The sequence below is a fragment of the Ideonella paludis genome, from assembly GCF_018069865.1.
Taxonomy (GTDB): Bacteria; Pseudomonadota; Gammaproteobacteria; order Burkholderiales; family Burkholderiaceae_C; genus Ideonella; species Ideonella paludis.
On the sequence record NZ_JAGQDG010000011.1, the window covers coordinates 1 to 54,231 of the forward strand.

Below are 54,231 nucleotides of genomic sequence, written 5' to 3' on the forward strand. Positions count from 1 at the left end.
GTCGATCGAGAAAATGGGACATGTCAAACCTTTGAGGTCAGCAAGGCATGGGGGCGTTCTTGCGGCTGTAGCACCACCAGGTGATGGCCATGCAGCTGAGGTAGAACACGATGAAGGCATAGAGCGCCCCGTCGGGGCTGCCCGTTAGGGCGATGGAGGTGCCGTAGCTCTTGGGGATGAAAAAGCCACCATAGGCGCCGATGGCGGAGCTAAAGCCCAGCACCGCAGCCGCCTCTTTGTTGGCGTCCTTCACGGCTTGTTCGCGGGCGGCGGGGCTAGGCCCGGCGGCCCGCTGACGTTCGGTCAAGAAAATGACCGGGATCATGCGAAAGGTGCTGCCGTTGCCAATGCCGGCAAAGGCAAACAAGGCCATGAACGCCACCAAAAAGCCCATGAAGTCGCCACCCTGGCCGGCCTGTGGCAGGTAGTGCAGCACGGCCAGCACGCCCAGGGCCATGGCGACAAAGTTCCAGAAAGTGACGCGCGCACCGCCCAGCTTGTCGGAGAGCCAGCCACCCAGGGGCCGCGACAGCGCACCGACCAGCGGGCCCAGCCAGGCGTACTGCAGCGCATTGATGCCGGGGAACTGGCTTTTGATCAGCAGCGGGAACCCCGCCGAGTAACCAATGAAGCTGCCGAAGGTGCCCAGGTAGAGCCAGCACATCAGCCAGTTGTGCTTGCGCTTGAAGATTACCGCTTGATCAGCAAACGAGGCCTTGGCCTCGGCCAGGTCGTTCATGCCAAACCACGCTGCCAAAGCAGACAGCGCAATGAAAGGTACCCAGATGAAGCCTGCGTTTTGCAACCACAGCGGGCCTTTGGCGCTCTGCGCAGGCTCGCCGCCCAGCGCACCAAACACCCCGGCGGTGATGACCAGGGGCACCACGAATTGCACCAGCGATACGCCCAAGTTACCCAGGCCCGCGTTCATGCCCAAGGCATAGCCCTTTTGCGCCTTGGGGTAGAAGAAGCTGATGTTGGCCATGGAGCTGGCGAAGTTGCCGCCGCCCAGGCCACAAAGCAGGGCCAGTAGCACCATCACCTCATAAGGCGTATTGATATCCTGGACTGCAAATCCGATGCCCAAAGCAGGCAACAGAAGGCTGGCCGTAGACAACGCCGTCCAGCGTCTCCCACCGAAGATGGGCACGGCAAAGGAATAAAAGATGCGTAATGTGGCACCGCACAGCGCGGGCAAGGCCGCCAGCCAGAAGAGCTGGTTGGTGCTGTACTTGAAGCCCACATTGGGCAGGTTGACCACCACCACCGACCAAACCATCCAGACCGCGAAGGCCAGGGTCAAGGCCGGGATGGACAGCCAGAGGTTGCGGGTGGCCACGCTGTGGCCGCTGCGGTCCCAGAGGCTTTTGTCCTCCGGGTTCCAGTGAGCAATGACGGATGCCATGAGGGGCTCCTATGAAGAAAGAGAGAGGTGCGGTCGAACGCGCGAAGAGAAGAAGGAAAGAACAGCGCGTTAGCGCGCGAACGACCGCGAAAACGGGGCTTCCGGTGCAGCGGCGCCCATCACCTCGGTGCGGCGGACTTCCGTCCAATACATCCAGATGAGGGAGACCCAAACCACGCCATAGAGCAACATGAAGGCGCTGGAGCGGATGCCGGTGAGGTCCATCAGCACGCCGAACAAAATGGGCAGCACAAAGCCCCCCAGACCGCCGGCCAGACCAACGATGCCGCTGATGGCGCCGATGTTCTGCGGGTAGTCGTCGCTGATGTACTTGAAGACGCTGGCCTTGCCGAAGGCCCAGGCGATGCCCAAGATGAACATCAAGGCAGTGAAGGCATAAACATTCAGGCCGATGTGAAAGGTCTGCGGCCCGTTGACCGTGAGGATGGTGAAGTCGGTCTGCGGATAGCTCAGCAAGAACAGGCAGACCCAGCTCACCCACATCACCCACCAGGTCACGCTGTGCGCGCCAAACTTGTCAGACAGCACACCGCCAATGGCGCGCAGCACCCCACCGGGCAGCGAGAAGCAGGCCGCCAGCAAAGCGGCATAGCGGATGTCCAGGCCATACTCGCCCACGTAGTACTGCACCATCCACAGGGCCAGCGCCACATAGCCGCCAAACACAATGCTGTAGTACTGGCAGTACTTCAGCACCTTGGGGTCCTTCAGCGCCTTGAGCTGCTCACCAAAGCTGGCCTTAGAGGTAACCAAGTGCGATGGGTCACTGGCACTACCAAACCAAAAAATCAGCAACGTGCCCAGCATCACGGCCGCATAGACCTGCGGCACGGCCGTCCAGCCAAATGCCACCAGCAAGGCCGGGGCGACAAACTTGTTGACCGCCGAGCCCGAGTTGCCCGCGCCATAAACCCCCATGGCCATGCCCTGCCTGTTTTTAGGAAACCAGCGAGCCACATAAGGCGTGCCCACCGAGAAGCTTCCCCCGGCCAAGCCCACAAACAGGCCGATCACCAGGAACTGCCAATACTGGGTGGCGTAGCTCATCATCCAAATGGCGGGGATGGTGGCGGCCATCAGCACGGCCATCACGATGCGGCCGCCGTACTTGTCGGTCCAGATGCCCAAGGGCACGCGGATGAGCGAACCCGTCAACACCGGTGTGGCGGTGAGTAGGCCAAACTCGGTGGCGTTCAGGCCCAGCGTCTTCTTCAGCGGAATGCCGATGACGCCGAACATCATCCAGACCATGAAGCAGACGGTGAAGGCCAGGGTGCTGACGATCAGCACCGACCAGGCCTTGGGAGGAAGCGGAGTGGAAGTGGACATGGTGTGTCTCTTGAAGAACACCCCCACTGTCGCGAATCCACTGTCCGATCACCATACCGCTAAGCGTCAGGGTGGCTGATGCGTTAGAACGATGGTGTCTTGAGGGACATAGTTCTGAAGAACTACTCCGGGGTCTGCCGCCTCAAGCTGACGAAGGCTCAGCCGATCACACCGTTCTTCTTACTGAAAGGTGCCTCATGGACATCTCACGCTTCAAAGCCGATCACCAAGTGATTGCAAAAGGCATTGCTGACCTTCGTCTGCTGGTGCAGCAGGGCTTGGCCCAAAACGCTGACCGTATCGTGGAGCACCTGCATCAGCTCAGCGCCAAGATCAAGCTGCATCTCAACGCGGAAGACGCGGTGCTTTACCCCGCACTGATGCAACAGTCATCCTCGGCACCCGCAGAGACGGCCCGGAAATTTAAAGCGGAGATGGGCGACTTGGCCAAGGTCTATGGCGCCTTCACCCAGAAGTGGGCCTACGGCAAGTTGATTGCTGACAACCAAGAAGCCTTCAAGGCAGATGCCAACACCGTCTTTCAGGCTTTGCACGAAAGAGTTCGTCGCGAGAACCAGGAACTCTATCCCTTGGCGGAGCAGGTGTGATCGATCTGGCCACTGGCAGGCCCATTGCCCGAGGGAGCTAAGCCCCAACTGGCCCAGTCAGGGCCAAAGGATTCAATGGGGTGCTGAGTTCGCTCCGAGCCATTGCCGCACCTCAGCTGCCCCGCTGGGCAGTAGAGGTCGCAGCCCCAGCAGAGGCGCTCAGGATGTGGCGGGCAGAGGGGAAAGGGCTTGCGCCCAGACCCCATGAGGTTTGTCATGCTGCTTGGGCGTGCGCCGTGCAGGCGCAGGCACTGGCTGGTGCCTCGGCTGTCTGATTCAGCCCCTCGAACAAGACATTGTTTTCGAGGTGGATGTGCTGCATCAGGTCTTGTTTCAGGGTCACGAGGCCCGTCAGCAAGGCCCGCCAGGTGTTGCACGCGCCGCGTGGTTGCACCAAGCCATGGGCCAAAGCCACCATGCGGGCCAGAGCTTCGCCATGTTGATCATGCTCGAAGCGCATCATGGCCACAGGAGGCAGCCCCTGCGGCGGCACGCCCTTCTGCAAGAGTGGAAACAGAATCTGCTCTTCCTTTTGCATATGACTTTCCAACTCTTGGAGCATGGTCTCCAAGTGACTGGCCAAGCCATGGGGGCATTCGGGACGGTCACCATGGACGGTCTCTACCCTGCGAGAAAGGCGGATCAGTTCAGGCAGTTGCTGACGATGACGCGCGTGATAACGCTCCAGAAGGTGCGCAATCAATTCGGGCGCAGTGGCGTCGCGCCAGTCACGCTCCATCGCGCCGGGCTGGTCAAGTAATTGCGTGAGCGCCAAGGTCACGATTTGGGGATCCAGGGCTAGGGGAGCCAAAGCGTCGCGCAGCGTTTTCTTGCCACCGCAACAGAAATCAAGATCGTGTTGGTGAAACACGGCCGTGGCGCCAGGGATGCTGCGGGCCAGGTCGCCCAAGGAGCGGTCGAGGAACTGAGGGGTGGTCATGTGCAATCTCCAAAGTGGGAAAAGAGTGAACCTGCTTTACGCATGCACCGTGCCAGCCTGACCGGACAGGGTCTTCAAACACTTAGCGCTGATTTGGGTCAAAGTGACCCGAGTGATTGAGGTCAGAATGACCCTTATGGGTAAAAATGACCATGATTCAAACCAGCTTGTTGAATGACTTGGCGGTCGGCCTGCCTTCAGGTGTGCGCTTGCAGCGGATGGTGGCCAGCTTGCGTGCGGGCTTTGGCTGCGATGCTGTCGCCTTGTTGGCGCTGGAGCCCGGCGCCGTGGATTGCTTGCGGCCCTTGGCAGCTGTGGGCTTGACACGAGACGCCTTAGGGCGGCGTTTTCCGCTGGCAGAGCAGCCACGCTTGGCCGCATTGATGGCCAGCCGAGAGGTGGTGACCTTTGACGCTGACAGTCGGCTTCCAGACCCTTACGATGGCTTGATTGAAGGCCTCAAAGGGCAGGCTCTTGCAGTGCATGACTGCATGGGCATTCGCCTGCAGCAAGAAGGCCGCCCGTGGGGCGTGTTGACGCTTGACGGCCTGACCCGTGGCCGGCTAACCCGCCACGACCGCAGCCGGCTGGCTGAGCTGGTTCCCCTTTTAGAAGCTTCTATCCGCTTGACGCGTTTGGAGCGCGAAGTACAAGACCTGCGGCACAGCCACGCCCGAGTCATGCGCAGCAGAGAAGATCAAATCGTGTTGCCCGACCCCGGTCACGATGACATCGAGATCGTGGCTCATTCCGACGCCATGCGACGCCTTCTGGACGAAAGCAAGGTGGTGGCTCAGAGCGAGTTGACCGTACTGTTGCTGGGAGAAACGGGGGTGGGCAAGGAACTGCTGGCACGCCGTCTGCATCGGCTATCGCCGCGCCATGGTCAGCCTTTGGTCATGGTGAACTGCGCAGCGCTGCCCGAAAGCTTGGCGGAGAGTGAGCTTTTTGGTCATGCTAAAGGCGCATTCTCCGGTGCGACCACCGAGCGGACAGGTCGCATCGAAGCCGCGCAGGGGGGCACTTTGTTCTTGGATGAAGTGGGCGAGCTGCCCCTCAGTCTTCAAGCCAAGCTGCTGCGGACGCTACAAAACCGGGAGATTCAGCGCTTGGGTTCGGACAAGGTTCGCAAGGTGGATGTCCGGTTCGTGGCCGCAACCAACCGCAATTTGCAAGCAGCCGTCAAAGAAGGCTCCTTCCGGGCTGACCTGTATCACCGACTGACGGTCTATCCCTTGCTGATCCCGCCGCTCAGAAGCCGTCATGAAGACATCTTGCCGCTAGCGGGTCGCTTCTTGGAGGTCAATCGCCCGCGCTTAGGCCTTCGCGGCCTTAGGCTCAGCGATGAGGCTGAGTGCGCGCTGCTGGCCCATGATTGGCCGGGCAATGTGAGAGAGCTGGAGCATGTGCTGGGCCGCGCCGCCCTGCGCGCAGCCCAGGTGGCCCAGGATGGCCATGGCATCGCCGTCATTCATCCCGAGAGCCTTGGGCTTGCGCCCACCGACACGACCAGTCCTGGCATATCTCAGGTCACCGCATCGACACCTGGCGCTGGAATCCCGCGTTCTCCGAGACAAGCCAGCCGAGCAGCCCAGCGGCAGAGCATTGCGCTCGCCTTGAGCCAATCCGGCGGCAATTGGTCCCGGGCTGCCCGCTCCTTGCAGATGGATGCCAGCAATCTTCACAAGCTAGCGCGGCGCCTGGGAATGAAAGCCTGTGAGACACATGGCCAATAGTGAATTTTGGAGCGCGCTGGTGAGCGCCTATCCGGCCATCAAGACTTTGCACCTGTGGTGCGTATCACTCAGCATTGGCCTCTTCAGTGTGCGACTGATCGCCACCTGGACAGGAGCGACTTGGCCCATGCATCCGCGAATGCGTCACCTGAGTGTGGGCGTCGACGTGTTGTTGTTATGCGCAGGCGTGACCCTGTGGACTTTGCTGCAACTGAACCCTCTACGAGACACCTGGTTGGGTGTCAAACTGATGGTCCTGGTGGCTTATGTGGTGTTGGGATCATTGGCGCTCAAGCGCGCACCGACGCTGCGTGCCAAGATGGCGTGTGGCTTGGCCGCTTGGCTGTGCGTGGCGGCTATGGCGGCGGTGGCTCGCGCGCACAGCGCAAGCCTCTAACGCTAGATTGTCGAGGGAGCAGCCCGGGGACGGCAGGTCAACAAGTTACCGTGATTGACGGGAGGATGTTTGACAAGCTTTTCTGCATCGCTCACACATGCGCAAGATCGAGCAGGGCGAGCACATACCCACGTTGGCAATCACGTTCAAGATTGCCAGGGCCCTAGGAGTCAGTGCAGCGGAGTTGATGAAAAGAACCGCCGAAAGATTACCTGCTGAGTATTTGTCGGGCTCGGATTGATACCGGATGACGATCCAGTGGGCAATCGACAAGGTTTTAAATTTCCGCCAAGGATCGCCCAATCGACATGTGGCTCGTTGTGTCGAGCAGCACCGCTCGGTGGCAGCATGCCGCTGTCCAGAAGTTGCTGAGCCAGGTGGGATCGATGGGCGCAGATCAGCCGCCGCTCAACGGCCCAGTCAACATCCGCGATGACAAATCGCCGCACCTTCTCCATCACCACTCAAGCCGCTAGGTTTGCCTCGAGAACTGGCGGTGGCGAGAACGAGGGTGGATACCTCCCGATTATGAACCGACATCGAAAACTTTGAGGCGTTCGCAACCAACTTGACTCGGGCTGTGGCGGCGCTCTAGCCGCACTTATGAGCACATCACGGCGCGGGCTGGCTCACAGGCAAGTCGACCCATTGGATGGGTCCGCTTTTCAACAGTGGACTACTCCAGGCCGGCAGCATCCTTAGCATTGCGGGCCTCGGCATCAAGGCCCGTCGCGCAAGGAAATGCATTGGTCTGAACGTCCAGCCAAGGAGGGTTCTGGGCGTACATCTCGGCGATGAGTTGCTTGATGGCAGCGAGGTACCACGAGTCGTCGTTGAGCCGGTGGCTCAGGATGATGGGCGAGGTCACGTCCTCGTTGGCGATCAGCCGGTAAACGAGGTCTGCCCGCAGCCGCGCGGCAGCGGGCACGATGCAGACGCCCACCTCTGCGGCCACCAGGCCTAGGGCGGCATGCAGCTCGCTGACCTCGTGGACTTCCTCTGGGGTGATGCCTTTTTCGTGCAACACGCTGAGCACGTGGTCTGCGAAGCTGGGGCGCGGCTGCTTCGGAAACACGACCAGCTTGGGGGCCTTCAGGTCTTCCAGTCGCACTGTGCCTTGCTCTGCCGCAAGTGGCCAGTCGGGCGGGATCGCCAGCACCAACTTTTCCTCGCGCAGCACGGTGCGGGCCACGGAGTTGTCGTTCGTCCGAACACGACCAAACCCTAAGTCAATGCGACCGGACTTGAGTTCACTGATCTGCTGGATAGACCCCATGTCGACAAGGTGAACGTCGGTGTCGGGGTAGCGCTTGCGAAAGGTACGCACCAGCATAGGGAGCCCACCGTAGAGCGTTGAGGGCACATAGCCAATCGAGATGGATTGCCGATGGAAGCGCCCCGTCTGGCGGGCCGTGTTCTTCATCTGGTCCACGCGCTGAAGCACTTGCAGCGACTGCTCATAGAACACTCTACCGGCTTCTGTCAGGCGGATAGGCCGGCTGTTGCGCTGGATGAGCTGAACTTCCAGCTCTTCCTCTAGAAGCTGAATCTGGCGGCTCAAGGGCGGCTGGGCAATGTGCATCAACTCCGCCGCACGGGTGAAGTTTTTGGTTGTGGCGACCGCCACGAAATACCGCAGTTGGCGCAGATCCATTAGGGTAAACGATAGTTTTTGAGGTGAAAGCTGTCTAAGTCTTTGTATTGCAAAGAAAAACGAGCCCATGATACCCAATAGGTATCGAACCAGATGAATTTGGTGTTGGATTGCATACGGCAGCGGTCGTTCAATACAACACATGCAACATACTGCTTATCAACCACAGATCTCCTGCCCCGTGCGCATCGAGCGCGTTGAGACCATGCTGGTCGATCTGCCCACGATCCGCCCCCACAAACTGTCGATGGCGGTGATGAACGGCCAGACGCTGATGCTGGTTCGAATCAGGTGCTCGGACGGTACGGAAGGTATCGGTGAGGGCACAACCATCGGCGGGCTTGCCTACGGTGCCGAGTCCCCCGAAGGCATGAAACTGGCCATCGACACCTACTTTGCGCCCCAACTGGTGGGGGCCGATGCCAACCGTGTTCCGGCCTTGATGGACCGCCTGCACACTGCATTCCGGGACAACCGCTTTGCCAAGTGTGCCGTCGAGACGGCGCTGTACGACGCATTGGGCCACCGCACCGGCCTGCCCGTTTCCGAACTGCTGGGCGGCCGGCTGCGCGAGCGCCTTCCGGTGGCGTGGACCCTGGCCTCAGGCGACACCGGCAAAGACATCGAGGAAGCCCAGCGCATGCTGGCGCTTCGCCGCCACAACATCTTCAAGCTCAAGATCGGACGCCGCACGGTGCGCGAGGATGTGGCACATGTGGCCGCCATCAAAGCGGCGCTGGGCGACACCGCTTCGGTCCGTGTGGACGTGAACATGGCCTGGAGCGAGCTCGACGCCCACCACGGCTTGGCAGGCCTGGTTGATGCGGGCTGCGAACTGGTCGAGCAACCCGTGGCCAGTATCGATGCTCTGGCTCGCCTCACCGGCAAGTACCCCATCGCCGTGATGGCGGATGAATCTTTGGTCGGGCCCGAGAGCGCCTTCGCCATCGCCCGCGTGGCCGGCGCCAATGTCTTTGCCATCAAGACCGAACAGTCCGGCGGCCTCCAGGCAGCTCAGCATGTGGCCGCCATTGGCGATGCCGCTCGCATTGATCTCTACGGCGGCACCATGCTCGAAGGCGCGGTCGGCTCCATCGCCTCGGCTCACGTGTTTGCCACCTTCCGCGAGCTGCGCTGGGGCACCGAGCTGTTTGGCCCGCTGCTGCTGACCGAGGAGATCCTGACCCAGCCTCTGGACTACAGCGACTTTCAACTGACTGTGCCTGCCTCACCCGGTTTGGGCATTGCGCTGGATGAAGACCGCGTCCGCCATTTCCGACGCGACCGCCCGCGCACCAGCGTCGGCCCGGCTGCGCTCTCGCACGCCTGAACCGATCACCCCCTTTCACTACTGACTGACGAAACGGAGACTTCCCATGAGCGTTTACATTTCCCAAACCCCCGAAGTGCAAGACTTTCTGCGCCTAGCCAGCGGCCTGAACCAGCCCGGTGGCAACCCCCGCACCAAGCAGATCGTGCACCGCCTACTGTCCGACCTGTTCAAGGCCATTGACGACCTGGACATCACCTCGGACGAGTACTGGGCTGGCATTGCCTACCTGAATCAGCTGGGTGCGCGAAGCGAGGCCGGCCTGCTGTCGCCGGGCCTGGGCCTGGACCGCTACTTCGACATGCGCATGGACGCTGAAGACGCCGCACTGGGCGTGGAGATTGGCACGCCGCGCACCATCGAAGGCCCGCTGTACGTGGCCGGTGCTCCGGTGGCACAAGGCTTTGCGCGCCTGGATGACGGCAGCGACAAGGCAGGCCACACGCTGATCATGCATGGCACGGTCTACGCCGCCAACGGTAAGCCCTTGCCCAATGCAACCGTCGAGGTCTGGCATGCCAACACCAAGGGTTTTTATTCGCACTTCGACCCCACCGGCGAGCAACAGCCCTTCAACATGCGCCGCACCATCGTGACGGATGCCCAGGGCCGCTACAAGTTCCAAAGCATCGTCCCCAAGGGGTATGGCTGCCCACCTGATGGCCCCACGCAAGCCCTCTTGAATCAGTTGGGTCGCCACGGCAACCGCCCGGCACACATCCATTTCTTTGTGACCGCCGAAGGCCATCGCAAGCTGACCACGCAGATCAACATCGACGGCGACCCGCTGGTGTTTGATGACTTTGCCTACGCCACGCGTGAGGGCCTGGTGCCGACACTGGTGGAGCGCAGCGACGAAGCCAGCCTGCGCGCCCACGGCCAGAGCGCCCCCTTTGCCGAGATCGTGTTCGACATCACGCTCAGCAAGCTGGTCAATGGCGTGGACAACCAGATCGTAGATCGGCCCCGCCTGGCGGCCTGACCGCCCCCGCGTTGCGGCCTGGGCGGCCCTGCTTGGCCGCCCGCAGCGCCGCAACGGACGCTCGACCCCCGTCATCCCGCAGCTGCCTGACCGCGACCCTGGTCGTGGGGGATGACCTCACCCCAAAGAGACACACCATGACCCTGACCGCCACCCGCGACCGTCTCGGCGACGTTGAAAAGCTGCTGGACAGTGCGCTCCAAGACGACAAGGACGCCGGCATCTTCCGCTGCCGCCGAGACATCTTCACCGACCCTGATCTGTTTGAGCTGGAGATGAAGCACATCTTCGAAAGCAACTGGGTCTACCTAGCCCATGAAAGCCAGATTCCGGAGATCAACGACTACTTCACCACCACGATTGGTCGCCAGCCCATCGTCATCACGCGAGGCAAGGACGGCCAGCTTAATGCGGTGATCAATGCCTGTGCCCACCGTGGCGCCATGCTGTGCCGCAAGAAGCACGGCAACAAGGGCAGCTTCACCTGTCCCTTCCACGGCTGGACCTTCAACAACAGCGGCAAGCTGCTCAAGGTCAAGGACGAGAAGACCACCGAGTACCCCGTGCAGTTCAACAAGCAGGGCTCGCACGACCTGAAGAAGGTGGCGCGCTTCGAGAGCTACAAGGGCTTTTTGTTCGGCAGCCTGAATGCGGATGTGCCATCGCTGGACGAGTTCTTGGGCGAGACCAAGGTCATCATCGATCAGATCGTCGACCAGGCACCCGACGGCTTGGAAGTGCTGCGCGGCAACTCTTCCTACACGTATGACGGCAACTGGAAGCTGCAGATGGAGAACGGCAGCGACGGCTACCACGTCAGCTCGGTGCATTGGAACTACGCGGCCACCATGGGCCGACGCGCCGAGGGCGGCACCAAGGCTGTCGACGCCAACGGCTGGAGCAAGAGCGTCGGCGGGGTCTACGGCTTCGAGAACGGCCACATCCTGTTGTGGACCAAGACCATGAACCCGGAAGTGCGCCCGGTCTTCAACCGGCGCGACGAGCTCAAGGTGCGCCTTGGCGAGAGCAAAGCCGAGTTCATCGTCAGCCAGACGCGAAACCTGTGCCTCTATCCCAATGTCTACCTGATGGACCAGTTCTCTACGCAGATCCGCGTGACCCGCCCGATCAGCGTGGACAAGACCGAGATCACCATCTACTGCTTCGCGCCCAAGGGTGAGAGTGCAGAAGACCGTGCCGTGCGCATCCGCCAGTACGAAGACTTCTTCAACGTCTCCGGCATGGGCACCGCCGATGACCTGGAGGAGTTCCGTTCCTGCCAGACCGGCTACGCCGGCAAGGCGGCACCTTGGAATGACCTCAGCCGCGGTGCACCGCTGTGGGTGAACGGGCCTGATGAGAACGCCAACAAGATGGGCATGAAGCCCCTGATCAGTGGCGCCCGCAGCGAGGACGAAGGCTTGTTTGTCTGCCAGCACGACTACTGGGCTCACACCATGCGCAAGGCCCTTCAGCAAGAACGCGAAGGAGCGGCAGCATGAGCGAGACCCTTGCAACCATCAGTGCCTTTCTCTACCGCGAAGCGCGCCACCTGGACGACCGCGAGTTCGATGATTGGCTCGAACTCTATGCCCCGGATGTCGAGTACTGGATGCCAGCCTGGGACGACGATGACCAACTCACAGAAGACCCGCACAGCCAGATCTCATTGATCTACTACCCCAACCGCAATGGGCTGGAGGACCGCGTCTTTCGCATCAAGACCGAGCGCTCCAGCGCGTCCATGCCGGAGCCTCGCACCAGCCACATGCTGGCGAATGTAGAAGTGCTGGCCGAGCGGGGCGACGAGGTGGACGTCCGCTACAACTTCCACACCCTCAGCCATCGCTACAAAAAGACCGACCACTACTTCGGCACGGCTTTCGTCACCCTGCGCAAAGGCGGCGACGCAGGTTACAAGGTCGCCCGCAAAAAGATTGTCCTGAAGGACGACTACATCAACCAGGTGATTGACATCTACCACCTCTGAGGTGCGAGGAGACAAATCATGAGCCACTATCGCATCGCCTTGAACTTCGAGGATGGCGTCACCCGCTTTGTGCAGTGTGGGGCCAACGAGAAGGTGCTCGACGCCGCCTTCCGTCACCGAATCAACTTGCCCATGGATTGCTCCGACGGCGTCTGTGGCACCTGCAAGTGCCGCGCTGAAGCGGGCAGCTACGAGCTCGGCGACGACTACATCGACGACGCATTGACGGCCGATGAAGCTGCTGAGGGCCTGGTGCTGACCTGCCAGATGGTGCCGACCTCTGACTGCGTGATTGCCGTTCCCGTACCGTCCAGCGCCTGCAAGACCGGCACCACGCAGTTCGGTGCCACTGTCAGCGCGGTGACACCCTTTGGTGACGCGGCCTATGAACTGGTGCTGGACACCACCGTCGACGCACCGGTGTTCCTGCCGGGCCAGTACGTGAACATCGAGGTGCCGGGCAGGGGGCAACACCGCTCCTACTCGTTCAGCTCAGCGCCGGGCAGCCAGCGCCTCACCTTCATGATCAAGCAGGTGACGGGGGGGCTGATGAGCAGTTGGCTGACCGAGGCTCAAGTGGGGCAGGGGCTTCAAGTGACGGGCCCCTTGGGCAGCTTCTATCTGCGGGCAGTCACCCGGCCGCTGCTGTTCTTGGCCGGGGGCACCGGTTTGGCCCCGTTCTTGTCGATGCTGGAGGTGCTTGCGACCCATGGCGTTGAGCACCCCGTGCATTTGATCTACGGCGTCACGCGTGATCAGGACCTGGTGATGGTGGACCGCTTGGTCGACTTCGCGCGCCGCATTCCGGGCTTCACCTTCGCCACATGTGTGGCTGACCCAAACACGCAGCACCCTCAGCAGGGCTATGTGACCCAGCATATGCCCGCCGAGGCCCTGCACGACGGGAATGTCGACGTCTACCTGTGCGGGCCGCCGCCGATGGTGGAGGCCGTTCAAAAGCACTTCAAGTCGGCAGGCCTCGTGCCTGCGAGCTTTCATTACGAGAAATTCACCCCTAACGCCACGGTGAGCGCATGAACACATCTCAACGTTTTCAAGACAAGGTCGTGCTGGTCACTGGCGCAGCCCAGGGCATTGGCCGCGGAGTGGCGTTGCGCATCGCCGCCGAAGGCGGCCAGGTGCTGGCGGTGGACCGCTCCGACATCGTCACCGAGGTGGTGGCCGAGATTCGCGATGCTGGCGGCAAAGCCGTCGCCGCGCAGGCAGATCTTGAAACCTTTGCTGGCGCGCAGCATGCGGTGGCGCAGTGCATGGCCGCGTTTGGCCGTGTGGATGTGCTGATCAACAACGTGGGCGGCACCATCTGGGCCAAGCCCTACGAGCACTATGAGGAGCAGCAGATTGAGGCGGAGATTCGCCGCTCGCTCTTCCCAACGCTTTGGTGCTGCCGTGCGGTGCTGCCGCACATGGTCGAGCGCCAGCAAGGGGTCATCGTCAATGTGTCTTCAGTGGCGACGCGCGGCGTGCATCGCGTGCCGTACTCGGCGGCCAAAGGGGGCGTGAATGCTCTGACCGCCTCACTCGCGATGGAGCACACCCGCAATGGCATCCGCATCAACGCCACCGCGCCCGGTGGCACCGACGCACCGCCGCGCCGTGTGCCCCGCAACCAGGCCGCACCGGCCCAGCCCAGCGCCATCGAGACCGCTTGGTACCAAGGCGTGATTGATCAGACCAAGGACTCCAGCCTGATGCATCGCTATGGAACCATAGCCGAGCAGGTCGCGCCCATCCTATTCCTTGCCTCCGACGAGGCTTCCTACATCACGGGGTCAGTCCTGGCTGTCGCCGGTGGTGATCAGGGCTGAACAACCATAGAGCAAAGAGACAACGATGAGACACATTGACCTGCACAAAGTCGCCGATGAGGCGCGCTTCAATCGCTTCCACTGGAGCGTGCTGCTCTGGTGCTCGCTTATCATCATTTTCGATGGCTACGACCTGGCGGTCGCTGGCATCGCCCTGCCGTCCATCATGAAGGAAATGGGGGTCAGCCCCACCAATGCCGGCTTCATGGTCAGCTCGGCTCTGTTCGGCATGATGTTCGGCGCGATTTTTCTCGGCACCATTGCCGACAAAATCGGACGCCGCCGGGCCATCGCCATCTGCATAGTGCTGTTCAGCGTGTTCACCGCTGCAGCGGGCCTGACCAGCGACCCGGTGACCTTCAGCGTGATGCGATTTCTGGCGGGCCTGGGCATCGGAGGCGTCATGCCCAATGTGGTGGCGCAGATGACGGAGTACTCACCGCGCAAGATTCGCAGCACCATGGTCACGCTGATGTTCAGCGGCTATGCCGTGGGTGGCATGCTGGCCGCTGTGGTGGGTAAGGGTCTGATCGAGAGCCATGGCTGGCAGTCGGTGTTTCTGGCGGCGGCTTTGCCGGTCTTGCTGATCCCGGTGATTCTCAAGTCCATGCCGGAGTCCATGCCCTTCTTGATCAAGACGGGACAGACGGCTCGTCTGCAAGCCATCGCCGCCCAACTAGCCCCGAGCTTTCGCCCGCAGCCCGACGACTCGTTCGACCTGCCCCAGCAAGACCGAGACACCACGGCGCCCATTGGGAAATTGTTTCAAGAGGGCCGAGGCTTCAGCACCGTGATGTTCTGGGTCGCCTTTTTCATGTGCCTGTTCATGGTCTACGCGCTCAGCTCCTGGCTCGCCAAACTGATGGCCGGTGCCGGCTACACGCTGGGTTCCGCGCTGACCTTCGTGCTGGTACTGAACTTCGGCGGGATGGTCGGAGCCATCGGTGGGGGCTGGCTGGCCGACCGCTTTCACATCAAGTATGTGTTGGTGGGCATGTACTTGTTGGCAGCGCTATCCATCAGCCTGCTGGGCTTTCCGGTGCCTACAGCAGCGCTGTTTGTGCTGGTGGGTTTGGCGGGTGCCTCGACGATCGGCACCCAGATCGTGACCTACGCCTATGTGGGCCAGTACTACCCGATGGCGGTGCGCTCCACCGGCATTGGTTGGGCCTCTGGCGTCGGACGCAGCGGCGCCATTTTGGCGCCCATCGTGATCGGGGGGCTGGTGGCGATGGCGCTACCGCTGGAGCACAACTTCATGGCCATCGCCTTGCCTGCGCTGATTGCTGCCGTCGCTGTGTTCTGTGTACGCCATGGCCGTGCGGCGCCATCGCCCAGTGCTGTCGGTGCTCCAGACACCGTGGTGGCGGGCCTCCCAGCAGTCGCTTCTAAGTGACGCGGCCATGTCGACGTCACGACTTACTTATCCTTTTTGAGACGGCTACATGATCAACAAGATCGCTCCATCGGTCGAAGAGGCCCTGGCCGGCATTCAGGACGGTGCCACCGTTCTGATCGGCGGCTTCGGCACCGCCGGCATTCCCAATGAACTCATCGACGGCCTGATCGCCCAGGGCGCCAAAGACCTCACTGTGGTCAATAACAACGCGGGCAATGGTGAAGCCGGCCTCGCGGCGCTTCTGCGGGCGGGTCGCGTGCGCAAAATCATTTGCAGCTTTCCGCGCCAAGCAGACAGTCAGGTGTTCGATGGCCTGTACCGTGCAGGAAAGCTGGAGCTGGAGTTGGTGCCGCAGGGCAATCTGGCCGAGCGCATCCGCGCGGCGGGCGCCGGCATCGGTGCGTTCTTCTGCCCTACGGGCTATGGCACGCAGTTGGCGGGTGGCCGCGAGACGCGCGAGATCAATGGCAAGCACTATGTGCTGGAGTATCCGATCCATGGTGACGTGGCGCTCATCAAGGCCGAGGCGGGTGACCGCTGGGGCAATCTTGTTTACCGCAAGGCGGCGCGCAACTTTGGCCCCGTGATGGCCATGGCCGCGCAACGCACCATCGCCACGGTGCACGAGGTGGTGGAGCTGGGGGCTCTCAATCCCGAGCACATCGTGACGCCGGGCATCTTCGTCAACAAGATCGTTCAGATCGACCGCGTGGCCACCCAAGCGGGTGGCTTCAAGAAAGCCGCATGAACATGGACTACCCACGTCGCACCAAGGACCAGCTCGCCGCACGCGTCGCTCAAGACATCTTCGACGGCGCTGTCGTTAACCTGGGCATAGGCCAGCCCACGCTGGTGGCCAACCACCTGCCCGCAGGCATGGAGGTGGTGCTGCACAGCGAGAATGGCCTGTTGGGCATGGGGTCTGCCCCGGCCGAGGGGCAGGAGGACTACGACCTCATCAACGCGGGCAAACAACCCGTGACGCTGCGACCCGGCGGTGCCTTTTTCCACCATGCCGATAGCTTCGCCATGATGCGCGGTGGCCACCTGGACATCTGTGTGCTGGGCGCCTTTCAGGTGTCGGCCACGGGCGACCTCGCCAATTGGAGCACCGGTGCGCCGGATGCCATCCCGGCCGTTGGCGGTGCCATGGACCTGGCCATCGGCGCCAAGCAAACCTGGGTCATGATGGACCTGCTCACCAAACAGAACGAGAGCAAGCTGGTCGAGAAGTGCAGCTATCCCTTGACCGGCTTGGCCTGCGTGAAGCGCGTCTACACCGACCTGGCCACGTTTGCGTGTACCGAGCAGGGGCTGCAACTGATCGATGCCGTGGATGGCCTCAGCCGCGAAGCACTTGAGCGCATCGTGGGCTTACCCATCTCCCCCGCGCAATGAAACCCGACACCCTTCACCAAGAGATTGCCTGTGACTGAACCCGTATTTATTTGCGACGCCATTCGCACTCCCTTTGGCAAGTACGGCGGCGCGTTGTCGTCCGTGCGACCGGATGACCTGGGCGCCGTCGTGCTCAAGGCCTTGACCGAGCGCAATGTGGAGGTCGATTGGAGCGCGGTTGACGACGTGATCTTTGGCTGCGCCAACCAAGCGGGTGAGGACAACCGCAATGTGGCACGCATGTCCCTGCTGCTGGCCGGGCTGCCGCAACAGGTGCCTGGCAGCACGATCAACCGCCTATGCGGTTCTGGCCTCGACGCCATTGGCATCGCGGCACGGGCCATCAAGTCGGGCGAAGCGGGCCTGATGATCGCGGGCGGGGTCGAGAGCATGAGTCGCGCTCCCTTCGTGGTGCCCAAGGCAGACACCCCCTTTTCTCGGGGCAATTCCATTCAAGACACCACCATAGGCTGGCGTTTCATCAATCCCGCGATGAAAGCTCTGTACGGTGTCGACGCCATGCCCGAGACGGCCGAGAACGTGGCGGAGGATTTCAAGATTTCGCGCGAGGACCAAGACATGTTTGCGTGGCGCAGTCAGGCCAAGGCTGGTGCAGCCCAGAAGGCGGGCCTGTTCGCCGCAGAGATCATGCCGGTCGCCGTCCCTCAACGCAAAGGCGATCCACTCCTGGTCAGCGTGGACGAACATCCGCGGGAGACCAGCGTCGAGGCCTTGGCCAAGCTCAAGCCGGTGGTACGGCCAGGCGGCACCGTGACGGCGGGTAATGCCAGCGGCGTCAATGATGGCGCTTGCGCGGTGTTGCTGGCCAGCGAGGCGGCCGCCAAGCGGCACGGTCTTACCCCCAAGGCGCGTGTGGTCGGCATGGCCACTGCCGGTGTTGCGCCGCGCATCATGGGCATCGGCCCGGCGCCGGCCACCCAAAAGCTCTTGGCCCAGACTGGACTGAGTTTGGCGCAGATGGATGTGATCGAGCTCAATGAGGCCTTTGCCTCGCAAGGCCTGGCTGTGTTGCGCCAACTGGGCCTGACCGACGATGACGCCCGCGTGAACCCGTATGGCGGGGCCATCGCCTTGGGGCATCCTTTAGGGGCCAGCGGCGCACGGCTGGTGACCACGGCCGTTCAGCAGTTGCACCGCAGCGGTGGCCGCTTCGCGCTGTGTACCATGTGCATCGGCGTGGGGCAGGGCATTGCGCTCATCGTCGAGCGGGTGTGACACGGACCGATCCATCATGCCGCACATGAGTTTTTCACCCCCCGTCTCTCTGGAGACCGCGCGTGGCACCTTCCGCGTGACGGTGGACGGTGCGTCCGATGCACCCGCACTGATCCTTTCAAACTCCCTGGGCACCACGCTGGAGATGTGGGACCCACAGGTGGCCGCGTTCTCCGCGCACTACCGCGTAGTTCGCTACGATGCGCGCGGCCATGGTGGCAGCCCGGTCACGCCGGGCCCTTATACCGTCGCTGATCTCGGCCAAGACGTGCTGGCGGTGCTGGATGCCTTGGGCATCGCACGGGCTGCCTTCTGCGGCATCTCCCTGGGCGGCCACACCGGACTGTGGCTGGGCATTCATGCTGGCAGTCGGTTCAACGCCATCGCGGTTTGCAACAGCGCCGCCAAGATCGGGACCGCGCAAGCTTGGAGCGAGCGCGCGAGCATGGTGCGCGAAGGCGGCTTGTCCAGCATGCAGTCCCTGGCTGCATCGTCCCCAGGTCGATGGTTCAGCGTCGACTTCGTGCAGGCGCAGCCTGACCTTGTGCAGGAGGCGCAAGCGTGGATCGCCGGCATTGCGCCCCAGGGCTATGCCGCGTGCTGCGAGGCCCTGGCCAGCTCGGATCTGCGTGATCAGTTGGGCCGCATCGCCCTGCCGACGCTGCTGGTGGCTGGTCAACGGGACCCGGTGACGACCGTGGCCGATGCCCAAGAGATACAGGCCAGCATCCCGGGGGCGGCGCTGGCCATGGTGGCGGCGTCCCATCTGTCCAACTTGGAGGCGCCCGAGGCCTTCAACCAGGCCGTGCTGCGTTTTCTCTCAACCCTCAGGCACGTTGCCTGAACCCCAGGACATCCCATGCTCTATCTGGTTCACATGGTCGTCAACATCCCTGCCACGCTTGATCCGCAAGAGGCTGCACGCATCAAGGCAGAAGAGAAAGCCTACTCGCAGCAATTGCAAAGTGCTGGCAAGTGGCCTCATCTCTGGCGCGTGGTGGGTGAATACGCCAATTACAGCGTGTTCGACGTCGAGAGCAACGACGAATTGCACGACACCTTGAGCAAGCTGCCCCTGTTCCCGTTCATGAAGATCGCGGTCACGCCGCTGGCCAAGCATCCGTCATCGATCGTCTAAGCTGGATTAGCGGGTACTGAAAGCAGGTCGCTAGGCGACCAGGCTGAGCTTGTTACGATCCGGGCCTCACAGTTTCAGGTCAGCTCATCATGGCAAGCGGCGCACCTTGGGTATTGAGTCAGGTTCAAGTGGTCGCCGAAGCCGTGGCTACCGTGGCTTTTGCGCTGTCGGGTGTCATCGAGGCCGCCCGAAAGCGGCTGGATGCTGTGGGCATCTGCGTGGTGGGCGGATTGGCCGCGTTTGGTGGCGGCACCGTGCGCGATGTGGTGCTAGACCGGCGTCCTTTGTTCTGGGTTCAGCATGCAGGCTGGTTGTGGGCGCTGTTGGCCCTGTGCATCGCTGCCATGGCTTTCATGCGCGCCAGGCATCTAGAACCCACGGAGCGTGCGATGCAGTGGCCTGATGCGATTGGGCTGGGCCTGTTCACCGCCAGCGGCACGCAGATTGCGCTGGACAGCGGAATGCCCGCCATCGTGGCGGTACTTTTGGGCATGGTGACCGCAGTATTTGGAGGCGTGCTGCGGGACGTGGTTTGCAATGAGATACCGCGCGCATTTCATGACCATCGCCCGTATGCGATTTGCGCTTTTGCGGGAGGATGGGTATTGGTCGCAACCCAGGTCCTCTCCCTGCCGGGCTGGGTCTCATTGACCGCAGCCGCACTGGTCACAACGAGCTTGAGGGCCGCCGCCATCGTCTGCGATTGGCGTTTGCCAGAGTGGCAGGCATCACGACGGCTTTGAATGCTGGTGCGGACCAACTACTAAACGCTGCGTCAAAACCTCACTGAGTTCGGACAAGCAGCCCCATTGACCCTTCGAAGCGCTCCCTTCATCACTGAAACGAGGGACCACACCAAGGGACTCGAGCGTTCCTTCAAAAGGCTGGCGACAAGCTGTCTGGTCAATGGCTCGAGCGCGCAGCGCGCGACAAAAGCGATCGTTTGCAGAGTGCACTGCCTGAAGACTGTAGTTGCCAACGCTGACTACCTTGCCACACCCTTGAAGCGTCGCTGCGGCCGAATTTGCACGAATCTTACCGACGGCTCATGCAGGCTTGCCAGCCTGACTTGGCGCTCCAGACATGCTGAACTCCCAGTCTTTGGGTCAGTCCCAAAGCAGCCATGGCCGACACACCAAGGTGGACCATTCCGGGTGCTGCGGGTTGTGATGAACCTTGAAGACCTCGACCCCGGTTTCGGCAATACCGCTCGGGTAGATTTGCCCATCGCGGGGCGGCAGTTCCATGTTGCCCGAGGAGCAGTGAATGACCTGACTGGCGGGGCCCTCGGCAGTGCCGCCTTGAACTTCGGTGATCAGGCCAACATGGCCATATGAAGTCTTGCCATGGTGGGCGTACACCAGCAAGTCACCCGGTCTGCCCGGGAAGTCGGGGCTGGTGGAAACAACCCGAAAGCGTATGTCAGCATTGCGGGCGTCCTGGTGGATCCAGTCTGTATTGCGTTCGTTTCTTGCTTCGCCCAAGACCCACCAGATGAAGCCACTGCAATCACACACCGGCAGTGGGCCGAGCTTGTCGGGGTTGTAGCCGCGGGCTTGCGCCTTCTCACGGTACACCTTGATCGTGGGATCTGATGTGTTCTCAGCCAGGTCCACATAGTCCTTGCCGTGTGGATAAGGGCGCTCCGGCCGCTTCCCTCCCTTGCCGAGCATGTACAGCGTCGGCAAATCTAGGGCTGAGCGGGCGCGAAGGATCAGTGATTCTGCAGAAGACATTGGGAGAGCCTCGGGCGAGTGATCGTGATCAGATGCTCTCGCCGAGATTCGGCTATGTCTTCATCAGAATTGAGGGGGCGAAGTGCCGCCATCAACGTTGCCTTCATTCAAGCCGCTCACCCCCGCTTCCGCAACCACTGCCGGCACGTGCCCAGCCGCCAAGCCGATTTGCTTCCAAAGCCATTGAGCCGGGGGGGGCAGCCGATCCGGAGCGCTGGAGTTGACTTTGTAGATGTAGGCCGTGGTGGTGTTGAGCATGGCCGCGAGTTCTTTGGGGCCGATGACTTGATCGTCCGGGAGTTGAGCAAGACTGGCTCGGATGTCCATGTGCGTTCCGTTCTCTTGTTGAGGAAAGCAGAGGACGCCAGTATCTGGCTGAATGAGGCCTGGGACTGAGTCGTATTTTTTGGCGCGCCGCGCACTCACCGCGTTTGGGAACGATGATGTGGTCGACTCTGCTACCGCTCCCGATAGGGCCTTTGGGCAGCGCTTAGGCGGGCTTCAAAGTCTTGCAGGAAGGCCGGCAGGGACATGCCCAGGGTGGTGACCCACTGCCGCAGTTCGATCACACCCAAGCGCCTAGAGCTCTGAATCGCTCCGAGAATCGGGGAAGCCATTCGGTTTGAGTCAAGCTGCCATCATGGTGGCTTGACTAGCGAGTTACCGGTTGTAGTACGCCTCAGCTGTCAAGCGACATCGAGAGCTTCAACGGCAGGTTTCGCGAAGAGTGCCTCAATGAGCATTGGTACCAGAGCCTGAGCTAGGCCTCGCATCGATGCAGCTGATTGGCGCAGCGACTACAACGAGGTGCTGCCTCACAGCAATATTGATCCGATTCCACCATCTGAGTGTGCAGATCAGTTACGTAGACAGGCAGGCGACGCAGCTCGTCATGAACCGATGCCCGAATCCATTAACCTTCAACCTTAGGATCTCTGTCAAATCTCTGGTAGACCTAAAGTGGCCATGTCACTTGGGACCCGAAGGAGATCTAGGTGGCCCCATGGGCGACGTTTTCGGCGATAACTCGCATCTTGTATCCCCGGCGGACGCGACGCAGATTTTCTTGGGCTATCAACCTTTGGGCTTGTTGGGCATTGAGCACGGGCATGACCATTGAGTTTCCTCTCCGACTGAAGCGGCCTCCCCACTCCTTATGCAGCTCCAGCTCTCCCCACAAATTCGGGCTGATGCGAATGCCGTAATGGCGGGTCTCAGATTCCCAGGTCACATGGGTGATTTCCGGAGTCAACCAGGGCGGCAGATCATTGGCTTTCATGCGTCTAGACCATACACGATTGCTGGCTCACTGGGTGAGCCAGTGATATGACATACAAGACAATCTGCGAGTGGGAAAAGGTGATTGCGGATTGCGGCAGTACCAGAAAGCGCAAATCTGCATACCGCATCGGCGCCACGATGCGCGGCACGGTGCGCAGGTACTTCCGTATCGAGTTGCGGCAGCAGCCTAGTTCCTTGCTGATGCGCATTGTTCCCCATCCTGGCGCCTTTAGCGCCACCATCCTCTGCACCTCCTGTGGCGCCAACATCTCCTGTCTTCCTCCAACGGCTATGACGCCGGAAGGATCGGTCGCAACGGCCGTCATGCGGACCTCCTTCTAGTGAATGGGGGCTGATCTGGATGTCGCCTGACAGCTGGCGAGTGACGCAACGTTAGCGGTTCGTATGTGAGCGCGTCGCAGGTACTTGCACGCTCAGTTGACGCCCGAGATGTGCGAGAAGCAGCGACTTCATCCGCTCGCTGATTGCGGCTTTTTCGATCATCGCCGGCCAGAGAGCCCGAGCCTTATCGGTACACCGCTTGAGGCTTGACCAGGCGGGCTTCTCTGGAATGCCAAGCCGAGTGCAAAACTCGCGCACGATGGCTAGATCCAACCGCCCTTGATCCGTTGTTTGCTCCGGGAACAACCGGAGCGCCCGAGCGTAAGGTTGAACCCCGTAGGCGCTGTAAGCCACGATGTCGTAGGCCGGCGGCAGATCGGGCTCTGTCGGATGGGTGTATCGGACACCGATGTTCTTCAGGTGCATGTCCGGATTGCCGAGCAGGTCATTGACCAAGATCCGGCGAAGCAGCTCATGCACAGCGGCCTCTCCCAGGGAGGGAACGCGCATCATCACGGCGGCGACCGTCAGATAGTCTGAGGTGTACTTGTCTTCCGGCTGCACCCCGAGGATCTGGGCGAAGTCCTCGCAGTGGACGCGACCTGTCGGCGTCTGCGCGTCTCGGTCATAGCGGTACACCGCAAGAAAAGGTGTTTGCTCTCCAACCTCGCCGAGGTCGTATCCATGCTCGACGGCCAAGTTTCCCAGCGGCATGAGCTCTGCTTCGACTGTGCTGACGCCAGCCGCCTGTGCCATTCGCAGTGATAGCTCCTCGAGCTCTGGAAGGTGCGCTCGCTCACCGACAGGAAGCTTGGCAATCACATGCCTAACGGCGATGCGGTCGTCATCTTCGCTAAGCTTCGCCCGTGCGACAAACCGGTCGCCTGCACGCAGCACTGCCAGCTTGGCTTGCATGCCGGGCACGGAGGCAGCCTCCTCCAGCGGCTGTGCGACGACAGACATCTCGAGGGCATCCTTGCCCTGTGTCATCAATCGCGATAGGCGTCCTTTCTCAAGGTCGTTTGGATTGATGGGTATCGCATGAAGACCGCCAGGCAGATCTTTGCCGGTGGCCGCGAGAATTTCGAAATAGTCCTCACTGTCGCACTGCCTCCTCTGCGCGATGCGCTCGCGAAGTGGGCCTTCAGGCAGTAGGTTCTGGAAAAACGCTGGCAGCAACCAGGCACGCATGTTCTTGCGAGAGTAGGCGCCATTGAAGCTAGGTGCGCTTACGTCCTTCCACAGTGCCGCCTGTTGCTCAGGCTGCCCTGCACGCATCGAGAGGGAGACATACGGCTGCTGGGGGTCCGAGCCGAATTCGTCGTCCGCGACAAAGCGGTTGATGACCTGGTCATGCGAAAGCGGGTACTGGAACAGAACACCAACGCGACGCTGGTCAAGCAAGATCGCGAGAGCCTTGACTCTCAATGGCGTTCTCCGCCTTCTCGGGCGCCGGTGCGCTTGAGCATCTGGCGCGCGAGATCAACTACAGACTCGACCGCTGGGGCTTGCGAAGACGCCTGGAGGCCAGCGGCGCTGGACTTGGGAACGAGAACCAAGGCCAAACCAAGTCGGTCCGCGACCGCCAAAAGGGTGCTGAGACGATAGTCTTCGCTGCCGCGCATGACGTTGACCATCGTCTGGCGAGAAAGACCAGCGGACTCCCTCAGCGCCTGTTGGGTCTTGCCGCTCTCTTGAAGCGCCTTGCGCAGGGCTGCAGAGACGTCTTGGATGGTATTCATGTCTATTAAAATAGAACCTCTGTTGAAAATTCTATTTTGGCGTACATTGAAACACAAGCTAGGCGACATCCAATACGGCTCCCTGACGACGTCCTGAACTGACTCCTTTACGAGAAGGAGGTCCGCCTGACGGACGTCGTGGCCGATCCTTCCGCCGTCATGGACGTTAGAGGAAGACAGGCCATGGTGGCGCCACGGGGAACCATCGCTTGTGCCGCAGCAAGGCTGCTTGGCCATTTTGTTGGCCACTGCTTTGAGACCGGTACTGACACTGCGGTGTGCCTCCAGCTCCAGCCAGAACTCGCGCGCTGGTCTTGCTGCTGAGCTCGATGCAGTTGCTTGGTCAAGATCAAACGGAGCGTAGTCCGGAGCGTCGCCCATGGCGGCGTTGGGCCGCCAGTGCATTGGCAGCCTGTCGTACACCGGTGCGAGCGTGAACCGCCCCCTGCGAATGCCCTCAAGGTCAACCATGAGTCCAAGATTGCCGCAGTGCATGGCCGTGTTGCCGATGAACTGACCGAAGGCCATCAGCGCGGCCGCGCGATCGACCTCGAGTGTGCTCAGCCGGCGTTGGCGTGCCAAGGCGCTGGCCGGGACAAAGTCCAACTCGACGTGAACGAGCTCGCCCGCCAAAAAGGTCAAGAGACCGAACGCCCGGACGCTAACGCCCTCACCCGTCCGCTACAGCCGCTGCGGGGCCGGATTGCCGCGAATCAGTTGGGGAAGTCCGTATCGCGTGGCTCTTGCCTGTAGCTGCCTGAAGCTCTTGAGATGAGGCGATTCCTCTGTGTGCGAGTACGCCCAGAATCACCTCGTGATTACGGTCTAAGTGATACATGATCTATGCATAGATTCTGCATAGATAGCAAGCCGCAACGAACACATCTCCACAAAGATGCCGGTGTGCAGAAGACCTTCGATGGCAGTAGGCTGATCCCGTCAGGGTGACCTGCTCTGCCCTTCAGAATGGGGAGGATGTCAAAAGAAAGTGCCTCGGCATACAGTTGTCTAGCGGAGTCCCATGGGCCATCTCTGGCCCCGCTTTATCTCAGCCCCATGCGTTGCGATGCGGTTTTGGCCTTGAAGGCTAAAACTTGTCAAACATCGCGCTAGGTGATATTCCTCGCGCTGTGATCCATGGCCTCAGCCAACTTGCCCGCATACCTCCATGCTGCGTGAACTGCTCCAGCTCACAGGCCAAGATACGCTCGTGAATCAGAATCAGAACATCCTGGCTTCAGTCTCTCAGAGGGACCGACGCGTCATAGCGATTCGGTTTCTGCGAGGCAACGAGTCTATGGGATCCCTGCTCAAGCGCTGCGCCGGCACTTCGCCTGAATCCCATGAAGCCAAGGTCGAGTTGGCATGCGTGCTGTTGATGGCCAAGAAGGACGCGCCAGAGGACTTGTGTCTGGGCGACCCTCCGCTTTACGCACGCCTGCGCGAGCGCATCACCGCCATCCGCATGGGCGGCTGGCTTCGACACGCGTAGCCCCAGAAGCAACCCCGCACACGTTCCACCCCGAAGGCCGTTGGGCAAGCTGGCAGCACTCGCGCAGGGGCCGAGTGATGGCCAAGTGGATGGCTGAATCGTAGGTCATGCCTTTTTCCAAGACCGCACGGGCAAGATTCACAGATTTGGCGGCGCAACCTCGACAGTACTCAGCACGCCGCCTTCATTGAGCAGCGACAGCAAATCGTTGTGCCGCGGCGCCGAGCGCATATAGGTGTCGTGAAAGACCTTCGCGAGGAATTCGGGCCGGCCACGCTCATAGAAGGCCAGGAGGGCGAATGTGTATTCGCGCCGATTCACGCAAGTGAAGGTGAATGGCGCCAAGGAGTGCTTCAGCAGCGGGATGTTCATGCACAGGCGCGACGTGCGCTTGTTGCCATCCATGAATGGCTGCAGGTAGGAGATCATCGCCATCGTGAAGAGCGACTGCTCAAACGGGTCTTCGATGCGCGCCGCCTTTTCGCAAAACGCTGTCGTCTCCTCGTCCAGTTGCTGGGGAACACTGATGGGCCGATATGTGCTCTCAATGACGTGGACAGGAGCGAGCCGCAGGCGGCGCTCGTCTGCGGGGTTACCCAGTAGGCTACGGCTCAACCTTTGATGAACCTCGAGCAGCGTGGGTCGCGAGAGGTCGAGATCGGCTCGGTGATCGCAGATGTACTGGATAGCCGTCTTGTGGTTGGAAACGATGAGGAACTCCTGCTCCGACATCCCTTCCGGGCGTTCTCCGAGTTCGACAAGACGCTTGGTGTCGAGCCAGGTGATGCGCACGTCCTCGAGCCGACTCGACGCATACGACAGGTCAATGACGAGACTGTTCATGACGCAGCGGTAGGACGTGTCGTTCGTTGTTGCGTCAGCGCGGGCAATGCTCAAAAGAGCCTTTGCTTGCTCCGGACTCAGCCAGCGGGTCACATTCGGCTCGTAGGCCTGCAGAACGGCGGGGTTGTACGGAGAAAGCGCGCGCGTGGCTGGAGGCTGGCTAAGCTCCCAGCGGATGAACGGCTCCGAGTTGCAATCGAGACGATATCGACGATTGCGCGTGTTGCCCCGGGCCTCAACGAGCCCATCGCCCGTCATGTCATGAAGGGCTCGGAATGCCGTCGTGCGGTCGACCTGAAGCACCTCCGCGACGTCGGTCGCGGAGACCCACTCGGACTCGGTCTGTCGGGACAGCTCGTGGTATTGGTCGAGCAGGACTCTGACGATATCGTCCTGGCGCGAAGAGGTGGTCATTGCTATATGTTGCAGTCAATGTTGCGAGTGTGCATCATGCGGTGCAACTAACAATGCTGAACCGCTGCATGGCTCCGCTCAGGAGAGCCCTTTTCGCGAGCCTGATGTGGCCAGGGGATGCGCTGCCGAGGGATGGCACTTGTAGGTGACTTTGCGACGATGCATTCTTTTAGGCACTATCGCGAGTGCATCAAGATGACAACAATTAGTTAACAAGTTTGTTATCCAGCCATGAGATATTCGCGAAAGCCAATCGCCTCCGACCAGGTCCGGACTTGGGCGGCCACGACAAAATGGAGAGACCTCGACGACCTGTGGTGGCTGGGCACACAGGTGCGAGCGGTGCCGGACTCGGCCAGTGACGCGACCATCAATCAGTTCCTGCACCACCTCAGCGGCTACAAGACTCCGGATGGAATGAGCCCACGCCAGGCGCTGATTCGATTCCACGCTCACAACGTCGACGACTTGGTCAAACAGGGGGACTCAGAACTCAGGCGCTGGCTGCCTCCGCATCACTGAAATATTCTGTCGACCATGGACGGCATTCGCGGCTTCGCGCGGTACGTCGACGAGGCATTTCGGAAGGTGGAAGTTGCGCTGCAGGGGAGCGAGAGCGGGCCGGCCGCTCCGCAGGTGCCAGCAGCCAGAGCGCGGCGGCCAAAGCCATGAGCACTCGGGTGTCCGTCATTCAGCGGCTCTTGAGTTTGCCGGATGCGTTTTCGCTGAACCTTTGCGCCTCGTTGCTCGGCATCGAGAAGGGCGTCGCCAAGGTCTACCTGTCTCGGTGGGCCGCGGCCGGCTACGTCAAGTCGTCTGGCCCCAGGACCGGGTTTTACTTCAACGTGCTCAAGAACAGGAACTCGACGTCGGAGTTTCTGCCTCAGGCCGTCCTTCACGTGCACCCAACCGCCTTGGTCCGCGGCGCAACTGTGATTCACGCCTCAGGGTTGACGACCCAGGTCGCGCACCAAATTGACGTTGCCGTGCTGGCGCCGGCAAACCGGGCCCACACGGATGGCTTTGTGGCGTGGCCGAAGTCGAAACGCTGGTATGTCGCGATGAGGGACATGAAGCTCAAGGATGGGCTATTCGGCCTACCTGCGCTTCAACCTGAGGCTGCGCTCGCGGACATGTTCGCCACTTCCAACGATTGGCATCCAGACATTGACGACCTCGAGGTCGATGAGTTGGACTGGGCGAAGTTCAAGGTCGTCTGTGACCGCCTGGGCATCGAAGTCCCCGAGCAACTGAAAAGTCTCGTGGAGTGAGCGGTGAGGAGGCCAGCGGCAAGGCTTACCAGTCGACGTCAACAGTCCTACAGACCAGATTTGTGGGCCAACTGACAAGGCATGGACTTAACGAGCCGTTTCAGGGGCCCAGAGCTAGATGCCGCTTGAAAGCCATTGACCACATTCCGTCCAATTTGGCAAATTCGCTGGAATGTGGTCAATGAGAATTGGACCAATCGCTAATTTTTACGACGAGTGCCCGGTCACTCGTCGACTTTTTTAGTGTTTGGACGCTCGGAGGCCGCGTCATTGACCACATTCCGAACAAAACGACAAGTTGGGAAGGTCGCCTCTGGCGCCTCGAGCCCAGGTGGTGGCGCCATTGACCACATTCCGTCCAATTTGGCAAATTCGCTGGAATGTGGTCAATGTGACCACATTCCGAACAAAACGACAAGTTGGGAAGGTCGCCTCTGGCGCCTCGAGCCCAGGTGGTGGCGCCATTGACCACATTCCGTCCAATTTGGCAAATTCGCTGGAATGTGGTCAATGAGAATTAGCCCAATCGCTAATTTTTACGACGAGTGCCCGGTCACTCGTCGACTTTTTTAGTGTTTGGACGCCCAGAGGTCGCGTCATTGACCACATTCCGAACAAATTGACAAGTCGGGAGGGGCGCTTTTGGCGCCCCGAGCCAAGGAGATGGCGCCATTGACCACATTCCGCGCGAAATGACAAGTGCGAGCGAGTTGATGCACAGGTGGACATCAAGCGAATATCAAGCGGTGCGCAATTGAGCATCAAAACAGAGCCGGGCTTCCATTCGACGGAGGCTGGCGCTCAGCGGATTGGCCTCGGGGCTGGCTTTGGAGGCCTTCAAGTCGCGCCAAAGGGGCTTCGGGTCAGGTTTTCGGAGGGGGAAAACGGTGCCCTGATGGCCATCAGGTAACGCTTGGACTTGTCAAAGAATTGTCCTAGTAACGTGCACAATGATCAGAATTGAGAAGCCGGGAATGTCCTTGATCCGCACTGCAACCGACAACTTCATTACCCCAGTGATGATGATCAACCAATCGGTCAGACTAGTCAGGGAGAGCAATCGATGAATCTGCTGCAGAAACGAAAGGCCACGATCTGTCTAGCAATTCATGAGCGCATCCTGCATCGCAGGCTTGAAGATCTCGCCCAGCTTAAGCTGCCCCACCAAGCTCATCCGGCTGGCCTTGCGCAACACCAAGTCTGAGCGCGGTACCAGCCCAGGGAGTGGACAAGCGCCCTCATGCCAATTCGGGCGTCAGCTGGAACATCGCGATGCGGCCGGGCAAGCGATGGGTGCTAGATAAGAGCCAGGAAGTGAATCACTTGATCGACGAGCTGGAGAAGCTTAATGCCAGCATGCGGGCAAAGGTGGAGCACCCGTTCCGGGTGATCAGGCGCCAGTCCGGGCATGTGTTGGTGCGCTATCGTGGGCTGGCGACAAACACTGCGCAGCTGCACACACTATTCGCGCTTTCGAACCTTTGGAGGGCGCGCCCCCAACTTGGTGGAGTGCAGGCATGAGTGCGCCTGCTTTGCGCGAAATTAGCCGGATCGGCGGCCTGCAGACACCGAAACTCTCGGCGGCAAGGCCTGCAATGGCTCAAATGGCCTCAGCCGCCGCGCCAAACTGCTTCGCGCACAGCTGACTGTGCTTCGACAGATCGTTCATAAGAGTCTGAAATAAAGCTATCTTTGGCCGAAAGCCACGGTAAGAGGTAGGATTCCACCCCATGAAAGGTTCGGAATTTAACCTTGCGACGCCCCAGGAGATCGCCCGAGAGATCGGGGCTCGGTTGCGTGTTCAGCGCCTGCAGCAGTCATTGACGCAGGATGAACTGGCGGCGCGCGCAGCCGTGTCCGCGAGCGCACTAAAGACACTGGAGGCCACGGGCAAGAGCACCATCGAGACGCTCGTGCGCGTGGCTGGCGCCTTGGGCCTGCAGGCAGACTTTGCTCAACTGTTCTCACCGAAGGTTGTATCCAGCATCGCGGACCTTGAACGCCTTGAACGCGCGCAACAACGTCTGCGTGCGCCGCGCGGGAAGTCCCCGTGAAGAAGTTGGACGTCATCTTTCGCGGTTGGGGGCAAAACCACGTCCTTGGGGTTCTGGCCGACGTCGACGGCCAGGTTCACTTTGCCTACTCGTCCGGTGCGATCGAGCGAGGCATCGAGCACTCTCCGCACCAGCTCAAGCTTGCGCCTGGCACGCAAACGGGCTTCCCGCGACACCTCCACGGTCTGCCGGGTTTCATCAGCGACGCCTTGCCCGATGGCTGGGGCATCTTGCTGATGGACCGCATGTTCAAGCAGGCAGGCCGGGATGCGGCCACCTTGTCGCCGCTTGATCGCCTGAGCTTTATCGGCGAACGCGCGATGGGCGCGCTCGCTTTCAGGCCGAGCGTTGACTTCAAGCAGACACACCAAGACCTCACACTGCTAGAGCTCGCTCAAGCCTCTCGGGAGTTCATGGAGGACCAAGACACGCCGGCACTCAAGATCCTCGCGATGGTAGGCGGCGCTCCTCACGGAACAAGCCCCAAGGCGCTCGTGCAGTACGACGCATTGTCAGGGCGCATCAGTTCGCGCGACGATGCGCCGGGTGAGCCGTGGCTTGTGAAATTCAATGCAGCCAACGAACACAAGGAGGTGTGCGCCATCGAGCAGGTGTACGCCGACATGGCGCGTGCCAGTGGCATCGACATGCCCGAGTCGCGGCAGTTTGACCTCAGCAAGAACCTGGCCGCCTTTGGCGTGAAGCGTTTTGACCGTGAGCGTGGACTGCGCGTGCCGGTCCAGTCCTTCGCAGGAGCCTGGCACGCGAACTTTCGTGAACCGAGCGTCGACTACGTCACCGTGCTGCGGCTGACACGGCTGTTTACGCGCGACGAGCGTGAGGTGCTGAAGGCGTATCAGCAGGCGGTCTTCAACGTCGTGTTCAACAACCAGGACGATCACGCCAAGAACATCGCTTTCCGGATGGACGAGCAGATGCGTTGGCGCTTGTCGCCCGCCTACGATCTAACGTTTGCGCGGGGCCCTCGCGGACAGCATCAGACTTCGGTTGCTGGAGCGGGTGTGCCAACGCGCGCTGACTTGCTGCGCCTAGCAGGCGACGGTGGTGTGAATCGAAAGGCGGCCGAAGCGATCATTGATCGCATCTGCGCGCAGGCTTCCACACTGACTCAAGCGCTCAAAGATGCAACTATCCGCGCAGCGACGGTGCAAGACATTGCGAGGACGGTCAACCTGAATGTCAAGCGATGCGCCGTACCGCCGGCAGCTCCAGATCCGTCAGCGATCATTCACTGAGCGCTGGTCAGCGCAGATCCGGTGACTGCGAAGCGCCAAACACCACGCATTGATGCTCCAACTGTCACTGGCTGAAGCAGCTGCATAGCAGCCCCCTCACGCGGACCCGCCGGTCGCGGGGCGACTGCTTCGCTCCACACTGGAGCCTGGCAGGCGACTGAACTTCGTTTGCCCAGGAGGCCTGACTAAAGCCACATGGCCTCCACGAATCCCGGTGCTATTCAAAGGTGAGCACCTCGTGCAACAGTTCTCGCAGCCGAGCTTCAGGAATTAATGAATAGCTTTTTGTATCGCTCTGCCAGAGCGAATTGCGCAGCTTGCCACGACAAGCCACTTTGCTCGGTACTGGAACGAAGAAAGTCTGCAAGGAAGGTGAGCCCCCTCGCGAGTAGGAAGCGCGATTGCAAGTAGGCGCGTTTTGACGCGTCAGGAACGGCAGCGACTACGGCCTCCATCGCAGCATAGGGCATGACGCTCTTCGGCTGAACGCTTGCCCAAGCTTTCAACCGATCATGGGATATCGTCTTACCTGGAATGACGGCAGTGCGCGAAAGATACTTCTCCAGTGCTAGGTTGTCGCGACACTTGACTGCTCGCCGCAGTTCATCAAACCAATGACCAAGAGGCTTTCTGCTGGAATCGAGCAATGCCAAGACCGCGGTGGCACTCGGTCCTTGGGTGTTTTTGGAGCCCTTAAAGGCGCGCTCCAGCGTGCCAAGGGTTCGCAGCGTTGAGTCCAACAGCAAGCATGTGCGCCGAGGAATTCCGGGAACAAGGACTTCCCATGCACCGATAACACCCTTGAGCAGGTGGCTCACCTTACCCTCTGCTTCGACCGCCCTCCCCTGCTGAGAAAGTGCCGTGACCTCGGCGATCAGCGCATCTACCTTGGCCATTTCGCGTACAAAAACGTGAATTGGATTGTCCTCTGAGAGCGGACCCAGGCCAGCTTCCAGCAGTTCCCACTCCCCAGCGTCGGCAGCAGGACGACCTGCGACTTCATCCAAAGCCTTGCCAATTTGCGCGACGAAGGCCATCGACTCCTTTCGCCGGATCTCCTTCGAGAGGTCATCCGTGAAGATGCATCCAATGCGATCAGGGTGCAAACCCAATCTGCCAGCGATTACGCGCTTGGAAGTGCTCGACAGTGAGTGCTTCCCTGTTGCTCCGTATTGAAGTTGCTTGATGAGTGCATCCCATCCGTGTCGCCTCATCAGCGTTCGAAGAGAGTGCCCAGTCGTCGCTCTGAGGACGGTATCTGGAGCAAACGCCAAACTGCTAGACAGCTCAACTGAGAAGCTGGCGCCAAAGGACTCCAATGGCCGAGCAAGCTGCAGAGGTGGAAAGCGACTGGTGAGAAACGTCATCGTCAAGTTCGCGGATACAGAGGATTTTCAGAGGACGGCAAGGTCGACTGGCTGACCGCCCCTGCTTAGACTGCCTTAGATTCCAGTTTGACTGGTCGATCAGTTTTCCAGAAAAGCGCACTCGCCAGCATGTAGGACACCAGATACTTTCTTGGCGTTTGACGGAAGTCCTCCGCCTAACCAGGAAGAGCGCCGTTGCCAACCCTTCCTGAAACCATTGATGGCAACATATTCAAGGAGCTAGATGTGTCCCGTACGCCCAACGATGACCGAAGCGATAGCATGAATCCCAATAACGATGCATATTGGGATAGCTTGGACAATCATTCGAATCAACTTAACCCAGAGCACGACGCCTACCACAGCTCTAGGGGCAACACTGGCGATGATGAAGAGGAAGACTGATGCCTCTAGTCTGCACACTTGTGACGATATGAATCGCTCAGATTTAGTCGCATTCGGGAGTCTCGATGACGACCAATTGGACAGTATGCAAGGATGGTGAAAAGGTGTTGAAGGGGGCAGGTCAACGCGATCAACTAATCGGTCAGGCGCATCACGGAGAGGAATAGATGAATCTGCTGCAGAAACGAAAGGCCGCAATCTGTCGAGCGATACTTGAGCGCAACCTGCATCGCAGGCTTGAAGATCTCGCCTGGGACCAGATGCCTCCTGTTGGCCGCGAATTCGGTAGCCCTGACTTTGACCGTCTCATGGATGAGGACTTCCGCAACCAGGCCGGGGTTTTCGATCCGGCGCTGAAGGGGCATCTTGCTGAAATCGACGTGATCTAGCGGTTGCCGGTACAACACCGCATTGCCGGGGCTGGCTCGATGTCGACGGACTTTCCACTGCGCTGGTCACCGGATGGAATCAAGCACTAAGGTGCAGAGCGCTCGACGGACTTTGCTTGTTGGCGTCATTGCTGTTCTAACCAAAGCAGGGGCCAAAGCAGGCACGTCGAATCTAAGGCTCGCAGTGCGGTGCGCAGAAGGATGGCTATGGTTGACCGCAATTGATTTGGTTGCCGACCGACTTGAGAGTGCTCGATTCTGGCCGTAGTGAATCGCAGCAACCGACACCTAGCAGCCAACCGTTACCCCTAGTCGGCTTTAGGCTGGTTACGGCCACTCAGGCTCGGCGGTCGAGCCTGCGACTCTTGCCTAATGCAGGCATATATGGGTTGGCAATACAGACGACTGGTGCATGCTCGTCATCAGTCACCCAGGACTACTACCCTTTTGGGAGCCTCCGGCTACCACCTCACCGAGACCCAATTCACTCTGCTATCGACACCAAATCAGTTTTACATCCAAATCGAGTCTCTCTGCATGCGACCTTCCGGCCACTCATCTTGAACGGTTGGAATCAACGAACGTGATGGCTGCGCGTCCCACTCGGAAGAACTCTTGCACATCTGCCCGAGCCAGTCTGCCCGACTCACCCATTTGGGGGGCTTGTCACTGACACACAGCGCCCGAAGATAAGCGCTGTTCCGACCCGAACAGGAGCGAGCCCACCATGCAACAGGTCAAGCAATACGTCGGTGACTGCATCATCTGTGCAGCAGCCCTGGAAGCGCCATCCGGCGAAGGGTTTGTGGCCGCTGCACTGGTGGTGGCGCAAGATCAGCCGTCAGTGGTTGAGATCTTCAGGGATGACAGGCTTGAGGACGGCCAAGTTTGGGGCGACCCTATTGAGGCTGTTCGGTTTGCTACCCGCGTGGGTACGGCGGCTGCCAGCCTCTATGCGGCGCGCGTCATTGAGCCGGTGCGGAACCGGTGGGTTCATCGGGTGTCTTGAAGCACGTGCGCTGAACTGCACCTTCGGCTTCTGAAAGCGATCTACTGGTCGCGAAGGGGCTTTGCTGCTCGTCCGGCCCTTGGTTCAGCGTGCAGAATTCAGGGACAGCTACCGACCCCAAAGGATCATCGGAGAATCATCCAGCGGTCGCTTGGCCATCTTCCGGATCGATGCGGTAGCACAAGTCCACTGAATCAGTGAGTTCGGAGGTTGTACCACCCAGGCGGCAGACATCCAGTTTCAGCGCTTCAGCGGACTAGTCCCTCTTGGGTTGCGCGCATGAGCTATGTCTGCTTTTTGTTCAATCCCGAGGCGAAAAATCTGGCGCATTTTCGTTGACGATACGCGCGAGCGCTGAAATCTCTGGGTCGTCACCATGGCTCGACGGCGGGATAACGACGCCGTGCAACTGCGCCCGCAAGTCGTCCCATCGGCGGCGCAGCACCGCCCAGTTGTGCTCGTCGTAGGTGCCCTTAAAGATCACTGGCAGGATTTCGATGCGCGGCACCTCGCCACGGCTTTCCGCCGCCTGGCGCTCCGCGTCGATCAGCAACCGTTCCCAGTGACTGTCCAGTCGATCCACGCGGCCAATTTGCTGCTCCACCACGCCAGGGTTCCATTCGGGGTGCAGCAGAACGACAGTCCTGCAAGCCCGGTGCAGGTTCAGTCCCTCGCGGCCGACGACCGATTGCGCGACCAGCACGCGCGGAAAGCTGTTGTTGCGGTTGAAACCCAACTGCAGCAACCGCCGCGTCGAGGGCGGCGTCTTGCCGTACATGAGGCGTGCGAAGCCGCCTTCACGCCGGCCGTACTCCTCGTTCAGCCGCTCGGCGACCCGATTCCATAGTCGCTCAGCCTCGCCGTCATCGAGCGCGCCGTCGCCGTTCTCGTCGCCCTCGCTGCGCTCGAGCGTAGCTTCGACGATGCGCCGGAACTCCGCCGCCCAGACTTCCGGCGATTCCTCCTTGGGATCGAGCATCTCAGCTAGTGCACGCGCTACGACCGGAACGTCGCCGGGGCACTGCCGAAATGCCTCGAATAGCCGCGACAGCGGCCCTTCCCACGGCTCGGACGCGAGCCCCCGCTCCAGCAGGCCGACGAGGCCCTCGCGCAGCTTGCGTCGCTGATCTTCCACTGCCTCGTACTGGACGGCCAGCCGTTGGCCAATACCATTCAGGCCGTCGTCTCTGAACAGCCCCAATTGCCGGCTGGCGGCCAACACAGCAGGTTCATCCTCTGCCGGAATCACCGCCTGCGCCCAGGGCCTCTCTTCCTTCAGCGCCAGCAGCATCTGCCGGGCGTTCAGCAGAGAGACCAGCGCGCGCATGGGCCGTGTGTAGCGGCCGAACACCAGCACCTTCTCGCCTGCGCAATGGACGGCCTCGATGGCACGCACGGCAGCCTGCAGTCCGGGATGCTCCATTAGCGCGTCCTGGCCATCACCGCCTGTGACGCTGTCGCGCATCACCCCCAACCACCAGTCCACACGTTGTGCACGCTTTTCGTCCGCGGCAGCAGGTGCCACACCTTCGGCGTTGCCGGCCACGTCGCGCTGCGTCGCGTCTATGGCCCCGTCCAGTTCGAGTTGCAGCTTGTCCTCCTCAGCGTCCAAGTGGCAGCGATCCAGCAGTTCATTGACGCCGTGGCCGCTGCCCAGCGTCAGGCGCAGCCGCTGCGCGCGCGGGTCAAGCCCGCCGGCCGCGGTAAGGGACAAGGCCTCGGCTGCGCAGACTGCGCGCCGCCACCGCAAGTTCAAGTCGTCGGGCCGGACCTCGATGGCCGACTCCCTCCGGTAAGCGTGCAGCGGCTCCCCGGTCAGCGCGTGGAAGCGTCGTACCTGCTCGCTCTCGCGCTTGTCACGCCGCAGCAGGTAAGGATCCAAAGAAGCCTTGAATCCGGCGGCGGCCTGCGCGAACGTCAGGCGACGTTCCTCACTCACGGGCAGTTCCTGCACGTTACGGCATGCGTCGACGTATTGGTCGATTGCCCGAGCAGTCTCTTGCGTCTCGGCACCAATACGCCTCAGGACATCTACCCACTGGCGGGCATCCAGTTCGACCGGGGTAGCTGTCAGAGCGAGGCGGCGCGCGTCGGGCGAGGCCACCGCGACCTTCTCGAGCAGCCGGGCCAGTCCGGACGCGTCGCCGCGGCTCTTGTGCGCCTCGTCGACCACGATCAGGTCGAACAGCCCGAGTCCGAGCCCGACCGCGCCCTCAAGGGCGTGGCGGAATTTGCCCTGCCGGCCATATTGCTTGGCCTCCAACACACCGGGCCAGAGCGTTTCTTCCAGGAGGCCGTCCAGGAACTCGGCGAGGTAGCCGCCCGTCTCGGCCGCGCGCAGAGCGATGTGCTCGGCCGCCGCACGGATAAGGGGGTCCTGCAGCAAAGGGTTGTCCAAGGAATTGGGCGGCAAGCGGTTGCGACGCACTTTGCGCCATCGCGCAAACAGTGCCGGCAACAGCGACCAGCGCCAGGGCTCCGCCTGGGCCCCGAGGCGCCAGTTGGTGAAGGCGTGGGAGAGCAGGACAACCGACTCGCACTCCCATGGTCGCGTCCGAGTGGCGGCCCATGCGTCCAAGTATTGCTGCAGGCTTCGCAGCAACGGGCTGCACCGCACGCCTCCGGCCGCGAGTTCGTCTCGCCACTGGAAACCGAGGCCAGGCGGTACCAGAACGACGGCACGGCCACCGGCCTGAACGACTGTACGAACCGTGGCTACAGCAATCCGTGTCTTGCCCATGCCGACCTCATCCGCGACGATCACGCCGTTGGATGGAAGCCGGCTCGCGACGGCCCGCAGGCTACGGCGCTGACCGCCATCGAGCTTCCAAGCAGAGCCCGCCACGTCGGGGGCGTGCGAGAGCTGGCGAAGCCCGTTGGCGACAGTCGGCCAGCCTCTGAACGTCATGACATCCCCCGAAACGATTCGAGCCCACCAAGCCCCCAGGCGGCGGCCACACGCGCGAGTGCGGCTTCGTAAAGCTCGGCAGATTCGAGGCCTCCTTGTCCGCACGCATAATCAGGGCGCGACGCATCGATCCGCAGCACTTCAAGCGGGTCCAGCCCTAAGCGTAGGAACTCCGTCAGCCCCTTGCTGCCCGCTGCCCGGAACAGAACTTCCTCGAGACGCACACACCAGAACGGCCAGTCCGACTCGCTCACCATGGTCTGCCGCTGCGCAATCTCCTCAAGCTGCCGCATCATGGTCCGAACCGGCGACGAGGCAGCTTGGCGCTGGGCATCGGGCTGCCGTGGCGGGGGCGCTCCCGTATCTGCGGCGCCTTGGAACGGTTCGCCCTCGTCGCCGTCGCCTTCATCGTCCACGCGTGCGGGGAAAGCCATCAAGTGGGCGGCCATGTCCGCGAGGTCGAGGGGAGGCGCTTCGCCCGCGGCCACCCGCCCGAGTTCATCGACCACAGGCACTGACGCTCGCCTATGCCCACCGTCCCAGCGCAGCGCGGCCTGCCGCGGCATAGTCCCGCGCCAGAGCCATCCCTCGCCCTCGCGAACGCAGGGCTCGCCGCCGGCATCGAGCACAATGGTGTCCGTAGGCGTCGGGGCGCTTCCGTTTGGAGGCACGAGCATGCCGGTGCCATCGGCGCATGGACACCATTGCAGGAAGGCCAAGGGACCGGCGACGAAGGCAGGTGGCCTCGGCGGCATCGGCTCTCCAGTGGCAGGTGGCGCCTCGCTATAAAGCTGGCCCTCACCATTGCGCTGCAAAGGAACCAGCGATTCGACGGCCAGCATGCCTGGCAACGCGGACCAGGGCAGACGCGGAAACTCGAGGAACACCCCCACTTCGAAGTTGCCGTTACGTCCTGCGGAGTTCAGGAAGCCCGCCTCTGTGAGGTTGCCCGAACCGAGGTACAGCCAGGCGCTGGTGCAGGCCTCGGTCCGGCTGTTCGCGCTGAAGATGAACTTGGCGTGCAAGCTGCGCGGCGATCCGGCCCCGAACATCTGGTGCCGTGCCGGCGTTCGCACGCACCAGCCGGCCTCCTCGATGGCGACCATCGACGTCGCGACCGACTGGCAGGCCTGTTCGTTGACGTAGATGTCAACGCTAGCCGACCGCGTCAGCAGACCAAGATCGGTGACCTTCCTTACGATCCCCTGCAGCACCGGGGGCACGCCGCCACCGGCGCCGCCCTCAAAGAAGCCCGATCCGAGCGCGAGAAGGTTGCGCCGCGTGGAGCCTGCGTGCTTGCGCAAGTAACCGACCAGGCCCTTCAGCAGGGACTGATGGCGATTATCGAAGATGCGCGGCTTCGCGGTCCCGGCCTGCCTGGCGCATAGCACAGCCCACGCCGCAAGCTGGCGCACGGCCAGTGAGGTATCGCTATTGCGGCCTGCTAGTTCGACGAGCGACCGGTCGTAGTGCTCGCCCAACCAAGCGAGTATGTCGCTCACCTTGGCTACGTCGGCGCAGCGCAGGGCCAGAGTCTCCTCGCCCAGCCCGAGTTCAGACTCATCGACGTCGAAGCACCAAGCGAGGTCCAAGCTGTCCTCCAGTGTCTGCTTCGTCCAATTACCTGTAGAGACGATGACCCGTAGACGCCAGCCTGTCGACTGACCCCGGAAGCCCAGAAGTGCTACCTTGGCGTGCATAAGCCGGAACGCTTTGTCCAGCGGCGTGCGCAGCGGCAGGTCTGCAACGCCCGGCACATCGAGCACAGAGATATGCTCGTGGAACGGATCGAGCATCAACCCAAGTACCAGTTGCCCTTGGCGAGCCCGCACACTTGCCGGCTTGCGCGTGAAGCGCTCGGCCGCCGCGTCGAGGAACCCCGCGTCTGCAGAGAAGCCGCAGGCCCAACCGAACAGGCCTTCGTAATCTTCGGGCGGCTCAAATAGGCGTAGCAGCGAAGGCGTACTCATGTCGAGCCGTCCTGTGCAGCAAAACGCATGTGCAGTTCGCCGAGCAATTCCAACTTCAGCAGGTAGAGGTTCTGTACCCTGAACGACATGCCTTCAGGCCAGCCGATCTCGCGGGCCACTTGCGCGCCGACTTCCTCCATCGCCTCGCCAGCCGTATCCTCGGAATCCAATTCGCCCGCAGCGGCGGGCGCTGTGCCTCTGCGGAAGGCGGCTCCTGGCCGTAGGACGTTGCCAAACAACGCCACGACGCGGCCATCGCGCTGCACGAGGCTTCGTAGGACGGCCACTGGCTCCGCAGCGGCACAGGCTCTGCAGAAGTCGTTGGCATCCACGTCCTCGTGGGCCATACGCAGGAAAGCATCGGCAGCGATGCGCAAGGCCTCAACCTGTTCGCCGACCACCGCCACTGCATCGGCGAGGGTCAAGCGCTCGGCCGACGCATGGGCAATCCGTGATTCGACGGTGTCGAGCAGTTTCAGTGCCGCATCGCGAGCAAGCCACAGGCGCGCGCCCGCTTCGAGGTCCTTCCAATGTCGGTCGTCCTGTATTTCTGGCGGACGATCCAGCCAGGTCAGCGGCACGACTGGTGGGACACGCCGCAATCGATCGACCCACGCTAGTGCGGCGCGCCGCCGCGACTTCGCTTCCAACGTCTCATTCGCTCCACCGGCGCGGAGGCGCCCTTCAAGGTGCCCGAGTGCATCGCCGGGCAATGCTAGGCAGGGCGAAAGCCCGCGAACAACAGTGCCCGTCGTCACATTGACAGGCGAGCCTTGTACCCATTGCGACAAGTGCTCGGCCATCGAACGGTTCGAGGGCCGGCATTCACCTAAGGCCGCGTCGAGGAAAGCGCGGCCTTCTGCGGTCGACTGCAGCGTGTTGAAGCGGCGGTTTGACGAAGTCGCAAACCCGAGAGGTACCAGCGCACTGCCGGCTGCCATGCGCATCGGCTGGGTCACATAGAAGCCGCGAGAGCGGAACCGTGAGTACAGAGGGCCTTGTTTCAGGTCGTGCTCACGGGGGAACTTGTTCCGCCCGCGTAGACGGGGATCCGACGCCCATCCTGTGTCGCGATACGCGAGCCAGCAGGCCAGGGCCTCTATGGCGTTGGCGCATTCCATCTTCGCGACGGCATGTCCCTCCACAGCTTGGAGCTCAGAAACCCGCACGCCTAACAGGGCCAGCATCAACTGCTTGCCGAACCAGACGCCACCCAGGCCAGGCACTGATAGCTCGTTGAACCGACGGACGGCGCCCGCAATGCCAAGCGACCGCAGCCGCCGAGACGAACCCACCGTGTCCGGACCCAAAATCCCGCAAAACAACTGCATTTCCCTCCCAATTCGCATCCGCCTGTCAGTGTGCGGAGCCGTCCTCCGGGCTTCGTTTCTGCCGTAATGAATTTCCGCCTGAGCTGACCTGCCCCCTTCAGACTGGTATCGCCTCCTCGGCCCTGCCTTTCCGTACGTTAGTATCGCTGGCGAGATTTATCGATCAATTTTTCGCGGGTAGCAAGCGCTCGACGAAGAGCGCTTTACCGACCCGAGTGTCGGCAAAATGGTAGCGACACGAGCTTCGGCTTCTGGCCGATACTGGACGTTCCAAACCAGCTTCTCGAATGTCGCCACCCGCTGCTTGGGGGTCAACAGCAGCCCACAGTCGGCTTTAAGCGAAATGCTGCGCCGTCCATTGGCGGCGGTAGCCTGTACCGGAATTGGTCGATGCGCAACGCAGCGTTACGACAAAAGAGACGACCGCCCCCTAGGAGTGAAGCCGCTTCAGTGGAAAAGTGTCGACTTTGCTGCTGCAGTCACCCTGATCGTCTGGGTCCTGCTGCCCGAAACAACTGACGCAATCAGCATCTGCATCGAACGATTTAGGTGCGTCTTCGGGGCAGTGGTGAACGAACTTGCCCAGAACCTCCATGCAAAAGGCTTGATATTCGCGAGTAAACATCAGGAATTCGTGCCAGCCGGCATCTACCCGCCTGGACGGCCGCAGAGGGAGCTTGGAAGTCGAGCTGCGCAGCAGGAATATCTTCACTTCCGCAAATAGCTGATCTGCGTCATCCGCAGAGAGGTCGCACTTTCTGGCAATCCGAGCAACAACGCCTGAGCTCTGCCAAGCCGTAACTCTCGCAACTTGATTGGCTGCCTGAGTAGTGGATTCATTCTGAGTATTCATCTTTATCCCTAGGGTAGTTTGTTCGTGATGCACAGAGCAGTGTATCGAATGCAAAGGAAGCCTCGTGTCTCTAGGTTGGGGGGCAGAGCACATGGACAGGCTAGCTAGCTGCAGGAGTTGGAGCACAACAAACCTCCCAACGGTAACGGCCCTACCCAAAGGGCCTCCGCCCCTGCGCTCTAGATCGCTTGGGGCGTCGAGAGGGCCAATGGGGAATGGCAAGAGCCTAACGGTAAGGGGCTGATTAAGGGCAAGCAGGCAGGTGCACCGCTAGTGCGCGGTGCACCTGTCGTAGGGCAGAAGGGCTTGAGGGCCCAGTGCGTCCTGCCCCGCTTCGCAAAACCTACCCCTCCATCAACCCCTGGTTTTGGCTGGAAGGGCCAGAGGGCTTTGCGTAGCCTTGTGCAGGTTCGGGTCTGGCCTGTGGGGCAGGCCTTGTTGCAACAAGCCGCCCTCCTCCGTGGCGGCCCCTGCCCTGGCCTTCCATGTGCTGTGCTTGCCTCAAACCGCCGGATGAGCTGCCGGACCTGCAGCAGTTGCTCGATTCGCTGAGCTTGGGCCACTGGCACAGCGTGGTGCTGGACTTGTGCTGCCGCTTTGAAGGCTGGTGGGCCAGCTATATGGCCGACCCGACTTTGACGCCAGACTACCGGCCGCTGTTCGAGGCCATGGACTTGATCCGCCGCTTCCCCACCCGCTGGGCGGGCGATGACAACGCCTTTGCCTTGGCTCTGTCGGGCTGCGAGTTCTTGACGCGCGGTGCTCGGCATTGCTTTGAGGGGAAAGTGGCCTGGGACTGCACCAGCGAGCCCTTTGTGGCCTTTGCCAAGCGTCACCCTCACTGCTACACCGGCTGGGACACACACCCAGCCTGCGGGCAGACCGCGCTAATTGGCTGGATGCTGCACAAGGTGCGGGCCAACACGGCCCCCTGACCGCGTATGGATGTCTGGGACGGCTTGCTGGTGGTCTCTGCCTTCATGGCGGGTGTGACGGTGGTGCGTGGCCTGCAACAGAAGCGCCAAGGCACGGTGGCCTTGCTGCCTGCCACCCCCATGGAGCAGGTGGCCAGACCCGCCAACCAGATTGCGGTGATGAGCATGGCCGAGCTGGTGGACACAACCCGAACCGAGCGCCTGCTGCGTAGCTTGGAGCAGCGCACACGGTTCTCAAGGGCGATGTTCAATCGAGATTGCGGTTGCGTGCTGGAGGCATTGGCGGACTATGTGCAGATGCTGCCCGCCTCAGAGTGCCATCACCATGCCCAGCCGGGCGGACTGTGGACGCACTTGCTGGAAGTCGCCGATGCGGCCTTGACCTTTCGGGGTGGGATTGAGATGCCCCAAGGTGCCACCACCGAAGAGAGAAAACGCTTAGAGCACCGCTGGACTTACGCAGTGTTCTGCGCCGCGCTCTTGCATGACATTGGCAAGCCCGTCACCGACTTGCGCGTCACCCTCTATGCGCATGACCCCCGCGCCGGGCGGCGCTGGGCGCCCCTGGCCGGGCCTATGCGCACCCACGGTGCCAGCCACTACAGCGTGGAGTTTGTGGAAGCGGCTGAGCGGGACTACCAAGCCCACCAGAAGCTGGCCGCCATGCTGCTGCACCAGTTTGTGCCGGCGCGTCTGGTGCGCTGGCTCAGTGAAGAAGGCGATGTGCTGAACCAGCTCTTGACCTACCTGAGTGCGGAGGCGGCCGACGGGCCACTGAGCGAGATCATCAAGCAGGCAGACAGCGATTCGGTGAGCCGCAACCTCATGCACGGCCCCCGCACCCGCTTTGCCAGTGCGCGCACCACCCCGCTGATCGAGCGGCTGATGCAGGCCTTGCGGCGCATGCTGCAAGACGGTGGCGTGTTGCCCCTGAACCGGCCCGGTGCGGCAGGCTGGGTGTTTGACGGCAGCGTGTGGTTTGTGTGTGCGCGCCTGGCCGACGAAGTGCGGGCCTATCTGCAACAGCATGAGAGCGGCCAAGGCCTGCCGGGCAAAGACAAGAACGACCGGCTGTTTGACACCTGGCAAGAGAGCGGCGCCTGCCTGCCCGCGCCCGATGGCGGCGCGGTGTGGCGCGTGTGGGTGCAGTGCGAATCCTGGCGCTCACCCGATGCTTTGACGGTGCTGCGCTTTCCGCTAGAGAAGCTCTACCCGAGCCCTGCGGATTACCCCGCGCCGCTGCGCGGCCGCATCAGCACAGAGCCGCTGGGCGAAGACGCCGTCAGCCCACCTGCAGAGCCCAAGGCCCCAGTGGCACCACCCTCCCCCTTGCCGCCCTGGCAAGAGACAGAGGACAGCCCTGCCCTGCCGCCCGCAGCCGAGCCCGCCCCTACACCCGAGGAGGAACCCATGCCCCAGATTGACCATGCCCTGCAGACCGCATCAGCCCAAGATGCCGATGACGGCCTGCTGCGCCCCCACGAGGCCGCATGCCTGGACCCTGACCCCCAACCCAGCACCCATAAGCCCGCCATGGCCACCACGCTGGGCAGCCCGCTGCGCCCGCACCAGCCCAGTGGCCCCAAGCCGGCCAAGGCGCCCACAGCGGCCGCAGAGGCCTTCATGGCCTGGGTGGCCGACGCAGTGGGCTCTGGCGCGCTGAAGTACAACGAGGACGGGGCATTGGTTCACTTTGCGGCCGAGGGCTGCTTGCTGTTGTCGCCCGAGATCTTCAAGCGCTTCATCGACGCCCGCCGCGATGATGAAAGCGGCCCCGTCCACTCCCTGCGGCAAAGCCATGGGGACAAGGCCTATGCCCGGCTGCAAAACGAGTTGGCCAAGTCGGGCTGGACTCGGCGCAATGGCGACGAGAACCTGCACTACTACGCCTTCACCAAGACGGATGGCTCGCTGTCTCGGGTGGTGAGCTGCTACCTGCTGCCTCAGCCTCAACTCTTCTGGAACCCCGTGCCCAGGGTGAATGAGCGCATCCGGGCGGTGACACGTGCCAAGAAGGCTAAGCCTGCACCGGCAGCGTGAGTGAGCCATGGCCGACAGCCTGAACAACGTCTATCGCTGGCCGCATGAGTTGGCCTCGGTGCTGGCCTGCGGCGTGGGGGCTGGCCTGCTGCTGATCCAAGCACCCATGTTCTTGCTGAGTCCCGCTCAGGGCCAAGTGGCGGCCTTGGCCCTGTGTGGCCTGGCCGCGCGGCGTTGGCACCAGGCGCAGCGCATCCTGCGCTATCGCCGGGCTGTGCGGCGCAGCAAGCCCTATGCACTGCTGCCGCACGAACTGCCCAGCTCGCCCCAAGCCGTGTTCTTGGGCAAGGGCTTTGAGTGGACAGCCGAACACACCCAACGCATGGTCTTGCTGGCCCAGCCGGAGAACGACCACCTGCGCCGCCCTTCGGCCCTGTACCAATGGGCTCGCAGACGCGAGCGCGAGGCCAACTGCCCCGCCTGGCTGCAGCGGTTGATTGGCTGGCCCCACTCCTTGAACCCGCTGCTGGCCATGCCCCCAGTGGGTGGCATGCCCGCCCTGCACGGCATGTCGATTGACGAGCAAGACGTGTGGACGCCCCTGGCCGAGCTGAACAACCACATGATGGTCTATGGCACCACCCGCGTGGGCAAGACGCGGCTAGCTCAAATCTTGATCGAGCAAGACATTCAACGCGGAGATGTGGTGATCGTCTTCGACCCCAAGGGCGATGTCGAGCTGCTGCTGGGCATGTACTCGGCAGCGCTGCGGGCTGGGCGGGAGGATGACTTCATGCTGTTCCACCTGGGCTTCCCCGAGGTCTCGGCCCGCTACAACCCGATTGGCAACTTTGAGCAAATCACCGAGGTGGCCACACGGGCCACAGGCCCCCTGCCCGACCAGGGTCAGTCTGCCGCCTTCAAGGCCTTTGCCTGGCGCTATGTGAACGTGATCGCCCGCGCCATGAGCGCGGTGGGCGAGCGGCCGGACTTCAGAAAAGTCTATGAGTACGGCGTGTCGGTGGACAAGCTGGGGGGCAAGTACCTGACCCAGTGGCTAGAGCGCCATGCGCCCGACTGGCACAGCCAGTTTGACCCCACTCCCACCAGAGAGCACAAGGAGCTGATCACCCGGGCCGAGAAAAACGGACGCGACATTGAGGTGCTGATGATGATGGCCTTCTTCAAGCAGCAGGCCTACCAAGACCCGATTGCCGACGCCCTGGCCTCCATCTTGGCCAACGACCGCACCTACTTTGAGAAGCTGGTCAACTCGCTCTACCCCTTGCTGGAAAAGCTCACCAGCGGAGGCCTGGCGGACCTGATCTCCCCGCAGTACGACAGCACCACCGACCCCCGCCCTATCCTGGACTGGCTCTCGGTCATCAACCGGGGTGGCATCGTCTACTGCGGCTTTGACGCCCTGACCATCCGCGACGCGGCCGAGGCCGTCAGCGCCTCCATGCTGGCCGACCTGACCAGCACGTTTGGGCGCATCTACAAACATGGCTCAGGCTACGGCATGCCCAACCCAGAGCCCTTGCGGCGCGTGCGCCTGCATGCGGACGAGCTGAACGAGTTGATTGGCCCGGAGTTTGTGCAGGCCGCCAACAAGGGCGGCGGTGCAGGTTTGTTCATCACCGGCTACAGCCAGACGGCGCAAGACATTGAGGTCAAGGTGGGCACGCCGGCGGCGGCAGAGCAGTTGGGCGGCAACCTCAACTCGCTCATCATGCTGCGGGTGGTGAATGCCGACACCGCCGCCAAGCTGACCGACCGGCTGGAAGAAGTGCGCGTGGCCACGCGCCTAGTGGCCAGCGGCGTGGCCGACACCAATGACCCGGACCGGGTGGAAGACTTCTCTTCACGCAATGAAGACCGGATCAGCATGGAGAAAGTGCCCATGCTGGACCCGGCCTGGCTGATGAAGCTGCCCAAAGGCCAAGCCTTTGCGCTGCTGGAGGGTGGGCGCTTGATGAAGATCCGAATCCCCCTGCCCTTGCCGCATGTGGACGCCCGCACCCCTGCCAATTGGCAAGCCATGCTGGAACACATGCGCATCCAACATGCCCAGCACACAGACCGCAACCCCGAGCAAGGCCTGACAGTGGAAGGCGCTGGCAGTGGCTACTGACCAAAGCAGCATCGGCCGCAGCGTCTTGCTGCGCCAGTTCCTCTGGCCTTTCATCACCGGCTTCTGGGTGGTCTTTGTAGGGGTGTGCATCTGGGGCGGTGGTGCCCTGGCCCAACTGGCCTGGGCCGAGCAGCGCGCACCTGACGACCCCTTGGCCTACCAAATCCAACAACTGCAACTTGAGCTGGATGCCCTGGCCACCCTTACCCCCGTCATCCTGCAGCCCAGCGAGTTGGCTCAGGCCATCGGCGACGCCGTCTACAACACCGCCGTCTGGGCCGCCACCGGCACCTTGCGCACGCTGATGAACATCCCCGGCCTGTGGCGCGAGAACGCGGCTAACGACTTCATCCGCCACCACCCAGACCCTGGGGGCACCTATGCGCAAAAGATGTTCCAAGACACTGGCCACTCATGGCAGCGCCTGGTGGTGGCCAACTACACCCTGGCCACACGCACTGCCATGTTCCTGGCCATGCTGCCCCTGCTGGCCCTCACAACAGCCATCGGCCTGACCGATGGCCTCATGGCCCGCGCCCGCCGCCGCGCCAACGCAGGGCGCGAGTCCGCCAGCCTCTACCACCGCGCCAAGCTGGGAAGCACGGGGCTGCTGATCACCAGCTACTTGGCTTGCTTGGCTGTGCCATCGCTGACGCAGCCTGTGTGGGTGCTGGTGCCCGTGGCTGTTGGCGTGGGTGGGCTGGTGAGGGTGCAGGGGGGGTACTTTAAGAAGTACCTTTAGGTTGACACCGGCACTTAAGGCAACTCCGTAAGCCCTGCCATCGGCAAATGCCGTGGGGGCAAGTAGAGGTCAGGATGGCATTCTCAAAGACAACTTTGCGATCTTGAACCTATCGCAGATTGTGATTTGCAGCCTTCCTTTCGAAGCTGCCTGTGCGGCAGTGAAGTTCACCTATCCAGAGGATCAACAAGCCAAGTGTTTCTGAGCTGCCTGTGCGGCAGTGAAGAGCGTCAGGCGCATAGGGGTCGATGGGCGCGATTTCTGAGCTGCCTGTGCGGCAGTGAAGTGGCTGGTGGATGACGGTGTGGCGCGCAGTGTTTTCTGAGCTGCCTGTGCGGCAGTGAAGGAGTGCCTCCGCCACTTCCGGCACTGGTTCAATTTCTGAGCTGCCTGTGCGGCAGTGAAGAGTGCTAGGTGCTGAAGCCTGACGATTAGCTTTTTCTGAGCTGCCTGTGCGGCAGTGAAGAGGCGCAAAGACTGCCGCTCCCATAAGTGCTATTTCTGAGCTGCCTGTGCGGCAGTGAAGCCCAATACAGGCGGAAACTTGCCCCACTGATACTTCTGAGCTGCCTGTGCGGCAGTGAAATCGTTCTTCATGGGCAGGCCAAAGGTGCTGGATTTCTGAGCTGCCTGTGCGGCAGTGAAGACGAGTAGGCCCCCACCAGGCGCGAACCTTGAGTTTCTGAGCTGCCTGTGCGGCAGTGAAGGTAGACGTTGCCGGGCAGCAGTGGCTGCAGCATTTCTGAGCTGCCTGTGCGGCAGTGAAGTTCGGCATGCCAGCGAACAGCACTACCTCATATTTCTGAGCTGCCTGTGCGGCAGTGAAGATCCATCCTTGAGTAATACAGCGAGCGGGTTTTTTCTGAGCTGCCTGTGCGGCAGTGAAGTGTGCTTTGATCTGCGGAGGGGGGAAGTCAAATTTCTGAGCTGCCTGTGCGGCAGTGAAGCATCGCACCCGAGGCCCCAGCACACACCCACTTTTCTGAGCTGCCTGTGCGGCAGTTGTCAAGCGACATCGAGAACTGACCCCCTGACGACATTCAGAATTGACCCCCTGGGTTGATGATTAGGTTGCCGCGGCAATTGTGGTGGTGTCTCGCACCAGACCGGACTTGCGTTTGGCCTTGAGTCGGTAGCTGTCGCCGCGGATCGTGACGACGTGGCTGTGGTGCAGCAGGCGGTCCAGGATGGCGGTGGCGACCACCGCATCGCCGAAGACGCCGCCCCACTCAGCGACAGATCGGTTGCTCGTCACCAGCGTGGCGCCGCGCTCATAGCGACGGCTCACGAGCTGGAAGAACAGGTGCGCCGCGTTGGCCTCGAAGGGCAGGTAGCCCAGCTCGTCGATGACCAGCAGCTTGGGCTTGGCCAGGTGCGTCAGCCTCTCCTCGAGACGCCCTTCAGTGTGGGCCCGCACAAGCTGCGTCACGATGCTGGTCGCTGAGGCGAACAGCGTTGAGTAGCCGCGCAGGATGGCTTCGCGCCCGAGCGCGACTGCCAGGTGCGTCTTGCCCACGCCCGGCGGCCCCAGCAGCAGAACGGTGTCGCCGTTAGCCACCCAGCGTGAGGTCGCCAGCTCGCGCACCAGCTTCGGGTCGATGGAGGGCTGGGCCTCGAACTCGAAGCCCTCCAGTGTGCGCACGCAGGGGAACTTGGCGATGGACATGCCCATCTGGATGCGGCGCTCGTCCTTGCGGGCCACCTCGGCAGCGCACAGCAGGTGCAGCACCTCGCGCAGCGTCATGTCCGCACGCGCGGCCTGCTCCAGCAGCGTGTCGAGCTGGTCGCGAATCGCGGTCAGCTTCAGCCGCGTAAGCATGGCGTCGAGCTCGTCCTCTGGCATGGCTTGCTCGGTCTTCTTGACGCGGGCCATCACCAGCCTCCCCCGACCAGCGCCTCGTACTCGACGAGGTCGCGTTGCAGCTCGGCCGGTGGTGCAGCGGGCGGTACCAGCCGGGTCGAGCCGACGAACTGGCTGCCCACAATGCCGGCCAGGTGTCCGCGCTCGATGACGCTGCTGCGACGCAAGGAGCTCTGGGCGTGACGGGCCACTTCCTGGCCAGCGTACAGCACCTGCACCTCGCGGTCGGCCACGACGACGCTGACCTGCTCGCCGATGAGCTTCCAGGGCACGGAGTAGCGGTTGGTGTCGAGTTCGATGCAGGCGTCGGTGTGCACGCGGCGCACGAGCTCGCGCACCTGCAAGAACGGAGCCTTGGACGGCAGCGGGCGCAGCGCCGGGCGCTCATCGCGCTCGAACCGCTCGATGGGCGGCTCACCGGTCGTGCCGTGCACGCGCACATCGGCCACCTCGCGCATCCAGCGGTCCAGGTGGGCCTGCAGCGCGTCCAGGCTGGGGAAGGTGTGCCCGGCGATGGCATTGCGCTTGACGTAGCCGACCCCACGCTCGTCCTTACCCTTGGTCTGGGCCCGGTACGGTGCGCAGGCCCGAGGCGTCACGCCCCAGTAGCGGCAGAACGAGCGGAAGCGATCGTTGAGCTTGACCTCGCGAGTCTGGCGGTTGTGCTGCTCGACGAGGGCGCGGGCGTTGTCGATGAGCACCTCGTGCGTCACACCACCGAAGTGCCGGAATGCGCCTTCCAGGCCGAGCAGCCAGGCCGACTGACGTTCATGCAGGCTCAGCAGCACGTAGGTGCGTCGGCTGTAGCCCAGCGTCGCGACGAACAAGAAGACGCGCGTGAGCTCCTCGCCAACCTGCACGTGCGTGCTGCCGAAGTCCACCTGCAGCTGCAGCCCTGGCGCTGTCTCAAAGCGCACATGGGCGACTGCCTGAGCCCGCAGTCCCACCCGCATCGGCGCCACGGCGCGCTGCACGGTGCGCAGGCTCACGGCGATACCGAACTCACGCTGCAACTCCTGGCGCACCACGTCGGCGTTGCCCTTGTGCTGGCGCAGGCGCTGCTCCAGCCACGTCAGATGCGGCGCCAATGCGCTGGCCCGACCTGACACGTCCATCGGCTTCCAGCCTCCGCTGCGCAGGTACTCCCGTACCGTGTTGCGGCTGCAGCCTAGTTCCTTGCTGATGCGCTTCGCTCCCCATCCTTGCGCCTTTAGCGCCAGCATCCTCTGCACCTCCTGTGGCGCCAACATCGTCTGTCTTCCTCCAACGTCCATGACGCCGGAAGGATCGGTCACAACGTCCGTCATGCGGACCTCCTTCTAGTGAAGGGGGTCAGTTCTGGATGTCGTCAGGGGGGCAGTATTGGATGTCGCCTGACAGCAGTGAAGCCAAAGCCGCCACTTCGACGGCGCCACTTGGTTTTCTGAGCTGCCTGTGCGGCAGTGAAGCTGGCTGTGGTGGGCGGCGCGCCGCTGAGCAATTTCTGAGCTGCCTGTGCGGCAGTGAAGGGCGGCGAATGGGTCATCCTCGTGCGACTCATTTTCTGAGCTGCCTGTGCGGCAGTGAAGCAGTCCAGCGCGTGAAGCCTTCAACATCCATGTTTCTGAGCTGCCTGTGCGGCAGTGAAGTATTGAGCGTGCGGCGGCTAAGAGATTTGGGCTTTCTGAGCTGCCTGTGCGGCAGTGAAGGCCCTGCATTGAATGATCTGCGTCGTGGGGCATTTCTGAGCTGCCTGTGCGGCAGTGAAGGGGCCGTTTGATGACCCCAACTATCGCAAGCTTTTCTGAGCTGCCTGTGCGGCAGTGAAGCTGGCGCATTCATCATTGACGAGGGCATCGCATTTCTGAGCTGCCTGTGCGGCAGTGAAGAGATGATCTCCATCAAGTTGCCTTGATAGTGTTTTCTGAGCTGCCTGTGCGGCAGTGAAGGCATCCTTTGCCTGATTCCCTGCCTTACGCTGTTTCTGAGCTGCCTGTGCGGCAGTGAAGACCAGTGAGCGCAAAGGATGGGCAAACAACCATTTCTGAGCTGCCTGTGCGGCAGTGAAGGTTTAGGCGGCTTGCTGCTGCGGCCACTGTGGTTTCTGAGCTGCCTGTGCGGCAGTGAAGGCCAAGGCCACCGGCCGCATTGACCTCATCGTTTTCTGAGCTGCCTGTGCGGCAGTGAAGGCGCCCGAGGTGGTCTCGGCACGCATGGTGAATTTCTGAGCTGCCTGTGCGGCAGTGAAGACTTATCTCCGTCGCTGTCGCTTCCTGGCCATTTTCTGAGCTGCCTGTGCGGCAGTGAAGCTGTCGATGCGGCGGACTTTAGCCGCCGATCTTTTCTGAGCTGCCTGTGCGGCAGTGAAGTGACAAGCTGTGAGCGCCGCAATCATCTTCCATTTCTGAGCTGCCTGTGCGGCAGTGAAGTTTCTGAGCGATGGGCGCCGCCAGGTTTTGGATTTCTGAGCTGCCTGTGCGGCAGTGAAGTGGCCGTTTTCCAGGGCGTTCCATGCGCGTATTTTCTGAGCTGCCTGTGCGGCAGTGAAGACTTTGGGGCGCCAAAAGTTATCTTTGGTCTGTTTCTGAGCTGCCTGTGCGGCAGTGAAGGATCCGGCCGCCTTCAATCCAGGCGCGCTCGATTTCTGAGCTGCCTGTGCGGCAGTGAAGATCAAGAGCTTGGCGGCCATCCGTGGCCAGGCTTTCTGAGCTGCCTGTGCGGCAGTGAAGTCGCTTCGCAAGCCCTGGCCTTGCCGTGACTTTTTCTGAGCTGCCTGTGCGGCAGTGAAGGCTTTGCCTTGCGGAGCATGGCGAGTTTTCATTTTCTGAGCTGCCTGTGCGGCAGTGAAGACAGCACGAATTGACTGATGAGCAGTGCGACATTTCTGAGCTGCCTGTGCGGCAGTGAAGGCGGTGCCCTTCTTCGCCATCGTCAACATCGGTTTCTGAGCTGCCTGTGCGGCAGTGAAGTTGGCGAAGGTGTCGAGGTCTTGCACCAGCCATTTCTGAGCTGCCTGTGCGGCAGTGAAGATAAACCCCCAGGTTTCGGGTGCCCACAGTGCTTTCTGAGCTGCCTGTGCGGCAGTGAAGTTCAGGCGCTCCCAGGCGTTGTTGATCTTGTTTTTCTGAGCTGCCTGTGCGGCAGTGAAGTGGAGCAGTTCCCCGACCTGTTGGCGGCTGCTTTTCTGAGCTGCCTGTGCGGCAGTGAAGTTTAGGCTTGTAGTCCCACCATGGGCCGTTGCTTTCTGAGCTGCCTGTGCGGCAGTGAAGGCCAGCCTCGCTAAAAGGCCCGATCACATCAGTTTCTGAGCTGCCTGTGCGGCAGTGAAGGAGCAACCGAAACGGCGTGGCCGTCCTCCAAATTTCTGAGCTGCCTGTGCGGCAGTGAAGGCCGAGGCAGGAGGTGTACCAGGGGCGGGAGTTTTCTGAGCTGCCTGTGCGGCAGTGAAGAGGGGAGTCGGCGCACAGTCCAAAAAATCAGCTTTCTGAGCTGCCTGTGCGGCAGTGAAGTTGCCGCTGACGTTCATCCAGATGCCGCAATATTTCTGAGCTGCCTGTGCGGCAGTGAAGTGCAATCACAGCGCGGCGACTCAGCACCATAGTTTCTGAGCTGCCTGTGCGGCAGTGAAGGCAAACGTGGATTGACGGATCAAGCACCACTTTTTCTGAGCTGCCTGTGCGGCAGTGAAGGACACGCCCGACAAAGGCTGAAGCAACGTATTTTTCTGAGCTGCCTGTGCGGCAGTGAAGGGCACTGACTGCACGCTGATCCATGGCGCGCGGTTTCTGAGCTGCCTGTGCGGCAGTGAAGGGGTGGATACACGACATGGCGGTTATTCCTTTTTTCTGAGCTGCCTGTGCGGCAGTGAAGGACATGGAGCGCGAAATCATGGCCGAGCGCGATTTCTGAGCTGCCTGTGCGGCAGTGAAGTCATCGAGAAAGCTGTTCGCAAGGGCCGTATCTTTCTGAGCTGCCTGTGCGGCAGTGAAGCCTTCGTGAAGCGCTTACGGCTTCCTAACTTTTTTCTGAGCTGCCTGTGCGGCAGTGAAGGTTAGCCGATCAGTTGTTGCCTGATAGCTTGTTTTCTGAGCTGCCTGTGCGGCAGTGAAGGCAACCTGCACGGGGGTGGTGTCTTTGCTCATTTTCTGAGCTGCCTGTGCGGCAGTGAAGCCCTGGCCCACCAGCCCCGAGCAAGCCCGCACTTTCTGAGCTGCCTGTGCGGCAGTGAAGACGACGAAATCATGTCTTTGAACGCCGATCTTTTTCTGAGCTGCCTGTGCGGCAGTGTGCGTATTCCAGCACTCAGTGCGCATCAAGTCCAATGGCAAGTGGTCAGCCATTCCAGTACGTGATGCACGAAGTCCAACGAAGTGATCAGCCTGTCCGACGACGTGATCCCCTACGCGGTCAACGTGCATAGCTTTCCATTGATGTGATCAGTCAGGCAGCTTCATCTTTGCCTTGGCTTGCACCTTACGCATCGACTCGCCCTTGAGCTGAAGGCGGTGAGCCTGGTGAACGACGCGATCCAGAATTGCATCCGCC

General features: G+C 61.5%; 47 protein-coding genes, 1 pseudogene and 2 CRISPR repeat arrays. Of the genes and pseudogenes, 29 read left to right on the forward strand and 19 right to left on the reverse strand.

Going from position 1 to position 54,231, the window contains the following annotated elements:
• Positions 1-37 precede the first annotated feature (37 nt).
• A complete protein-coding gene (locus KAK11_RS21090; RefSeq protein WP_210811562.1) occupies positions 38-1,405 on the reverse strand; it encodes a NarK family nitrate/nitrite MFS transporter in 1,368 nt (455 codons plus the stop codon).
• 69 nt (positions 1,406-1,474) lie between these two features.
• Entirely contained in the window at positions 1,475-2,755 is a 1,281-nt protein-coding gene (locus KAK11_RS21095; protein ID WP_210811563.1) for an MFS transporter, read from the reverse strand.
• 197 nt (positions 2,756-2,952) lie between these two features.
• Between KAK11_RS21095 and KAK11_RS21100 the strand changes: the two genes are divergently transcribed.
• Positions 2,953-3,363: a hemerythrin domain-containing protein gene (locus tag KAK11_RS21100; RefSeq protein ID WP_210811564.1), complete on the forward strand. Its 411-nt coding sequence runs from the start codon at positions 2,953-2,955 to the stop codon at positions 3,361-3,363.
• On the opposite strand, the gene KAK11_RS21105 is transcribed toward KAK11_RS21100, so the two are convergent.
• Entirely contained in the window at positions 3,339-3,569 is a 231-nt protein-coding gene (locus tag KAK11_RS21105; RefSeq protein WP_210809642.1) for a DUF3079 domain-containing protein, read from the reverse strand. The genes KAK11_RS21100 and KAK11_RS21105 overlap by 25 nt on opposite strands.
• An 8-nt stretch (positions 3,570-3,577) precedes the next feature.
• Positions 3,578-4,303: an iron-sulfur cluster repair protein YtfE gene (ytfE, locus tag KAK11_RS21110; RefSeq protein ID WP_210811566.1), complete on the reverse strand. Its 726-nt coding sequence runs from the start codon at positions 4,301-4,303 to the stop codon at positions 3,578-3,580.
• 146 nt (positions 4,304-4,449) lie between these two features.
• Here ytfE and norR point away from each other — a divergent pair, with 146 nt between their 5' ends.
• The 3 genes from norR to KAK11_RS21125 all read left to right on the forward strand — a co-directional run bounded on the left by norR (position 4,450) and on the right by KAK11_RS21125 (position 6,677).
• Complete coding sequence (gene norR, locus KAK11_RS21115) at positions 4,450-6,039, forward strand: nitric oxide reductase transcriptional regulator NorR (protein ID WP_310737850.1); 1,590 nt, start codon at positions 4,450-4,452, stop codon at positions 6,037-6,039.
• 19 nt (positions 6,040-6,058) lie between these two features.
• The gene (locus KAK11_RS21120; RefSeq protein WP_210811567.1) at positions 6,059-6,436 is read left to right on the forward strand and encodes a SirB2 family protein; all 378 of its coding nucleotides are present in this window, start codon (positions 6,059-6,061) and stop codon (positions 6,434-6,436) included.
• Positions 6,437-6,533: 97 nt separating this feature from the next.
• Entirely contained in the window at positions 6,534-6,677 is a 144-nt protein-coding gene (locus KAK11_RS21125; RefSeq protein ID WP_210811569.1) for a helix-turn-helix domain-containing protein, read from the forward strand.
• A gap of 435 nt (positions 6,678-7,112) precedes the next feature.
• Here KAK11_RS21125 and KAK11_RS21130 read toward each other — a convergent pair whose 3' ends face one another.
• Positions 7,113-8,090, reverse strand: a complete 978-nt coding sequence (locus KAK11_RS21130) for a LysR family transcriptional regulator (protein ID WP_210811570.1) — start codon at positions 8,088-8,090, stop codon at positions 7,113-7,115.
• Positions 8,091-8,232: 142 nt separating this feature from the next.
• Here KAK11_RS21130 and KAK11_RS21135 point away from each other — a divergent pair, with 142 nt between their 5' ends.
• The 13 genes from KAK11_RS21135 (at position 8,233) to KAK11_RS21195 (ending at position 20,135) form a co-directional block, all read left to right on the forward strand.
• Complete coding sequence (locus KAK11_RS21135) at positions 8,233-9,420, forward strand: muconate/chloromuconate family cycloisomerase (RefSeq protein WP_210811572.1); 1,188 nt, start codon at positions 8,233-8,235, stop codon at positions 9,418-9,420.
• A gap of 46 nt (positions 9,421-9,466) precedes the next feature.
• Positions 9,467-10,402 carry a catechol 1,2-dioxygenase gene (catA, locus tag KAK11_RS21140; protein ID WP_210811573.1) on the forward strand — a complete coding sequence of 312 codons (936 nt, stop codon included), beginning with the start codon at positions 9,467-9,469 and terminating at the stop codon, positions 10,400-10,402.
• A gap of 137 nt (positions 10,403-10,539) precedes the next feature.
• Positions 10,540-11,904, forward strand: a complete 1,365-nt coding sequence (locus tag KAK11_RS21145; protein WP_246499210.1) for a Rieske 2Fe-2S domain-containing protein — start codon at positions 10,540-10,542, stop codon at positions 11,902-11,904.
• Entirely contained in the window at positions 11,901-12,392 is a 492-nt protein-coding gene (gene benB, locus KAK11_RS21150) for a benzoate 1,2-dioxygenase small subunit (RefSeq protein WP_210811575.1), read from the forward strand. Before KAK11_RS21145 ends, benB begins: the two co-directional genes overlap by 4 nt.
• An 18-nt stretch (positions 12,393-12,410) precedes the next feature.
• Positions 12,411-13,430, forward strand: coding sequence for a benzoate 1,2-dioxygenase electron transfer component BenC (gene benC / locus KAK11_RS21155; RefSeq protein WP_210811576.1), 1,020 nt, complete (start codon positions 12,411-12,413; stop codon positions 13,428-13,430).
• The gene (benD, locus tag KAK11_RS21160; RefSeq protein WP_210811578.1) at positions 13,427-14,221 is read left to right on the forward strand and encodes a benzoate diol dehydrogenase BenD; all 795 of its coding nucleotides are present in this window, start codon (positions 13,427-13,429) and stop codon (positions 14,219-14,221) included. Before benC ends, benD begins: the two co-directional genes overlap by 4 nt.
• Positions 14,222-14,246: 25 nt before the next feature.
• On the forward strand, positions 14,247-15,617 hold the full coding sequence (locus KAK11_RS21165) for an MFS transporter (RefSeq protein ID WP_210811579.1): 1,371 nt from the start codon (positions 14,247-14,249) through the stop codon (positions 15,615-15,617).
• 49 nt (positions 15,618-15,666) lie between these two features.
• Entirely contained in the window at positions 15,667-16,368 is a 702-nt protein-coding gene (locus tag KAK11_RS21170; RefSeq protein WP_210811580.1) for a 3-oxoacid CoA-transferase subunit A, read from the forward strand.
• Positions 16,365-17,018, forward strand: coding sequence for a 3-oxoacid CoA-transferase subunit B (locus KAK11_RS21175; RefSeq protein ID WP_310737851.1), 654 nt, complete (start codon positions 16,365-16,367; stop codon positions 17,016-17,018). The genes KAK11_RS21170 and KAK11_RS21175 overlap by 4 nt, the downstream gene beginning before the upstream one ends.
• 30 nt (positions 17,019-17,048) lie before the next feature.
• On the forward strand, positions 17,049-18,254 hold the full coding sequence (gene pcaF, locus KAK11_RS21180) for a 3-oxoadipyl-CoA thiolase (protein ID WP_210811581.1): 1,206 nt from the start codon (positions 17,049-17,051) through the stop codon (positions 18,252-18,254).
• Positions 18,255-18,279: 25 nt separating this feature from the next.
• Positions 18,280-19,098, forward strand: coding sequence for a 3-oxoadipate enol-lactonase (gene pcaD, locus KAK11_RS21185; RefSeq protein WP_210811582.1), 819 nt, complete (start codon positions 18,280-18,282; stop codon positions 19,096-19,098).
• Positions 19,099-19,113: 15 nt separating this feature from the next.
• Entirely contained in the window at positions 19,114-19,392 is a 279-nt protein-coding gene (catC, locus tag KAK11_RS21190; RefSeq protein WP_210811583.1) for a muconolactone Delta-isomerase, read from the forward strand.
• An 89-nt stretch (positions 19,393-19,481) separates the two neighbouring features.
• Positions 19,482-20,135, forward strand: coding sequence for a trimeric intracellular cation channel family protein (locus KAK11_RS21195; RefSeq protein WP_210811584.1), 654 nt, complete (start codon positions 19,482-19,484; stop codon positions 20,133-20,135).
• A 363-nt stretch (positions 20,136-20,498) separates the two neighbouring features.
• On the opposite strand, the gene KAK11_RS21200 is transcribed toward KAK11_RS21195, so the two are convergent.
• Together KAK11_RS21200 and KAK11_RS21205 are read right to left on the reverse strand one after the other, a co-directional pair.
• On the reverse strand, positions 20,499-21,128 hold the full coding sequence (locus KAK11_RS21200; RefSeq protein WP_210811585.1) for a CHAP domain-containing protein: 630 nt from the start codon (positions 21,126-21,128) through the stop codon (positions 20,499-20,501).
• Between the two features lie 63 nt (positions 21,129-21,191).
• A complete protein-coding gene (locus tag KAK11_RS21205) occupies positions 21,192-21,455 on the reverse strand; it encodes a hypothetical protein (protein WP_210811586.1) in 264 nt (87 codons plus the stop codon).
• A 356-nt stretch (positions 21,456-21,811) separates the two neighbouring features.
• On the opposite strand from KAK11_RS21205, the gene KAK11_RS22340 reads away from it, so the two are divergent.
• On the forward strand, positions 21,812-21,892 hold the full coding sequence (locus KAK11_RS22340; RefSeq protein WP_210811623.1) for an integrase core domain-containing protein: 81 nt from the start codon (positions 21,812-21,814) through the stop codon (positions 21,890-21,892).
• A 227-nt stretch (positions 21,893-22,119) separates the two neighbouring features.
• Here the strand turns inward: KAK11_RS22340 and KAK11_RS21215 are convergent, their stop codons facing one another.
• The 3 genes from KAK11_RS21215 to KAK11_RS21225 form a co-directional block, all read right to left on the reverse strand.
• Positions 22,120-22,407: a hypothetical protein gene (locus KAK11_RS21215; RefSeq protein ID WP_210811587.1), complete on the reverse strand. Its 288-nt coding sequence runs from the start codon at positions 22,405-22,407 to the stop codon at positions 22,120-22,122.
• Positions 22,408-22,802: 395 nt separating this feature from the next.
• Entirely contained in the window at positions 22,803-24,155 is a 1,353-nt protein-coding gene (locus tag KAK11_RS21220) for a type II toxin-antitoxin system HipA family toxin (protein ID WP_246499212.1), read from the reverse strand.
• Between the two features lie 20 nt (positions 24,156-24,175).
• A complete protein-coding gene (locus KAK11_RS21225; protein ID WP_210811590.1) occupies positions 24,176-25,135 on the reverse strand; it encodes a hypothetical protein in 960 nt (319 codons plus the stop codon).
• Between the two features lie 655 nt (positions 25,136-25,790).
• Between KAK11_RS21225 and KAK11_RS21230 the strand changes: the two genes are divergently transcribed.
• The gene (locus KAK11_RS21230) at positions 25,791-25,985 is read left to right on the forward strand and encodes a hypothetical protein (RefSeq protein WP_210811591.1); all 195 of its coding nucleotides are present in this window, start codon (positions 25,791-25,793) and stop codon (positions 25,983-25,985) included.
• A gap of 138 nt (positions 25,986-26,123) precedes the next feature.
• Here the strand turns inward: KAK11_RS21230 and KAK11_RS21235 are convergent, their stop codons facing one another.
• Positions 26,124-27,242 (reverse strand): Fic family protein, encoded by a 1,119-nt coding sequence (locus KAK11_RS21235; RefSeq protein ID WP_210811593.1) that lies wholly within the window; start codon positions 27,240-27,242, stop codon positions 26,124-26,126.
• Between the two features lie 680 nt (positions 27,243-27,922).
• Here KAK11_RS21235 and KAK11_RS21240 point away from each other — a divergent pair.
• The 4 genes and pseudogenes from KAK11_RS21240 to KAK11_RS21255 all read left to right on the forward strand — a co-directional run bounded on the left by KAK11_RS21240 (position 27,923) and on the right by KAK11_RS21255 (position 31,823).
• Positions 27,923-28,513, forward strand: a complete 591-nt coding sequence (locus KAK11_RS21240; RefSeq protein ID WP_210811594.1) for a hypothetical protein — start codon at positions 27,923-27,925, stop codon at positions 28,511-28,513.
• A 1,218-nt stretch (positions 28,514-29,731) separates the two neighbouring features.
• Positions 29,732-30,034, forward strand: a pseudogene (locus KAK11_RS22345) (transposase); the annotation flags it as partial.
• Positions 30,035-30,243: 209 nt separating this feature from the next.
• Positions 30,244-30,567: a helix-turn-helix domain-containing protein gene (locus KAK11_RS21250; protein ID WP_210811595.1), complete on the forward strand. Its 324-nt coding sequence runs from the start codon at positions 30,244-30,246 to the stop codon at positions 30,565-30,567.
• Positions 30,564-31,823, forward strand: a complete 1,260-nt coding sequence (locus KAK11_RS21255) for a type II toxin-antitoxin system HipA family toxin (protein WP_210811597.1) — start codon at positions 30,564-30,566, stop codon at positions 31,821-31,823. The genes KAK11_RS21250 and KAK11_RS21255 overlap by 4 nt, the downstream gene beginning before the upstream one ends.
• A gap of 263 nt (positions 31,824-32,086) precedes the next feature.
• Here KAK11_RS21255 and KAK11_RS21260 read toward each other — a convergent pair whose 3' ends face one another.
• Positions 32,087-32,860 (reverse strand): hypothetical protein, encoded by a 774-nt coding sequence (locus KAK11_RS21260; protein ID WP_210811598.1) that lies wholly within the window; start codon positions 32,858-32,860, stop codon positions 32,087-32,089.
• A 902-nt stretch (positions 32,861-33,762) separates the two neighbouring features.
• Here KAK11_RS21260 and KAK11_RS21265 point away from each other — a divergent pair.
• Positions 33,763-33,984 carry a hypothetical protein gene (locus KAK11_RS21265; RefSeq protein WP_210811599.1) on the forward strand — a complete coding sequence of 74 codons (222 nt, stop codon included), beginning with the start codon at positions 33,763-33,765 and terminating at the stop codon, positions 33,982-33,984.
• Positions 33,985-34,711: 727 nt separating this feature from the next.
• Entirely contained in the window at positions 34,712-34,993 is a 282-nt protein-coding gene (locus tag KAK11_RS21270) for a hypothetical protein (protein WP_210811601.1), read from the forward strand.
• 301 nt (positions 34,994-35,294) lie between these two features.
• Here KAK11_RS21270 and KAK11_RS21275 read toward each other — a convergent pair whose 3' ends face one another.
• The 4 genes from KAK11_RS21275 to KAK11_RS22375 form a co-directional block, all read right to left on the reverse strand.
• The gene (locus tag KAK11_RS21275; RefSeq protein WP_210811603.1) at positions 35,295-37,901 is read right to left on the reverse strand and encodes a helicase-related protein; all 2,607 of its coding nucleotides are present in this window, start codon (positions 37,899-37,901) and stop codon (positions 35,295-35,297) included.
• Positions 37,898-39,871 carry a phospholipase D-like domain-containing protein gene (locus tag KAK11_RS21280; protein WP_210811604.1) on the reverse strand — a complete coding sequence of 658 codons (1,974 nt, stop codon included), beginning with the start codon at positions 39,869-39,871 and terminating at the stop codon, positions 37,898-37,900. The genes KAK11_RS21275 and KAK11_RS21280 overlap by 4 nt, the downstream gene beginning before the upstream one ends.
• The gene (locus tag KAK11_RS21285) at positions 39,868-41,202 is read right to left on the reverse strand and encodes a hypothetical protein (RefSeq protein WP_210811605.1); all 1,335 of its coding nucleotides are present in this window, start codon (positions 41,200-41,202) and stop codon (positions 39,868-39,870) included. The genes KAK11_RS21280 and KAK11_RS21285 overlap by 4 nt, the downstream gene beginning before the upstream one ends.
• Before the next feature lie 430 nt (positions 41,203-41,632).
• Positions 41,633-42,148: a glycine-rich domain-containing protein gene (locus KAK11_RS22375; protein WP_510606746.1), complete on the reverse strand. Its 516-nt coding sequence runs from the start codon at positions 42,146-42,148 to the stop codon at positions 41,633-41,635.
• A 392-nt stretch (positions 42,149-42,540) separates the two neighbouring features.
• Between KAK11_RS22375 and KAK11_RS21295 the strand changes: the two genes are divergently transcribed.
• From KAK11_RS21295 to KAK11_RS21310, 4 genes are read left to right on the forward strand one after another with little or no spacing between them, the layout of a single operon-like run.
• A complete protein-coding gene (locus KAK11_RS21295) occupies positions 42,541-42,990 on the forward strand; it encodes a hypothetical protein (protein WP_210811608.1) in 450 nt (149 codons plus the stop codon).
• Between the two features lie 6 nt (positions 42,991-42,996).
• On the forward strand, positions 42,997-45,030 hold the full coding sequence (gene mobH, locus KAK11_RS21300; RefSeq protein ID WP_210811612.1) for a MobH family relaxase: 2,034 nt from the start codon (positions 42,997-42,999) through the stop codon (positions 45,028-45,030).
• Between the two features lie 7 nt (positions 45,031-45,037).
• Complete coding sequence (gene traD, locus KAK11_RS21305; protein ID WP_210811614.1) at positions 45,038-47,104, forward strand: type IV conjugative transfer system coupling protein TraD; 2,067 nt, start codon at positions 45,038-45,040, stop codon at positions 47,102-47,104.
• Entirely contained in the window at positions 47,094-47,846 is a 753-nt protein-coding gene (locus KAK11_RS21310) for an IncC plasmid conjugative DNA transfer DtrJ family protein (protein ID WP_210811615.1), read from the forward strand. Before traD ends, KAK11_RS21310 begins: the two co-directional genes overlap by 11 nt.
• 138 nt (positions 47,847-47,984) lie before the next feature.
• Positions 47,985-48,853: direct repeats of the CRISPR family, unit length 28 nt; unit sequence TTTCTGAGCTGCCTGTGCGGCAGTGAAG.
• A 59-nt stretch (positions 48,854-48,912) separates the two neighbouring features.
• Here the strand turns inward: KAK11_RS21310 and istB are convergent.
• From istB to KAK11_RS21325, 3 genes are all read right to left on the reverse strand, one after another.
• Positions 48,913-49,719 (reverse strand): IS21-like element helper ATPase IstB, encoded by an 807-nt coding sequence (istB, locus tag KAK11_RS21315; protein WP_310737852.1) that lies wholly within the window; start codon positions 49,717-49,719, stop codon positions 48,913-48,915.
• A complete protein-coding gene (istA, locus tag KAK11_RS21320) occupies positions 49,719-51,014 on the reverse strand; it encodes an IS21 family transposase (RefSeq protein ID WP_210811617.1) in 1,296 nt (431 codons plus the stop codon). The genes istB and istA overlap by 1 nt, the downstream gene beginning before the upstream one ends.
• 113 nt (positions 51,015-51,127) lie before the next feature.
• A CRISPR array of direct repeats spans positions 51,128-53,976; the repeat unit is 28 nt; unit sequence TTTCTGAGCTGCCTGTGCGGCAGTGAAG.
• Positions 53,977-54,122: 146 nt separating this feature from the next.
• Positions 54,123-54,231: ATP-binding protein (locus tag KAK11_RS21325; RefSeq protein ID WP_246499215.1), on the reverse strand; the 109-nt coding region annotated here is incomplete at its 5' end.

Excerpts from the sequence above, each read along its gene's own strand:
- KAK11_RS21090 (WP_210811562.1), bottom strand. The coding sequence starts at position 1,405 with ATGGCATCCGTCATTGCTCACTGGAACCCGGAGGACAAAAGCCTCTGG.
- KAK11_RS21095 (WP_210811563.1), bottom strand. The coding sequence starts at position 2,755 with ATGTCCACTTCCACTCCGCTTCCTCCCAAGGCCTGGTCGGTGCTGATC.
- KAK11_RS21100 (WP_210811564.1), top strand. The coding sequence starts at position 2,953 with ATGGACATCTCACGCTTCAAAGCCGATCACCAAGTGATTGCAAAAGGC.
- KAK11_RS21105 (WP_210809642.1), bottom strand. The coding sequence starts at position 3,569 with ATGGGGTCTGGGCGCAAGCCCTTTCCCCTCTGCCCGCCACATCCTGAG.
- ytfE (WP_210811566.1), bottom strand. The coding sequence starts at position 4,303 with ATGACCACCCCTCAGTTCCTCGACCGCTCCTTGGGCGACCTGGCCCGC.
- norR (WP_310737850.1), top strand. The coding sequence starts at position 4,450 with ATGACCATGATTCAAACCAGCTTGTTGAATGACTTGGCGGTCGGCCTG.
- KAK11_RS21125 (WP_210811569.1), top strand. The coding sequence starts at position 6,534 with ATGCGCAAGATCGAGCAGGGCGAGCACATACCCACGTTGGCAATCACG.
- KAK11_RS21130 (WP_210811570.1), bottom strand. The coding sequence starts at position 8,090 with ATGGATCTGCGCCAACTGCGGTATTTCGTGGCGGTCGCCACAACCAAA.
- KAK11_RS21135 (WP_210811572.1), top strand. The coding sequence starts at position 8,233 with ATGCAACATACTGCTTATCAACCACAGATCTCCTGCCCCGTGCGCATC.
- catA (WP_210811573.1), top strand. The coding sequence starts at position 9,467 with ATGAGCGTTTACATTTCCCAAACCCCCGAAGTGCAAGACTTTCTGCGC.
- KAK11_RS21145 (WP_246499210.1), top strand. The coding sequence starts at position 10,540 with ATGACCCTGACCGCCACCCGCGACCGTCTCGGCGACGTTGAAAAGCTG.
- benB (WP_210811575.1), top strand. The coding sequence starts at position 11,901 with ATGAGCGAGACCCTTGCAACCATCAGTGCCTTTCTCTACCGCGAAGCG.
- benC (WP_210811576.1), top strand. The coding sequence starts at position 12,411 with ATGAGCCACTATCGCATCGCCTTGAACTTCGAGGATGGCGTCACCCGC.
- benD (WP_210811578.1), top strand. The coding sequence starts at position 13,427 with ATGAACACATCTCAACGTTTTCAAGACAAGGTCGTGCTGGTCACTGGC.
- KAK11_RS21165 (WP_210811579.1), top strand. The coding sequence starts at position 14,247 with ATGAGACACATTGACCTGCACAAAGTCGCCGATGAGGCGCGCTTCAAT.
- KAK11_RS21170 (WP_210811580.1), top strand. The coding sequence starts at position 15,667 with ATGATCAACAAGATCGCTCCATCGGTCGAAGAGGCCCTGGCCGGCATT.
- KAK11_RS21175 (WP_310737851.1), top strand. The coding sequence starts at position 16,365 with ATGAACATGGACTACCCACGTCGCACCAAGGACCAGCTCGCCGCACGC.
- pcaD (WP_210811582.1), top strand. The coding sequence starts at position 18,280 with ATGAGTTTTTCACCCCCCGTCTCTCTGGAGACCGCGCGTGGCACCTTC.
- catC (WP_210811583.1), top strand. The coding sequence starts at position 19,114 with ATGCTCTATCTGGTTCACATGGTCGTCAACATCCCTGCCACGCTTGAT.
- KAK11_RS21195 (WP_210811584.1), top strand. The coding sequence starts at position 19,482 with ATGGCAAGCGGCGCACCTTGGGTATTGAGTCAGGTTCAAGTGGTCGCC.
- KAK11_RS21200 (WP_210811585.1), bottom strand. The coding sequence starts at position 21,128 with ATGTCTTCTGCAGAATCACTGATCCTTCGCGCCCGCTCAGCCCTAGAT.
- KAK11_RS21205 (WP_210811586.1), bottom strand. The coding sequence starts at position 21,455 with ATGGACATCCGAGCCAGTCTTGCTCAACTCCCGGACGATCAAGTCATC.
- KAK11_RS21215 (WP_210811587.1), bottom strand. The coding sequence starts at position 22,407 with ATGAAAGCCAATGATCTGCCGCCCTGGTTGACTCCGGAAATCACCCAT.
- KAK11_RS21230 (WP_210811591.1), top strand. The coding sequence starts at position 25,791 with ATGGGATCCCTGCTCAAGCGCTGCGCCGGCACTTCGCCTGAATCCCAT.
- KAK11_RS21235 (WP_210811593.1), bottom strand. The coding sequence starts at position 27,242 with ATGACCACCTCTTCGCGCCAGGACGATATCGTCAGAGTCCTGCTCGAC.
- KAK11_RS21250 (WP_210811595.1), top strand. The coding sequence starts at position 30,244 with ATGAAAGGTTCGGAATTTAACCTTGCGACGCCCCAGGAGATCGCCCGA.
- KAK11_RS21260 (WP_210811598.1), bottom strand. The coding sequence starts at position 32,860 with ATGGCCTTCGTCGCGCAAATTGGCAAGGCTTTGGATGAAGTCGCAGGT.
- KAK11_RS21265 (WP_210811599.1), top strand. The coding sequence starts at position 33,763 with ATGAATCTGCTGCAGAAACGAAAGGCCGCAATCTGTCGAGCGATACTT.
- KAK11_RS21270 (WP_210811601.1), top strand. The coding sequence starts at position 34,712 with ATGCAACAGGTCAAGCAATACGTCGGTGACTGCATCATCTGTGCAGCA.
- KAK11_RS21275 (WP_210811603.1), bottom strand. The coding sequence starts at position 37,901 with ATGACGTTCAGAGGCTGGCCGACTGTCGCCAACGGGCTTCGCCAGCTC.
- KAK11_RS21280 (WP_210811604.1), bottom strand. The coding sequence starts at position 39,871 with ATGAGTACGCCTTCGCTGCTACGCCTATTTGAGCCGCCCGAAGATTAC.
- KAK11_RS21285 (WP_210811605.1), bottom strand. The coding sequence starts at position 41,202 with ATGCAGTTGTTTTGCGGGATTTTGGGTCCGGACACGGTGGGTTCGTCT.
- KAK11_RS22375 (WP_510606746.1), bottom strand. The coding sequence starts at position 42,148 with ATGTGCTCTGCCCCCCAACCTAGAGACACGAGGCTTCCTTTGCATTCG.
- KAK11_RS21295 (WP_210811608.1), top strand. The coding sequence starts at position 42,541 with ATGTGCTGTGCTTGCCTCAAACCGCCGGATGAGCTGCCGGACCTGCAG.
- mobH (WP_210811612.1), top strand. The coding sequence starts at position 42,997 with ATGGATGTCTGGGACGGCTTGCTGGTGGTCTCTGCCTTCATGGCGGGT.
- traD (WP_210811614.1), top strand. The coding sequence starts at position 45,038 with ATGGCCGACAGCCTGAACAACGTCTATCGCTGGCCGCATGAGTTGGCC.
- istB (WP_310737852.1), bottom strand. The coding sequence starts at position 49,719 with ATGGCCCGCGTCAAGAAGACCGAGCAAGCCATGCCAGAGGACGAGCTC.
- istA (WP_210811617.1), bottom strand. The coding sequence starts at position 51,014 with ATGACGGACGTTGTGACCGATCCTTCCGGCGTCATGGACGTTGGAGGA.